This is a genomic window from Aliidiomarina taiwanensis (genome assembly GCF_003987015.1).
Lineage (GTDB): Bacteria > Pseudomonadota > Gammaproteobacteria > Enterobacterales > Alteromonadaceae > Aliidiomarina > Aliidiomarina taiwanensis.
In genome coordinates this window covers 56,992-112,768 of the sequence record NZ_PIPQ01000005.1, presented here as the reverse complement: position 1 = coordinate 112,768, position 55,777 = coordinate 56,992, and the positions used below count along the sequence as shown (strand labels likewise).

Below are 55,777 nucleotides of genomic sequence, written 5' to 3'. Positions count from 1 at the left end.
TCGGCTTCTGGGATGAATTCTTAACCCGGAACTTTATTTTGTCGAAAGTGCATTCAACCAGTTCATTCGGGGCTTTATCGTGCGGGCGTTGACATAGAAGGAGCATGGGGTTATCACAGTGTTAATACAATAAAAGGAGCGAGTATGTTCAAGCGTAAATATTTAGCGGCGGCGGTGTCATTGGCACTGCTTGGTACCGCGTGTTCAGATAACAGCAACGAAGTGGCGGCACCAACACAAACAGCAGCAACGCAAGTTGAAACAGCCACACCTGCAGTACAAAACCAAGCGTCGCAAGAGGCGAACAAGCTGTTTGACGCGATTTTCATGGAAAACGTCATGCGAAGCCCCATGTACCAGTCGTACTTGGGTATTAAAGACGACCAAGACAAATGGGACGACCTTTCCGACGAATACGCTGCTGAAGGTTTAGAGCTGACCAAGTCGCACTTAGCCCAAGTCATGGCCATAGACACCAGCGCCTTGGACGAGCAAACCAAACTCAGCTGGACGCTATTAAAAGAAGGGTTAGAGCAGCAAATTGAAGACTACCAGTGGCGCTACCATAATTACCCTGTGAACCAAATGTTTGGTTTGCATTCAAGTGTCGCTTCGTTGTTGATTAACCAACATAGAATTAGTGACGTAGCCGACGCAGAAGCATACATTGCACGGTTAAATGGCCTACCTGCTTTATTCGAACAGCTGTCAGAAAACCTTGAAAAGCGTGCCGAAATGGGCATTTTAGCGCCTAAGTTTGTGTACCCCTATGTTATTAGCGACAGCCAAAACATCATTTCAGGTGCGCCATTTGACGACGGCGAAGCAAGCACCTTGTGGGCCGACTTTAATAAGAAAATCGACACACTAAACATTAACGAAGATGAATTGTTTGCCCTGCGTGATGCGGCGGAAAAAGCCCTGCTCGAGTCGGTAAAACCTGCTTATGAGCATTTAATTGCGACCGTGGAGCAGTTAGAAGAACAAGCCGATACTCGCGATGGTGCGTGGAAGTTGCCAGACGGAGACACCTTCTACAACAACGCATTAAAACGCACGACAACCACAGATTTAACCGCCTCAGAAATTCATGAGATCGGCTTAAGCGAAGTGGCCCGTATTCACGACGAAATGCGTGAAATTATGGCAAAAGTAGGCTTTGAAGGCACATTACAAGAATTCTTTGTGCATATGCGCAATAACGAAGACTTTATTTATCCAGCCACAGACGAAGGACGAGCACGTTATATAGCTGAAGCCACCGCTTATATCGACAACATGCGGGGCCGCTTAGACGAACTGTTTATTACCAAACCGAAAGCAGACTTAATTGTGAAACGGGTTGAGCCGTTCCGCGAGCAGTCGGCGGGTAAAGCCTTTTATCAGCAGCCTTCACTCGACGGTTCACGCCCAGGCACCTACTACGCTAACTTGTACGACATGGCGTCGATGCCTACCTACCAAATGGAAGCTTTGGCATACCACGAAGGTATTCCGGGCCACCATATGCAAATTGCCATTGCTCAAGAGCTCGAAGGCGTACCTATGTTCCGTAAGTTTGGTCGTTACACGGCTTATACGGAAGGCTGGGGACTGTACACAGAGCTGCTTCCCAAGGAGATTGGCTTATATGAAGACCCATACTCTGACTTTGGCCGACTAGCTATGGAGTTATGGCGCGCGGTACGACTCGTGGTGGACACAGGTATTCATGCGAAGAAATGGACACGTGAAGAAAGCATCGACTTTTACGTGAACAATACACCGAACGCGAAAGCAGACGCGGTGAAAATGGTGGAGCGCCATATTGTTATGCCGGGCCAAGCGACCGCTTACAAAATTGGCATGCTCAAAATTGTCGAACTACGTGAACAGGCAAAAGCAGAGCTAGGCGATGCCTTTGACATTCGTAAGTTCCACGACGTGGTATTGGCAAATGGCCCTGTGCCGTTAAGTGTGCTGGAGCAGTTTGTAGAGCAATATATTGCGCAAACAAAAGCAGCACAGTAATGTGACAGGAAAAACGAGCCCAGTTGCGTGACGCAGCTGGGCTTTTTTATTACCCGCGAGACAGGGTTTTAATGAGGTGCCAACCAAACTGGGTTTTCACCGGGCCGTGTACTTCGAGGGTAGGCTTGCTGAACACAACTTTATCGAAAGGAGCCACCATATCGCCTTGACGGAACTCGCCTAAGTCGCCTCCATTTTTGCCTGAAGGGCAGGTCGAGTGTTGCCGAGCTAAATCGGCAAACCGCTTACCTGCGTCGAGCTCTTTTTTAATGGCTTCAGCTTCTTCTTTGGTTTTTACTAAAATATGTAATGCATGTGCACGTGACATAGGGAACTATCCTTTTGGTTTAGTTTGTGTCTATTATGCTTGAATAAACAGGTTATTTTAATTTAATTCATCCCTTTATAAGGACAACATAATGGAAACTGTCAATATTTGGGCTGTGCTTGTTGCGGCCATTGTAAGCTTTTTAGTGGGCGGTGTGTGGTTTTCCATGGCCTGCTTTGGCAAAACCTGGATGCGGGAAGTAAAACTGACCGAAGACCAAATAGCCAATGCCAATATGAAAAAGGTGTTTGGCTTGGCTTTTGTTTTTACGTTTATTGTTGCCTATTGTTTGGCGGCGTTTATTTCAACCCCTGAAGTAACTGGGTTGACAGGTGCTTTCTATGGCTTTTTAGCGGGCTTTGGCTGGATTTTCTTTGCCTTCGCCGTAAATGGCTTATTTGAACAAAAAAGCTGGCGCTATACGCTTATTTCCGGCGGCTACTGGGTTGTCGTACTCACTCTGATGGGCGCGATTATCGGTTTTTGGCGATAACTTAGTTGTTGTCTGAAGCAGATAAAAGCGGGTGCTGCACAGGCATCACCCGCTTCCCATGGCTTAATAGCCAGGTGTAGTAGTTACTTATTGCCGCTAAAGTCGCGAGGACGAATCGTGTCTGGGCGGAGGAAGTCTTTACCACCCACATTGTCATGGTCGCCAAGAATGCGGCCATTCACCTCAGTACCGTACAAGGTATGCTTGTGGAAAGTGTCGAGAAACTTCTCGCGTGTTTCTACTGCGTCGCCTGTGTAGCGAGGATCTTGTGGACGTTCATGGCTGTTAATGTACTGAGCTATGTCCCAAGCGTCTTGACCAGACAGGCTGTTTGGTTGGCCTAACGGCATATTGTGTTTGGTAAACGACGCTAAGGTAAACACTCGGGAAATACCCGCACCCCAGTTGTAGGAATTGTCGCCCCAAAGTGCTGGGAAAACTACTTCACCGTTTTCAACAACGCCGCCGCCGTCTTCTTGGTGACACGTTGCACAGTTGGCTTGGTAGGCTACCCGGCCACGTTCAGCGCTTGGAGACAATTCAGGGTCCGGCATACGTGGAAAGCCGCGGCCATAAATTTTCTCTTGTGGGTACATTTTCACACCCGTTGCCAACCACTGGTGGTACAAGGACAAGGCCAGCATATCGTCGCTACCATATTCCAAGGGTTTGCCGTTCATAGAATAGGTAAAGCAGCCGGCAATACGCTCTTCGAGATTGTTTACATGGTTATTCTTACCGCGGTATGCCGGTAAGGTAACCGCTGCGGGCCAAACGGGGCCAGCATAGGGTAAACGGCCGTCACCCATGTGACAGCTCGAACAGTTCATATTGTTAAAAACATACTCACCACGTAGCTGCTGGGTGTTGGTAAACAAGTCGTAACCACGGCGAATAGCTTCTTTCATTTTCGGGTGTAAGTCGGAAGCTTCTAAGTCGTCCATGGTCGGTGGTATATGTACCAGCTCATGGTCTTGCGGCGCTGGCGCGTTTGGGATCATGGCGCTGAGGGCTTGCAGTTCTTCAGCCGTCAGTTCACTACCTAGTTTGGTGGTTTGAGCCGCTGTCGGCAAGCTTCCAAGCAGTAAGGTAGAGGCGATAGCCGCAGGCAAGGCAATATTCAATAGGGTTTTCATGTTCACTCTCCAATTACTGAGCTGGCTGCGTAGCAAGCCATGCGGATACAGCTGCAATGTCGTCACTATTCAAGCGCTTCGCAATGGCACCCATCAGGTTTTGTGGGTCGTTGCTGCGCGTACCTTTTTGCCAGGCTTCCAGTTGCTGAGCAATATAGCCAGGGTGCTGCCCTGCTAAGCCAGGAAAAGCACTACCCACACCTTGGTTGCTGGGTCCGTGGCAACTAGAGCAAGGCACAATATACCGCGACCAGTCGCCCTCAAGAGCGAGTTTTTTACCATGTTCCAGTACCGTAGGGTCTACCGCAGGTGGCGTTTTCGGTGGGGTGTTTAAGCTGGCGTAGTAACTAGCAACATCACGTAATTGGTCGTCGTTCAGTATATTGGCAAAAGGCATCATAGAAGCACTTTGCCGTGTGCCTTCTTTAAATGCATGTACCTGACGGATTAAGTAGTCGCTGTTTAAACCCGCTAAGCGAGGCCACGACTCGCCCCCGGGAATGTTCATACCACTGCCGTCTTGCTGGTGGCAACTTGAGCAAATAGCCGCCGCTGCTTGACCCCGTTGGACAGCTGCTGGGTCAAGCTCACTAGCAAGTGATGCGAAACTTGCAAGGGAGAGGCCTGTTACTGCCATCACCCAGCCGATCGTTCTTCGAAAAATTGAAACATAGGCCATGGTCGATACTCTCATGTCATATAAAGTTTTGGTGAATGAACACCCGTTTATTGTTAAGTGTAGACGGTCTTAGTTATTTTACGAATGCGTCTATATTAAAAAATCATAATATAAGTAGGTTGAATAAAAGTAAAAGCTATTTGTCTCAAATGCCCATGCTATCGTGCTGTTTTTAATATATTTTGTTTTAGGTCAAAGGAAAGATGATGCAAAGAATACTGTGCTTTTAGTGCAGTTGTGCTCGACAAACGAACGGGGTATTTTGTCGGCACTTAATAAAAAATTGCATTATTTGCGCATGTACAGCAGTACTACTAAGTAGGTGAACCATGTTTTCAAAAGCACGAATATTATGCCCAGTGTTAAAGCAAAAAGTGATGTCGGCTGAAGCGGCCGCCGCTCTCATTCCCGCTGGCGCGAATGTAGGAATGAGTGGCTTTACAGGGGCCGGATACCCCAAAGCGGTGCCCAATGCGTTAGCTGAACGAATTAAAGAGCATAATACGCAGATTGACCCAAACACAGGCGAAAAGCCTTTTCGTATTAATGTATGGACCGGAGCTTCCACAGCGCCCGAGCTTGACGGTAAATTAGCGGAAGTAGACGGCATTGAAATGCGCCTACCTTTCCAAAGCGACCCTATTTGCCGCGACCGCATTAACACAGGCAAAATGAATTACGTCGACTTACACCTTTCCGAAGTGGCGCCTTATGCCTGGTCGGGCTTTTTCGGCAATATGGATGTGGCGGTGATTGAAGTGGTGGGTATCCGTGAAGACGGTAGCCTGATTCCTTCTTCTTCTCTTGGGAATAACAAGGTGTGGATAGAGCAAGCCGACAAAATTATTCTTGAGGTAAACTATAAGCAGAATGCCCGCCTAGAAGGTATGCACGACGTGTATTACGGTACGGCTTTACCGCCCAACCGTAAGCCTATTATGCTGACAGACCCAGCGCAGCGAATTGGTGAAGCGTACCTGCGTTGCGACACCGACAAAGTCATTGCGGTGGTTGAAACCAACTCGCCCGACCGAAATAGCCCTTTTAAACCAAGTGACGAGGTGTCGAAGCGCATAGCGGAGCATATTCTTGCGTTTTTCGAGGATGAAATTAAGCGTGGTCGCTTGCCAGCCGAGCTACTGCCGCTGCAGTCAGGCGTTGGTAATATTCCGAATGCCGTATTAGAAGCCCTCGACAGTGGCCCCTATAAAAACCTGACGTCGTACACGGAAGTGATTCAAGACGGCATGCTGAAAATGCTGAAGTCGGGCACCTTGGCCATGGCGTCGGCCACAGCGTTTTCCCTTAGCCCGGAAGGCATTGAAGAGTTTGATAAAAACATTGAGTTTTATCGCAATAAAATCCTCTTAAGACCGCAAGACATTAGTAACCACCCGGAAATTGCCCGTCGTTTGGGTGTCATTGCCATGAATGGTCTCATTGAAGCCGACATTTACGGCAACGTGAACTCCACCCATATTATGGGCAGCCGCATGATGAACGGAATTGGTGGCTCGGGTGACTTTGCACGGAATGGCTACTTGTCTATTTTTATGTCGCCGAGTACGGCAAAAGGCGGCAGTATTTCTGCCATTGTGCCTATGGTGTCGCATGTGGATCACACCGAGCATGACGTCAAGATTATTGTGACCGAGCAGGGCTTGGCCGATTTGCGTGGGCTTTCGCCTCGTCAGCGCGCTCTGGAAATTATCGACAAATGTGCACACCCCGACTTTAAAGAGCAGCTGCGTGACTACTTCGAACGGGCCTGCGCCAGTGGCCGTGGCATGCACACGCCCCATTTATTGAATGAGGCGTTAAGTTGGCACCAGCGCTTTGAAGAAACGGGCAGTATGCTGGCCTAATGGCCAGCTTTTACAGCAAACCCGCTTTTCCATATTTGTGTTGGGGTGAGTAAGCCAGCAAGCTGCTCGAGGGGCGAATGGTCAAGTAAAAGCATATCGGCTTTATAACCCACTTGAATACGCCCCCGCTGAGGCAGCTGAAAGGCTCGTGCTGGCGCCGAGGTGGCGCTGGCGAGCACAGCCGCCGCGGGCATACCCGCTTGCTCCATTAGCATAAGCTCGACAATGAGCGACCAACCGTGGGCGGTGTTTGGGTTGGGCGCGTCGCTACCGGCTAGCACCGGAATACCCGCTGCATACATGGCCTGAGTATTGTGCAGCAGGTGTTGCCAAAACGCAGCAGGCATGTTGTTGTCGAAGCGCTGATTCAAGGTTATTTTGGCCGTTGTGCTAATGGGGAGGTCGGTATTCGAAAACAGCAGCGCTTCATTGCTGGTGCCTTGCAACATGCCTTCGTACACGGCCATGGTGGGAATCACAAACACTTGATTTGCACGCATAGCCTGTAACAGCTCCGGACTTATCTCTTGGTCAAAAAAGCTATGCACTAAACCGTCGGCCCCGGCGGCAACGGCTTCTTGTGCAGACGCATGGTCGGCAATATGCACCACAGCCAGTTTCTGCTGGGTATGTGCGGCCGCTATGCTTGCTTCCAGTACGTCAAAGGAAATAGAAGGCGCATGGGGGTAGCTTGCCGAAGCTGTGGTGTACACAATTTTAATAAAGTCTGAGCCTTGCAGTAGCCTTTGTTGTATCTGCTCGGTGGCTTGCTCTGGTTTAGTGAAGGTAGGCACAGGAATACCAAACTGGGTACCATGCCCATGAGGCGCAGTAACCAAGATGCCGGCACCAAAAATATCCGCTTCTTTACTGAACTGCGTTCCTTCCCGCTGGGCTTTTCGTTGGTTCAAAAAGCTCGGTTGACCAAACATGTCAACCACTGTCGTTATACCGCGCGCCAGTTGCTGCTCGAGGGCATCACCCCAAGCATGCACATGGGCGTCAATAAGCCCTGGCATTAGCCATTTCTGCTGGCCATCGATAATAGGCAGGTCTGTGGTGGGCACTGTGTCGTACAGCTGGCGAATAACGCCTTGGGTCACTTCAATATACTGGGCTTGAATCACCTCTTCACCGTTAAAAATATGCACGGGACCTAGCACAAAGCTGTTGGCATTTTCTGCTGGCGCTGGCTCAGGTGTAGGCAGCAGAGCCACTAAGGCAACGACCCCAAGAATAATAAATGCAAGTAAAATACGTGGACGCATGGCAGGCTCCTTATTTATACAGGCGGTTATAACGCCAAGCGATGGCGGCAAACAGAAGGGCGCTAAAGGCCACTAAATAAAGCACATGGCCCCATAAACTCGCGCTTTGCTGAGCACCAATCACCGCATAGCTAAGTTGCGAAAAGTGGTAAGCGGGTAAGGCCGGCGCTAAAAACTGAATACCGCTAGGTAAGTACATCACAGGAACCCACAGGCCAGACAAAAAGGCCATGGGCAAATACACTAGGTTCACCACAGCAGGGGCGGCTTTGTCAGAAAAACATAGGCCCAGTAACAAGCCAATCAGCGCGAAAGGAAAGGTGCCAAGTAAAGCAATAGCAAGCAAGCTAGCCCACTGCCACACTTCTAGTTGCACGTCAGCAAATACGGCCGCTACAACAAAGAGTGTAAGTGCAATAATAAGCGAGAACACCAAACTGCTAAAGTACTTCGCCAGCACATAGGCGGACAAGGGCATAGGCGAAAGTTGCTTCAAGGTTAACCAACCTTGCACGCGGTCGCTGGCTACGGCGCTGGCAAAATTAAATAGCGCCGGTCCCATAACGCCAAAGCAAAGGTACGACACCAACATATAGCTACTGCTGTTGCCGCTGTAGTTTAATAGCACGCCAAAAAAAACATAAAACACCAAAGGGAACAGCAGCGCGGGCAAGTAAAATGCAGGCGTTCGGCTCAGGCTTAATACGTCGTAAAAGGCTTCTTTTTGGTACACGGCAAGGTTACGCATGGGCTGTCTCCTGCTGAATCAGGTGCATGTAGGTTTGTTCAAGGGATGGGTGCTGGGCAGTAAACTCAGCCAGTGTGGCGTCGGCCAAAACAGAGCCTTGGTGTAACATGACAATGCGATCGGCAAGGAGCTCGGCTTCTTCAATGTAGTGGGTGGTCAGTACTATGCTGCAGCCATTGTCGCGCAGGGTGCGAATGTGCTGCCAAAGCTGCTGGCGCACTTCAATGTCCATGCCGGCGCTAGGCTCGTCAAGAAAAAGCAGCTGCGGCTTGCTAATTAAAGCAATGGCGAACAGCACTAGTTGGCGCTGCCCTCCTGACAAGCGGCCAAAGCGCTGGTGCTTTATAGTGCTTAGGTTGCATAGGGCTATCAGTTCATTGGGCGTGTACCCGTGGCTGTAATAGCTGCAGAATAAGTCCAGCTGTTCGGCTACCGTTAAATGGGCATTTAAGTTGCCCATTTGCATCATAACACCCATTTTATTGCGCAGTGCCGCAGGGCGACCTTGCCCAGTCACCAACTCGCCAAGAATGGAAATATGCTCTGCTTGGTAGCTATGCAGCCCCAGCACGCTGTTAATAAAGCTGGTTTTGCCAGCACCGTTTTGGCCAAGAATAGCCACAATGCATTGCGTTGGAATGCTTAGGCTTACATTGTCTAAGGCCGTGTGGTTGCCATAGTGTTTTGAAAGTGCCTGTACTTTCACTGCATGGGTCAACATAAGCTGTCCTTTGTTTGGTAATGAAGATGGAACAAGCTTATAAAGAAAAGCACGGCCTGCTTAGTAGGATTTGTCAGCAAATGTGGGTGACAAATGTCACTGGTGTTCAAAGCGCTTGGCTTCCATAATGAAAAATACAAAAGCAAGGAGCCATACACATGCAAAAAGCCAACGACAAATACGCGTGGGTTTACTTATTTAACTTAGGCTTTTTTATATTGCCTTTGTTTATGTTCCCGTACGTTGCCTGGCAAATTGCGGTACAGGTGCTGGTGCTGTTGGTTTTTGTCGGCTTGTACTTTTACTGCTACCGCGTGCCAAACAAGCACATGAAGTGGCCTTTATTGGGCATGTATGGGCTTGCGTGTGCTGTCACGCCTATGAACAGCGGCTCAATTGCGTTATTTAGCTATGTGGGCTTTTTTATTGCCTTTGCTTACAGCTGGAAGCTGGCGTTACCGCTGATTGTGGGTTTAGTGGCCACCCTGGTATATTTTCAATTTGGGCCGGGAACCCCGTGGGAGTTATTTTTCCACTACGGCATTGTTATTGTGCTCACAGTGAGCTTGTTTGGTCGAATCGAGCGCATTCGTTGCCGCCACCAAATGCAAGAGCAGCGCAGTGAAGAAGAAATAGAACGCTTGGCTCGTTCGGTAGAGCGCGAACGCATTGCCCGCGACCTACATGACATTTTAGGCCACACCCTTTCGAGTATTATTTTAAAAGCCGACCTCGCTGAAAAGCAGTTAGAAAAGCGCGATATACCCGCCGCCCAACAACAGTTAAGTGAATTAAGTAGCATCGCTCGCACCAGCTTAAGCCAAGTCCGAAAGAGTGTTTCTGGTTATCGTGCCGGTGGCTTGCAGCTGGAATTAAATCGGTTAGAGCAGCGGCTACAAGAAGCCGGTTTTGCGACTCAAGTTCATGGGGCACCACCGCAACTCGACGGGCCCTTAGAAACCGGTATTGTCTTGGCGTTAACTGAACTTGTGACCAATATTATTCGCCACAGCGAAGGTGAAACCTGCCATATAACCTTCCATGAAAACCAGCAAACCTATTCTATTCAAGTGGTCGATGACGGCCACTGCGTTGCGTACCATGCTGGCAATGGCTTGCAAGGCGTGCGCGAACGCATTGAAATGCTCGGTGGCGACGTGAATATAGCGACAGATCAAGGCTATGCCGTGGCCCTGCAAGTACCAAAGACCTTACAAGAAACAGGGGAAGCCTAGCCATGAAACTGTTATTAGCAGAAGACCAAACCATGGTGCGTACCGCCTTAGCCAGCTTGCTCAGGCTGGAGTCGGACTATCAGGTAGACGAAGCTGTAGACGGCGCCCAAGCCAAAGCATTATTAGAACAAAACCATTACGACATACTGCTAACGGACATTGAAATGCCCCACATGACCGGGCTGGAGCTGTTGCGGTGGGCAAAGCAGCATCAGCCGCACTTGCTAACGGTTGTGATTACCACCTTCAACCGTTCTGGCTACATAAAGCGGGCCATTGCGGAAGGGGTGAACGGGTTTTTGTTGAAAGACGCCCCCATTGAAGTGCTGGTGGAGTCGCTGCTCAACATTCAAAACGGGCAACAAGTGATTAGCAATGAGCTGCTGCTACAAGCCCTAGACGACCAAGACCCATTAACCGATAAAGAGCGTAAAGCCCTACGCTTAGCTGGCGAAGGACTAAGCACCGCCGCAATTGCCGAAGCCTTGTTTATTGCCGAAGGCACCGCCCGCAATTATTTGTCGGAAGCCATGAGCAAACTGCATGCCCATAACCGCACCGAAGCCGCACGTATAGCCCACCAAAAGGGCTGGTTGTAATAACGGCTGGCTAAACGCCGGAGGTTAGCAGTTCAGCGAGCGTTGGCGTACCAGCGGCCAACGGAAGTGAGTGATGTGTCTGGTTAGGAATTGCTTGCACCTAAAGCGGACCACTGCTGCCAAGAGCCTAGGGCAAACAGGCCGCCAATAAACAAACAGAAACCAGAACTAATGAACCAAAACGTCAGACTGTTTTCTGGGAACATTGGCATTAATTTAACAAAGGAAACGCCACGAATTAAAAATATACTGGCAATGAGGATTAACGCTAATTTTGTTAGAGGTAACCGTTTAATTAAGCCCGCACCCGACAGCCCATAAAACCCCCACACCAAAAGCACTATGACAAGAGCAGAAGTGACAATGGTCGGATACCAAAGCCCTTGCTCTGCCATCTGAGCCATTTGTTCGCCAGCACCAAAGAAACGATACCAATCGCCTCCAAATACAATACAGCCCAAATGAACAAGTGCAGTGGCGAAACAACATATCGACGCAGCAAGAAGGTATTTATTACTAGCAGTATGCATCTTTACTCCGGAGTGCCTGGTTAAATTACTATCGTTCACCTTCAAGGCCATGCCATACCCGGAGAATGATGATGGAACTGGCATGAAGTGAGTATCGAACGACGTATTTTCCAAAAGCCATATCTCGAACGGAGTCTGACACCGGAGCCATTTCAACGGGCGTGCCCATTTCGGGGAAGTCTGGGAGCAGTGCGATTTTGCCAACCAGTTCGGTGGCAATTTTTGCTGCCGCCGATGGATTGTGGACGTCAATGCATTCCCGCAAACGCTTCAATTCTTCGATGGCTTCATCCGCGTAAACCAGTTTCACTTACCTGACCTCGGTGCATCCTGCTCGTTCTCGCCTCCCCAACTATTAAGCCAGCTATGCACCTCGCTGGCATCAACAACCTTGCCTTGGGCGGCAGACTCCATTGCCTCTAACGTTTGTTTCCACCGCTCTTGCTCAAGCAGCTGCTTTTCTATGTATTCCGACAGTGCTTGGTTAATTACCCAACCTTTGCTGCGCTGCAGCCTAGCTGCGATAGCTTCTAGGTGCTGTTCAACATCGGCTTGGAGACGAACTGTGGTGACACCCATAACATACTCCCTGAACTTGAAACTACAATGTATTACGTCATAGTCTGGTAGATGCGACAATAGGTTTAACGCCCCAACTGGTTAATTTTTAAGTAGTGACAACTATCCTGCCAGAGGGGGGAGCGAAGCGGAAAGCCGCTTCAAATTATCCGCCTGCTTCGCTTGGTTAGGCATCCCCTATTCCGTGGGTAAATCTACCCAATTAGCAAGTTGATGCTTCCGAGCGGACGACTTGTAGTAGGCGGCCATAGCAAGGCCGAAGAAGACGCCCGCGACTAACGCGGAGGCTATGGCGCCAGATACGGGTAAACCCATGGAGCGCCACTGGACAAGCCACATCAGGACTCCCCAGGCAGCAGCAAACCATAGCCCCGTTGAGAGCGCGTTCGTCAGAAAGCTATTGTAATGCGGAGGCTTAGCTTTGACGCCTAGCTTCCAGAGAATAATCAGCGCCGGTGGCATACTATTCGACTTCCAGATGCCGGGCTCTTTGAGCTCCTGCATTGCAGCTTCCTTTTTTTTCGAAAGACACGTTAACTCCTTATATTTGCCTAACGCCTTGCTCACCTGAAAATTGGGAGCGCAGCGAGTAATTTTCCGCGTGCAGCAACTTGTTAGAAGCCATTAGCCACCAACCTTGTTATACGCCATTGCTATAAACTCTTTAACTGGTTCAAATTCCGCCTCCGAAGATACGGTGAACTCAACATCACCAGTACCGTAATGGCCTATTGATGTTACATCTCGATAATTTTTAGTTCCCTTTGGAATATCCGAAGGCTTGAGCTTTAAGAACAGCTTGATGTTTTTACCCTTAACTTCCATACAAGCGATGTTCTGGGAGATTTTGTAAGCAACGTAGAATTTTTTCGGGACTTCTTCAATTGATTCATCAAGGCCAATGATAAACTCTCGTATAGTTGCTGTTAACTCTTGGATTTCCTCACTTTTTCCTTCGAGCCTTTCATCAAAGGTATAGGTTGCCGTGGCTCGGGTTAGCGCGGCTTTTTTGCCAGCCTCTACCATAACAGGATTTTTGTATCCATTATCAGATGTGGACGAAGACGTTGTTACTGCCGATGATTTTGCAGTATGAAAAACTTCTTCCAGATAAAGAGAGTTGTTTGAAAATAAGCGATATTTCCATAGTTCAATGTTTGCGCCCATAACCTGAACGGCATGCAAATCATATTTCTTATAGTTTGGTGCAATGCATATAACCCTAACATCAGACCAATCTACCTTTACACCATTTCCCAACCGCTTTTGTACCGCGATCTCAAAATCACCCTTGTGATCTTGAATCCAATACAAGTAAAAAAGGCTTTGATTAATAAGCTCTGATGATTCGACTTTTTTGTACTCGATAATCACCGGATTGTCTTCTTCTGATAGAGCGAGACTATCAATTCGACCTGCGTGCTGTGCACCGGTTGAAAACTCACTGGCAACGAATCTGCAATTGAAGACCGTTTCAAGGTTTTTCTCTATCAGGGACTGCAAATCCTTTTCTAGAGCAAAGTTCTTCTGCTCAACAGCAGATAGCTTGTCTCCTGAAATATCGAAAATCGGCACTTGATGTTTACTCCATTGTTTCTTTGGCTTCTAACGCCGCGCTCTGCGGAAAATTTGTAGCGCAGCGGAAAATTTTTCCGACAGCAGCGCCTTGTTACGTGTTTTACTCACTCTTGGTCAGATGCGCCTTAAGCTGTTCAACTGATAAAGCTGGCCTTGTCCGATGAATGATTGCATGGCAATTAGCACAAACGGGAATGAGATCCTTCACAGGATCAAGCACATACTCTTGTCTTATTTCAGAGAGCGGCACTATATGGTGCACATGGATGTACTTCTCGCCGATCTGCCCATACACCGCCTCAAAGTCAAAACCACATACGGAACAGCTATAGCCATAGTGAGCAACACACTTGGCTCGTGCATCGGCACTTCTTTCATAGGTATTGACTGAAACTGTTCTAGACGCACCCTCAATGTAATTCTCCGGACTGTCTACTTCCTCGGCCAGTTGATTTCCCATTACGCCATCGGAGGCATACCATTTGTCACCGACGCGTTTCAATATTTTATTTGAAAGTTCAGGAATAAAACCATCTATTTTTGCCGGGCCCACTCCATTCTCATCTTTATTTGCATCAGAGTAGATAATTGGAAATGTTTGAAGCTCATATCCCTCTTCCTCAATTAACCGGATATGCTCTCTGGACTGCTCATACGCAGGCTGCTTCCTTCCCCTTGCGCTGTATTCCCATGTATCACTCAGAATGAGCGACGTATCACCATCAGTATTAGTGTCCCATGCGCCAAATATGATGATTTTCTTATCCTCATTGATGAATGACCAGCTCCATGTCCAGTTTTTGCAAGTAGCGCCCTGCGCTTCTATGAATTTTTTCCTACTCACGATTCAGCACCCAATCACCCAATTCTCATGACACGTAACGCCGCCAACACAGGCCGAGCGCAGCGAGGTCCTGCCCCAGCTTCGCTGGGGCGAAGTGCTTGGCATTGTTACATGCTGTCATGTACCAATTCCCAAACGAGCTCCATGATTACAGATGAGGCGCTATCGGGATGCATATCTTGTTCTCCAGACATAGCTGCGCATGATTTCCTAACGGGTGAATCTTCACTCCATAACCCGTAGCTATTCCTGATTCCCATTCCCCACCCAAAATGAAACTGTATGAGATCTTCTTTCTCTGTTTCTTGTAGCGTATTGATGCTTTCTTGATCTAGGTTTTTATAGATATCCAACGCTGTTTCTTTGCAAGTGCGTGATGCCTTTGTGTCAGTTTGGCTTTCCGCACTACTTTCTGGAACGGAACTACAACTGGACAATACCAAACAAATAAATACAGTTAGAAGTAGCTTATACATCTCAATTTCCTTACGCATGTAACGCCCGCAACACCGGGCAATTTGTAGCGCAGCGGAAAATTGATCCGCGTGATTGCGCTTGTTAACTTTTATGCCGACAAATAACAGCACTTTTTATATTTAACACCACTTCCGCATGCGCACGGATCGTTTCTCTTTTGCTTCTGAGGTGCTGTTGGTCTAGGTGGAGCCAATTTTTGAATTGATTGCTCGATAGAGCGCTCGATAATTTGTTCTATCTCTCTTTCCGGCACGGGCTCGTCTTTGAAAGTGCCGTAGGCTGCAATCATTAACCCAATAGCTGTTAATATAATTCCGATGAAACCGTACAATTCAGACCTTGTTTGCGGCAATACAGAAGCGAAATTCTTTAACTCAGGAACTGTTTCTTGTATGTTTGCCTGGACTTGTTCTTTCGAAAGATTTCTCTTTTGCGCCTCAGCCAGTACAGCCGATAATTTCTGTAACTGCTGAACTGTCTTAATACTTCCTTGCAGTAACTTTATTGCATTGCCAGTGATGTCGTAAACGCCATCAGGTACATGGCCCATGCCTCCGCAGCTTGGGCAAGGACCTACTCGATTTCCGCTTAGAGTTACATTCCTACAATTTTCAAATACGAAGCCAGAACCAAAAATAGCTCCACAGTTATCGCAAAATGCTGGCATCTCTGGCATGGAGCCTCCTTGAAAGTTAACATTTGTATACTAGGCATGCGCGGTGTATCTAGCACGCAAAAGAAACTACAGGCCATTATTAACCTGCAGCTTAGGACTATATTACCACTAAGAAGCAAACCACAATCCGTGCGTGCTTAATTAACCTAATGCCTCTGCCTGTTAATTATTTGTAAAGGCACAGCTTATCTAGCTTGTAGGGGTTAAGCAAGTTCATATTGAGCACAGTACGAGTCATATTATGTGCGGTACTTAAAAGCATAATTAAAATTATGTTGCCCCTTTTAAACGATCTAAAGGGCTCATGGTGCCAGCATAATGTTGGCCAATGACGTGTGTGTATATTTGAGTAGTACTTACATCGTTATGGCCGAGTAGCTCTTGCACCGTGCGGATATCACAGCCGTTTTGAAGCAAATGGGTAGCAAACGAATGCCTAAATGTATGGCAGTTCACTTTTTTGTGTACTGCTGCTTTCACTACAGCTGGCTTCAGCGCTTTACGCACAACACTGTCATGTAAATGATGCCGGCACAGCTCGCCTGTAATCGGATGAGCGCATAACTTAGAGGACGGAAAAACAAACATCCATCCTGGAGTTTTAAATGCTCTGGGGTACTTCTTTGCAAGAGCAAACGGCATAGACGGGCCAACACCTCTTTCGTTGTCTCCCCTTTGAATAACAAGTGCCTCACTGATTAAATTTGTTAAGGGTTCGATTAAGTTTTGGCTCAATAATGTTTGCCTGTCCTTATTACCCTTACCGTCACGCACAGTTACTGAGCAAGTTGTTAAACAGATATCCTGTACTCTAAGCCCAAGGCACTCGCTAACCCTAAGTCCACTGCCATAAAGCATTTCGATAATTACACGATTCCTGCCCTCTAGGTGCTTCAATATTTTTAGTATCTCTTCAGCAGTGAGAACAATCGGTAAACGCCGTTGTTTTTGTGCTAACTTAAAATCTAACTCCCCAAGCTCAATTTTTAACACTTTGTGATACATAAAAACGAGAGCATTCAAAGCTACTTTCTGCGTGTTGACAGCTACGAGGCGTTCAACCGCAAGCCAGGTCAAAAATCCCTTACTTCGTTTGCCCCCATATCTATTGGGTGCTTCATTTTATAAAACCGAATAAATTGCCTAATCCAATATAGGTAAGACTTTTCTGTCCGCAATGAGTATCCACGTAGACGCATTTCATTACGCAACATTTCCATGAATGGGCTAGGTGTAGCCAAATCAACCTCCATTGTTAATTATTATACCTATGCATAAACTTAGCTTATCGAAATGCTATTTTCTTGCTCGTTTAGCTAGGCGATCGCGCATATTAACAACTTGTTCATTTTGCAGAAGCTGTTTAGAGTAGGCCTATTAGCAAGTTAAGCGTGTATATTTTACAGGCTTATACCAGATAAACGCGCATGCATGGTTTGTAGCAAGTGAAATACTAGTAGAACGCAGTCACTGACCTTTTGGCATAAGCTTTTCAGCGTGTTTTACGCTCTTAATACACCATGCATGCCTAGTATATAAATGTTAGAAGGTTCAGTTATACACTATTTGTCTGTTAACCATAGTTGACAGGGTAATATTCGTTAACTATAGTTCACACATGATTGAAATCCGAACAACAACAGCGTTCTCCAGATGGTTTAAATCTCTCAAGGATCGCAGAGCGAAAGCGAGGATTCAGGCGCGTATCGATCGCGTGGAGATGGGACACTTTGGGGACGTAGCACCAGTAGGTGATGGTATAAGCGAGCTCCGCATCTTCTACGGGTCAGGATACCGAGTCTACTTTGTTCAAAAGGGGCCTGTTGTTGTGATTTTACTTTCAGGTGGTGATAAAAGCTCTCAACAAGCAGATATCGCTAAAGCCAAAGAAATTGCGAAGCAATTAGAGGTATAGGCTATGAATGTTAAAACTAAACGTTGGGACTCAGCAGAACATCTTAAAACCCAAGAAGATGTCCAGCTTTATCTTGAGGCATGCATTGAAGAGGCCGGTGACGATCCGGCATTTATTGTTCATGCTTTAAGTGTTGTCGCTCGCGCGCAAAATATGAGTCAGCTTGCGAGGGATGCAGGACTGACACGGGAAGGGCTGTATAAGGCATTATCACCAGAAGGTAACCCTACCTTTGCTACTGTAGCTAAAGTTGCTAAAGCGCTTGGTCTGCAGTTAACCATTCAGGCGCCTGCTAGTTCACCTTCTAACAATCAATTGCATGCGTCCGGTATAACCGGCGCATGAATTGGGCGTTATGGCTCAATTTGCCTCTTGCCAGACTCATTTAAATGACCTAAAATATGACCAATATTTAGGTCATTAATGAGGCTTGTATGCGCCAAGTATTAGCAGATTTCTCTGTAAGCATCTCAGAATTAAAGAAAAATCCATCATCATTGCTGTCCCAGGCCAGTGGTTCCCCGATTGCTGTTCTGAACCATAACAAGCCTGCTGCATACCTCATACCTGCAGATACGTATGAAGCAATTATGGAAATGATTGAGGATTACGAACTGGGCAAGCTGGTCGAAGAGCGCCGTGGTGAGCGCGCAGAAGCCATCGCGGTGTCACTGGATGACTTATAAGCTGAAATTTGTACCCTCAGCACTGAAGGAATGGAAGAAACTGAGCGCTCCTGTAAAAAGTCAGTTCAAGAAGAAGCTTGAGGAGCGCCTTATTAATCCAAGAGTGCCTTCGGCGAAGCTTGGAGGCTACAGCTCCGTGTACAAAATCAAACTACGATCAGCGGGCTACCGTTTGGTTTACGAAGTGGTGGATGAGGAGCTAGTCATCTATGTCCTTGTCGTTGGTAAACGAGAGAAAGGGAAGGCTTACCGGAGATTGAAGGACCGAAAATGAGGCTGGCAGCACGCCATAACAAGCAGTTGCAACGGACGCATAAATGCTGCGCCAGTGTTTGAGGCGTTATGTTTCAAGGAATTAAGATGAAAGCTTATGCACTTATTTGTAGCCTTCTGCTATTTACTCCCGCAATTGTCACAGCATTTCAGTCGATAGATAACCAGTCGGTGAAACGAGCTCTAGAAGAAGATCAAGCGTCGCGTTCGGAAGAAAACTTTCAACAAGGTAAGTTTCCTAAATTCGCCGATGAAATGAACAGACGTTTGCTGGTGTTTATAGCGCTATCTAGGGGAGAGCTTGTAACAGCAAACGACTTTTACCATGCAGCGGTAATCTTGCAGCACACAAATCTTGAACACGTTGGCGATACATTGCGAAGTATGGGTACTGAAAATCACTTGTTGGCTCATTTTCTTGCGAGACGCGCCCGCGAACTAGGGCATTCTAATGTTAACTGGCTTTTGGTCGCTACCTACAATCGCTATTTGGAATACTCTTCGGTACATGATTTTGACCGGTACGCTTTAAAATTAGACGGTGAGATAATAAAGGCTAGAGCTGAGGTGGTGACAGACGAAGATCGCATCGCCGTCGGTTTAATTCCAGTTTCAAATATTATGGATGGGCTATAGACGTGTTAGGCGACAACAAGCCTCAATCAATGTTACTGCTAATTCTATTTTTGTTGATGATAGTTGTTCTGTTGCCATCGTGCGCTCTGCGTTTTGCTTAGGCAATCCTTTTCTTGCGAAATTCTATATTGTAACGTACATTTGTAAGTACATTGAGTTGTACATAGGTGATGCCAATGACAAGAGTACGTGTAGACGAAGATATTCGACCTCTATCTGAATTTCGGGCCGGAGTTGCAAAATTTGTGAAGCAAATCCATGAGACGCGGCGCCCAATGGTACTAACACAGCGTGGCCGCGGGGTTGCAGTACTCGTTGATGTTCACGAGTACGAAAAGATGCAAGAGCGCTTGGAAGTGCTCGAAGAGGTTTACCGCGCTGAAGAGCAAATCGCTAATGGTGCCGGAATTTCTCATGAAGATGCGAAATCACGCATTTTAAGTAAGCTAGCTCAATGAAGGTAGTTTGGTCTCCGCTTGCGCTAGAGCGCGTAGAAAGTATCGCTCAATACATTGCCGAAGATAAGGCGAGCGCGGCGTTACACTGGGTTGATGGTTTATTTTCTTGCGTCGATCGCTTAGCTGAATTTCCGGAGAGTGGGCGAGTCGTCCCTGAGGTGCGTTTGCAGCGTATTCGAGAAGTGGTGTTTGGATCTTACCGAGTTATCTATAGCATCACAAATCAGGTGGATATTCTAACTGTTCGTCGCAGCAGTCAGTTATTGAAAGCCTCTGAGCTCGGTGTGGATGAAACATAACAAGTCAATGAATTACGCGCCTGCGGCGCCGGACGAGCTAAAGCACGCCGGTTATTTCGGGCGTTATGTACAAAAAATACTCAAGGTGAATTATGGAACATATTGATTGGGGTGACTTTCAAAAAGTCGATATCCGCGTTGGAACCATTGTTGATGTCGAAGACTTCCCAGAGGCTCGTCGGCCTGCTTTCAAATTAAAGGTGGATTTTGGGCAAGAGATCGGTCTTAAAAAGTCTAGTGCTCAGCTCACTGCTCTATATGCAAAAGAAGAACTTCTCGGCAAGCAGGTGCTAGCAGTAGTAAATTTCCCACCAAAACAAATTGGCCCCATTATGTCTGAGTGTTTAGTGACTGGTCTGCATCGTCCAGATGGTTCTGTAGTTCTGTCAACAGTTGATATGGAGCTACCCAATGGAACACGGCTGGCATAACAAGGCAATGTTGTCGGACTTGGGCTTCCCCCGAATCAGTGGACATGTATCGATAACTCTGGCCAGGGAGAAAAGCGTTGCCGAAGCGCTGGATATTCACCCTTGCATGCTGTCACGCTGGCATTCTTTCTAGCGCCTGTTTACCGGTTTATTTTCAAGCACCGCCATAAAAAGCTTCGTTCTTTCTATGATGGCCGAGGTGTCGTCTTTTCCACTAAGAACTCACCACCTGCAACCCCACCACGGAAATAATAAGGGTGCTTAAGAAAAACATGCGCCAGAAGGTAACGGGCTCGTGGAACCAAAGAATGCCTGAGATAACCGTGCCGATGGCGCCAATGGCGCCCCACACGGCATAGGCGGTGCCAACAGGTATGGCTTTTTCGCCGCCCATGGCTTTAAACAGCAGGTACATGCTAATAGCAACACAAACAGCGAAGGTGCACAGCCAAAAAGCTAAGGCTTTGCCGGTGGCGCCTTGTGCTTTCCCTAAACTAACCGCAAAGCCTGTTTCAAACAGGCCTCCGATAATAAGTAACACCCAGTTTATGCTCATTGTGTTAGTTAAGCTCCTTTGAATAAATAACCGTTGAGTTACGTCCGTTGTTTTTTGCCTGGTAAAGGGCTTTGTCTGCTTCTCGCAAGATCACTTGATAGTCAGGATGGCCGGAATACAGAGTTAAGCCAAGACTTGCTGTCACCTTGGTTGTTTTATTTTCAGGTAGGTGAATTTTTTCTTTTGCGACGAGCTTACGTAGCTTTTCTGCTACTTGGAATGCGGCCTCTTCTTCTATGTCGACGAGGACCACTAAAAACTCTTCTCCACCCATGCGAAAAACAAAGTCGCTGCTTCGGCAAGCACTCATAAGTAGTTGACTGACTTGCTGTAAAACGGAGTCGCCGGCTTCATGGCCAAATTCGTCATTGATGGACTTAAAGTAGTCGAGGTCAATGATAACAGCGGCGAACCTACTATTATGCGCTCGTGCGTGCGCTATTTGACGCATCATAACCGTTGGTAAAAACTTTCGGTTTAATAGGTGTGTAAGTACATCGCGGCCATGGTCCATTTCACTGCTGCGGGTGAAAAGCTCGTCGAGATGAAATTGAATGGCTTGGGTTTGGCTGCGAATAAAGCGAAGCGCTTCTAGCTTTTCCGTAGGGCTTTGTTGTTCACTTAAAACGAAGCCTAATCGACTGTCGATTTCGGTAATGGCTTGCTCAATGAGTTTGGTTTCTTTGTAGTCGGCAAAGGCGTGCGCGCCTTTGTGATGAAACCAGAGGCCGAATTCGCACAAGCGTAAAGCGGAAGGCTGGCCGCTTTCACTACCAAAGGTATGCTGAAACATCAGCTTGTTTTCCCAATTAAGTAGGGCTGCCTTTTGCCGCTCGCGCTCTGCGGCTGAGTTTTGCGCAATGGAGTACATGCGATAAATTTCTTCCGAGCGCACACCCGCCTCGGTCGAGGTGGTATAAGCAAGGCTCATGAGCTCCATGGCAATATCAATGAGGTCACTGTACAGCTGAAAACAAGCGACCTGTGTGGCAGGGTCAAGCGCTTGCTCCTGAAGCAGTTCGGCAAAATGTTTTTTCAGGCAGCGGGCACCGCGAAGCACTAAATGAATTGGTAATTTAATGCGAGCATGTACTTCGCCTACTTTCACTTGCTGCTGCAAAGTTGCGTCTAAGTCGTAGTTTTCGGGCACTTGAAAGAGGTTAATAAGCCAGCGTTGAAGCGACTTGCTGAGCCGTTGCTTTACTTCGTCGTGAGATAAAAAGGTAGATGCATCGTCATCGCTCAGCATATTGGCATAGAAGTAGCGGGCAAGCTCTGCACTGTGCTGTTCGACAAGCGAGGTAATAATGTTTAAATGCGGGGCATGCTGTTCTTGCACAAGTGATTGCCAATCGGATTTTAATCGTTCACTGACTAAACGCTGCATGATGAAACTCTTTTCTGGTTATTGAAAAAGGGGCTATACCAGCCCCTTTTTTTCATGGAAATGAGCAAATTAGCTTTGCTCGCCTGGCTGGTCTTCATTTGAAGACTCTTGTTGATTACGCAAGTAACCCGCGGCTTCTTCGTCTTGCTTATGCGTAAGCGAGGCGCTGCCGTCGGTTTGGCCACGTGAGGCTTGGTTTACCCGCAAAATGTTTTCGGCTTGCTGTAAGTCCTTGGTGTTGGTAAACCCGGCAATGGTTTCCCGGCCGCGCAAGAAGTCACGTATCTCTTGTACCATGATATCAAGCTCGTCTTGGTTTTTGTGCATCGACATGACGTACCGCGGCATTTCCACGTTATTCTGCCCACTGCTAGCAAAGGTGCTGGTGGTAATGCGCGAGCTAACAATCCATGGGGTAATGGACGACTTCACAATAACGTTTTCGCTGCGGGTTGAGTCGTGTATGGACATACCGGTAGAAATTTTCGACTCGGTAAAAGTACCTTCCGTTTTCATGTACATCAGCAATGAATTGAATTGTAATTCGGCCCAAAACACATGGGTGAAGCCTTCTAGTAAGCGGCCCATCATGGAAACGATAAGGAAGGCAAACAAGGTGGTGATAGCGCCAAAGAGAACTGCAGAGCCTTCATTGAGCATGGTTTGGAAGCTTTGTTCGTTTAAGTTGTCGAAGCTGTAGCTGGTAATAAAGGCGTGAACGTCGACCACTTTGCTGGTTAAGGCTAAAAACAGCAGCGCTGCGGCCACCATGAATACCTGAGCCAGCACAGTGGCAGCAAGGCGTGTTGCTGCAAAAGCCGGTTGGTCTTGGTGTTTAGCGTAGGCAGGCTGGGTTTCAATAAGCAGCTCACCGGAAAAGTCGCCTTTGCCTTGGCTTTGCTCGTTTAAACGCGGATTAAAGTCGATATAGGTTCGGTTGGGCACTTCTTTATAACGACGGTTTGCCAGCACAATATTCTCAATATTGATGAATATCTCGTTTGGGTGCACCGACTCTTGTAGGTTTTCTCGGTACTCAGCAACTTCGGTGCTGGTGTTAATGAGGTTGGCTCTGTGCTTCACCAAGGTGAGTACTAGCCCCGTGGTAACGGCGGCGAGGGTAAGCATAAGCAAGAATAAGGGCCATGCGCTAAACGACGTCATGCCGGCGGTATATTCAGCTAGCTGCGCGAGGTCTTGTGGGCTTAAGTTGTTTACAAAAGAATGGTAGCCAAACCCAATCAGTACGGGAAAGACAATGGAGAAGGCAATAATTTTAGCGACGCTGGCTGCATTCGCGCTTTGCATGGTTTTTACCTGATCTAAGCGCACGCTAACGGCGGCTTTACGCCAGGCCGCAACTAAATAAAGCAGCAACAATACGGAAAAGGCTGGAATAATAATATGTCCTGCCGTTCCGGTTAAACCACTGGAGGCCACAAAGTAAGTGAGCGCAAAGGCCAGCATGGCAATAATGGTGGTGGTAACGGCGGAGAACACTTGCTGCACCACGTTGCGAATGGGGTAGGGCATAAACACTAAACGCGGGAACACGGAATGAACCAGGCGGCCCATCCAACCTTGTGGCTCGGTGAAGGTTGCGTTTTTGCGGCCCATCAGCATGGACTCAAGCGTACTGCTGCTATAGGCCAGTGAGCCTTTTTGGGCTTCTAGTTTGGCGTTTTCTCGTTCACTCTTGGTGAGGTTCATGGCTAACGATGAAGGCACCGAGCGGCCAACAAAAAACTTAAACATTTGCATCAGGCCGCTACCACAGCGGCGTAAGCCTGTTACTAACAGCAAAAAGCCGGCTGCGGCATAAATCCAAGCAGTGAGGAGTTGTTCTTCAATAAACGAGGTGACTTGTAGAAGCGCGTACACGCCAAGTAAGGAAATAAGGGTGCCGCTAATAAAGCGAATGAAGCCTTCTTTTTTAAACGGGTTAGCAATGCCTAACCCGGACGAGCCAAAATCGTAAGCCATAGTTGTTCCAGTAGGTTGTCATTATTGTTAGTTCCAGAATGCTACCACAACAACGGAAGGCAAAAAATTAAATTCAACTTATTGCATGAGCTTTAAATTGGCGTTGCCTACACCAACTTTTACTTCAACAAGGCTGCTGCCCATGCCCATAGCTTGGGTGTCTGACGTGACAATGGCGCGGCTAGTGGTTTGGTTTGCGGTGCCAGACACATGGGTGTCGCCTACACCCGTGGCTAAAGTGACATTGCCAACATCTGCGAGTTGAGCGGTGAGCTCTGCATTGCCTACGCCGAGCTTAATACGCGTGTTGTCGCTAGTAAGGGCTGCTTGCAGGTCGCCAACACCGAGCTTTATCGACAAGCTGGCAACCGGCGGTATGGTGAGGACCAAGTCGGCTGCGGCGTTGTCTTGGTCGAACGTAATGCGCAGGGTGTCGCCGTCTGTGGTAATTTCAAAGTCGGCATTGCTGATGTCTTCAGAACGTCTAAACCAGCCATTTGAATTGCCTTTAATGGTGCCGGTTAGTTGGGCTTGCGAAGCATTTTCTGCGTGTACAATGCGCACATTCCCCACAGAATGCTTTAATTCAACATGTTCAATACCCGAGAACGACAGGGCGTGTTCAACCGACTTGCTATTTGCGAAACTAGGCATGGCCACAAAGAGCAAGGCAGAGAGTGTAATGGACAGAATGTATTTCATAATAAACCTCAGTATAGGCAGTGAAAGAATATGGTGTGTTCGTGCCATAGACTGAGCAAGGCTTGTGCCAGTTTGTAAGTTATTGATTTATATAGGCTACCTGTTTTTCCCGCAGGGGGGAGTTGTAAAAGTAGGCGAACAATTAGTGGTTTTCACTAACCCGGCTATGACGGCGCCGTTTGAATTGCCAGCTCCAGGTGACCACAGCGACCAATACAATGGCAGGTAACATGGCCAAGTTTAATGTTGCCCATCCTAAGCTGTGTAATAGGCTGCCAGCTAAAAGCGAGCCGGCCGCGGAAAAACTGAATACAATCAGGTCGTTGGCCCCTTGTACCTTACCGCGTTCAGCTTCTGTGTGGGTAGTGGCCACCAGCGCACTGCCACTGATAAACAGGAAGTTCCAGCCAACGCCAAGAAGCACCAGGCTAAACCAAAAGTGGGTTAAGGTTTCGCCGGCAACCGCAATGGCGATGGAGCCAATAAACACCACGACACCGGCGAGTACAACGCGGTCGACGCCGAATCGGTTAATGAGGCTGCCGGTGAAAAATGAAGGTGCAAACATGCCCAGCACATGCCATTGAATAATAAAGGCCACATCTCCCATGTCGTACCCGCGAGCGCGCAGGGCAAGGGGGGTGGCGGTCATCACCAAAGCCATGACCGTGTAGCCAACGGTGCCGGAAAGCAAAGCCACTAAAAAAGTAGGCTGACGCACGATGGTTTTTATGGGGCGTTCGGTGTCGCTGGGTTGTGGCTCGCCAGGTGCGGGCACACGTAATTGGCTAAGTAGCAGTAAAGCAAGTGCTGTGAATACCATGATCATCACGAATGGCCCCGCATTTGGTAGGGAGGGGATTAGTTGCACCATGCTGCTTGCGTTCCAGGGACCAAGAAACGCAGCTACGAGTCCTGCGGCCATGACAAAGGACATAGCTCGGGTACGGAAAGTAGGGCTTGCAACATCGGCCGCAGCAAAGCGGTAGTACATAGCAAACCCTTGGTAAAAGCCAATGAGCATATTGCCAAGACAAAACAGCAGAAACGAAGCGCTGGCAATGGCATACACACTTAAGGCGGCCCCGCCAACTCCCCCAACAGCAGCACCTGTAATAAAGCCCCGCCGCCTACCAACGCGCTTCATATAAAGGGAAGCGGGCAAGGTAGTAAGTAAAGAGCCGATCATCATTAAGGAGATAGGCAAGGTGGCAAGGTTTGGGTTGGGACTGAGCTCTTGACCGATGACGCCACTAAGGGTGGTGACGGTGATAGTGGCCACCATAAACAGCAGTTGGCTTATGACTAAAATGGCAACGTTCTTTTTTTCATCGGCGTAGATCGACATGGCGGTGGCGCTCTTATAACAGGGATTGAGTAGGGTGAAACTTATTATATAAGAGAGATCTAATATTATCACGACAAAAGTAATTTACGATAAACATAAAATAATTATTGATATACGCTAAATAAGCGACTAGTGTTTGTTTTATGAACATTCGAATTAATCTTGATATTGAAATGGCGAAAAAGAAACTGTCCCTGACGGAGCTGTCAGAGCAAGTCGGGGTGTCGATGACGAATCTTTCGCTATTAAAAAACGGCAAGGTAAAAGCCATTCGCTTTAGTACCTTAGCTGCCATTTGCCAGGTGTTGGAGTGTCAGCCAGGCGACATACTCGAATATGTAGGAGAATAAAATGACAACGAATACCTACGGATTACCCGCCATTGCCGCTGTTGTGCTGGCTATTCTGTACCCTTGGTACTGGGGAACTGCCTTTATGGGCACGGCAGACTTTGTACAGCAATTTCGCCACGACCTAACCACGCTGGGATTAAGTGACGCTTTGTTTGTTTTTATTGGAGTTTTGGAAATATACCTGTACCTCAGTTTGCGCCGCTTGCTGGCAGACAAGTTGAACCTTGAAACGGCAAGGCTGGCCTTGTTGCTCATGGCGGTGGCTGTGGGGGTATTTCAAGCAACGGTGCTGGTGGATGTGTTTCTAGCGTTATTTGGGGCGGGCATAGCCGAAGGCATGATAGACCTAGTGCTCATGAACACGGCCTTTGTCGCCCTAGCGGTGCTGTTTGTGTATGCAGTGTTTGCACTGATGCTGAGTGTCTCGTTGCTACGAAGTGGCCGCAGTGTCACCGCCGTGTTAAAAGTGTTTGCGGGGCTTTTAATTATTATTTCCCTGTTTCAAATAACGGTCGTGTTGAGTGTGTTTAATGTGGTTTTGTTCCCTGTGGCTATGTTGTTGCTCGCATTCTACTTTTTACGCAGTCAGGAAATGGTGGAAGTGGTGTAATAAAAAAGCCGCCCGAAAGGGCGGCTTGGGTGTCAAGCTTAAGGGATAGAACACACTATTGGCTATTTAAAGCAACTTCCACTACATTGGCTAGCTCGGCTGGAATAAGCACTGAGTCAATAATGTGTATCACACCGTTGCTGGCCTGAATGTCGGCCGCCACAATGTTGGCTTCGTTTACCTGAACACCATGCTCACTTGGGGTAATGGTGAGCTCGGTTCCCTCAACCGTTGGCTGTTGCTTTTGGGTTTCGGTAAGCTCGGTGCTGGTTAGGCTTTCATCGACGATGTGGTAGGCTAGCACCGCTTTTAAGTCTTCAGCGTTGGCTGGGTCTAATAAGTACTCTAAGGTGCCTTCTGGTAAAGCGTCAAACGCATTGTTCGACGGGGCGAAAACAGTGTACGGACCGCCATCGGCAAGAAGCGAGTCGAGCTGAACGGCTTCAAGCGCCTTGACCAAGGTGGCAAAGGTACTTTCTTGCGAAGTAATGTCTGCAATGGTACCTAAAGTGGCTTGTTCGTTCGCGCTTTGCTCTGGCATGGCTTGAGCTTCCACTACGGCTTCTTGGGGAAGTGCATCCGTTGCGGCATGAACACCGGTAGCAAATAGACTAACTGCAATAGCAACTGACGTTAATGTTACGTGTTTCATAAGGGCTCTCCTTTTATGGCCTCAGTGATTACAGGTCAAAGTGTGGAGCACCTTCGCTTGAATTTCATGGGGTTTACAGCTGTTTTACAAGGGTAAAAATGAACTTAACAAAAGGTATTTACCAGCATTACAAGGGCAACAAATACGAAGTGCTAGACGTGGTGCGCCACTCGGAAACTGAGGAGTGGCTTGTGCTATACCGGCCTTTAGAGGGCGACAGTGGTTTATGGGTACGCCCCTACGACATGTTCACCGAGTCGGTAGAGGTGGCTGGGAAAAGCATGCCCCGCTTTGCGTTTCTTAACGCAAACCATACGTAACACGGCTGTATTTGTTAGTTTTAAGTAAGCAGGAGAATTATGACCAAGTTATCAGTGCTCGACCTTGCGCCAATTAATGAAGGTGGTACGGCCCGGGAGTCGTTGTTGAACTCTGGGGATCTCGCTCAACACTGTGAAGCCTTGGGTTATCACAGGTTTTGGATGGCAGAGCACCACAATATGACCGGTATCGCCAGTGCCGCGACCGCCGTGGCCTTAGGCTATGTGGCAAGTCAAACGTCGCATATTCGAGTGGGAGCTGGCGGTATTATGCTGCCAAACCATGCGCCGCTGATTACGGCAGAGCAGTTTGGTACCTTGGAGGCGCTGTACCCAGGCAGAGTCGACTTGGGACTAGGGCGGGCGCCGGGTAGTGATCAGGCAACCTTGCGGGCGTTACGCAGAGCGCCAGAAAGCGCAGAAAGCTTTCCGCAAGACGTGCAAGAACTCTTAATGTACTTAGATGAGCCCACAGCAGGGCAAAAAATAAAAGCCATACCCGGTGCAGGCAGTCAGGTACCCGTGTGGATTTTAGGGTCCAGTTTGTTTGGGGCGCAGCTGGCAGCTCACTTAGGCTTGCCTTATGCATTTGCCTCGCACTTTGCGCCAGACTATTTGCAGGTGGCGTTGCAGGCTTACCACCAAAACTTCCAGCCTTCAAAATACTTAAAGCAGCCTTATACCATGGCCGCGGTGAATGTGTTTGCCGCCGACACGGAAGCAGAAGCAAACTATATGAAAAGCTCTATGCAGCTTCAATTTATCGCGCTGCGGCAGGGCAACCCAGGCCCGTTACAGGCGCCTGTGGAAAACATAGAGCAACAAGTAGACCCTGCTGCTTTAGCCGCCGCAAACCATGCACTGAAATACACAGCAAGCGGTACTGCGGAACAAACCCATGCGTACTTAGACAAGTTCGTGCAGGCCACAGCCGTAGACGAAATTATGCTGACATGCCACGCCTACGACCATCAAGCGCGCCGCCGCAGTTTTGAATTAGCAGCAGCTTGGCCTAACTCAGCGGAATAATACTGTCGACGGGGCACACGGGAATACATTGTGGCTCGTCGTAAAACCCTTCGCACTCGGTGCATAAGTCGGGATTTATTTCGTATATTTCGTCGCCCATAGCGATGGCGTCGTTTGGGCACTCGGGCACACATAAGTCGCAATTAATGCAGTCTTCGGTAATTTGTAAGGACATTAGCTTACCTCGTAAAAAGGAATGGGTTGCTCCTGACTGTCAGGCGTTTGCTGCTCTTCGCGCATCAGCATAGCGTAGGACAGCTGTTCGGTAGGTAGCTGCACAGGCGCTGGTATCCACACCTGATGGCCAGAGCCAGGCGCGAGCGATATGCTGGCGTGCTCTTTGTCTTGCATGTTTTCTAATTGAAAGCGGGTATTGCCCTGCGGTGTCATAAGCACCAGCGTGTCGCCTACGGAGAAACGGTTTTTCACCTCAACCTGAAGCCACTGGAGTGCTTCTTTCTTTTCTGCCGCCATGAGTTCACCCACTAATTGCTGCTGGCCAGTGCTGTGGCTGGTGGCGTAATTTTGCATTTCTTCTGGGCGTATATGACGGCGTAAAAAACCCTCGGTAAAACCGCGGTTGGCCATACCGTCCAGCTCGGTTAAGAGTGCCGGGTTAAAAGGTTTGCCTGCCACGGCGTCGTCAATGGCGGTGCGGTACACTTGAGCAGTGCGCGCCACATAGTAAGGCGACTTGGTACGGCCTTCTATTTTCAACGAATGTACGCCCATTTCAGTAAGTGCTTGTACATGTTGAATGGCCCGCAAGTCCTTTGAATTCATAATATAAGTGCCATGCAAGTCTTCAAACATGGGCATGTACTCGCCAGGGCGCTGGGGCTCTTCTAGCATAACGGCATCGTGTAGCGGTAATGGATTAAGCTGGCCCACGGCGTCTTCTGTGGCAGGGGTTACTTTATACTCCCAGCGGCAGGCATTGGTGCAAGCACCTTGGTTTGGGTCGCGTTTATTGAAGTAACCGGACAGCAAGCACCGGCCTGAATAGGCCATGCATAAAGCACCATGCACAAAGATTTCAATTTCCATTTCGGGTACTTTTTCACGAATTTCACGAATCTCTTCCAGCCCAAGCTCACGAGAAAGAATAACCCGTTCAACCCCCAGTTGGTGCCAAAACTTCACGGCCGCCCAGTTCACTGTGTTGGCTTGCACAGACAAGTGCAGCGGCACGTGGGGGAAGTGTTCACGCAGCAAATAAATAATGCCTGGGTCGGACACAATAAGTGCGTCTGGGTTGAGCGCAATAACCGGAGCTATTTTGTCGACAAAGTGTGTGAGCTTGCTGTTATGAGGGGCAATGTTGCACACCAGATAGAACTTTTTGCCCAGGGCGTGGGCTTCGTTAATGCCTTGCTCAAGGGTTTCTAAAGTGAAGCTATTGTTGCGCACGCGCAAGCTAAAGCGTGGCTGGCCTGCATAAACAGCATCGGCACCGTAAGCAAAGGCTAAGCGCATGGCTTTTAAACTTCCGGCAGGGGAAAGCAGCTCAGGGGATGTCATATAAATCTCGTACTACAAAGTGAATGAATACCGTGGCTGCATTTTAACGAATGAGTGGGCGCTAGGGTGTTGATCTAACGCAAGCTATTGGGGATTGGCAGAATGTGTCGACAATCCTGTGTTTGGTTTGGTTGAAAAGCATTAAATAAGGCTTTAATATGGAGCTTCACTCTCAAGGTGTCGACAATTATGCCTGCATACGCACTTACACAAAGCCCGACCTTGAAAGCTGCTGTCACGGCTTCCGACCGCGTTTTGCTGGAAATACAGCGCGCCATTGTTGAAGGCGACTTGCCCCCTGGCAGCAAAATAAGTGAGCCTGATCTTGCTCGGCGCTTTCATGTGAGCCGGGCCCCGCTGCGTGAAGCCTTAGCCCGCCTAGAGCGGTGCCACTTAATTGAACGCTTACCGAATGTGGGTGCGCGAGTGGTGAAGCTTTCGGTTGATGGGCTGGTTTCTTTATATCAACTGCGTGAAGAGTTGGAAGGCCTAGCCTGCCGTTTAGCGGCGGAGCAAATGTCCGACGAAGAAATTGAGCAAATGCAGGCCCTGCTAGACAAACATTTAAGCACGCAACGGGTGCGTGATGGGGAAAGTTATTACCAAGAAGCGGGCGACTTGGACTTCCATTACCGCATTATTTTGGGCAGCAAAAACCCTTACCTTATTAATATTTTATGCGACGAGCTGTATTTTTTGGTTCGTATGTACCGAGTGCAGTTAGGTATGAACGGGCCCCGTGTTTCACGGGCCTTTGACGAGCATAAAGCCATTTTACACGCCATTGCCAACCGCGACGGCGAGCTAGCCGACTTATTAATGCGACGCCACATTAGTGCGTCGCGCCACAATATTGAATTAACACTTAAAAATAACGAGGAACAAATATGACACAGGTAACCAGTGCCGGCGCGAAATTACGCCAAGCCATAGCAAGCGAACAACCGCTGCAAATTGTAGGCACCATTAATGCGTACACCGCCATGATGGCCGAGCGGGTTGGGCACAAAGCGCTATACTTGTCTGGAGCGGGTGTGGCGAATGCTTCTTTTGGTTTACCCGACTTAGGTATGACCTCGCTGAATGATGTGTGTGAAGACATTCGCCGTATTACCGGTGCGACGGACTTACCCCTACTGGTTGACGCAGACACAGGCTGGGGCGGTGCATTTAACATTGCTCGTACCGTAAAAGACATGACCCGTGCTGGCGCGGCTGGCTTTCATATTGAAGACCAAGTGGCGCAGAAGCGTTGTGGCCACCGCCCGAACAAAGAAATTGTGACGCAAGCAGAAATGGTCGACCGGGTGAAAGCGGCTGTAGACGCCCGGACAGATGACCAGTTTCTCATTATGGCGCGTACCGACGCATTGCAGCAGGAAGGGTTGGAAGCAGCTATTGAGCGGTCGCAAGCCTGTGTGGAAGCGGGAGCCGATGCTATTTTTGCGGAAGCCGTACATACCCTTGAACAATATGAAGCCTTCACCAAAGCCTTGAATGTACCGGTATTGGCTAATATTACCGAGTTTGGTGCGACTCCCCTGTTTAATAAAACAGAGCTGGCCGATGTTGGCGTTGGCATGGTGCTGTACCCACTGAGTGCTTTCCGTGCCATGAACAAGGCAGCACTAGGTGTATATGAAAACATTTTAGAAAAAGGTGATCAGAAAGACTCGATTGAACATATGCAAACGCGTATGGAGCTGTACGACTTTTTGAACTACCACGCATTTGAAGAAAAGCTCGACCAATTATTTACTAAAAAATAAATATAAAAATAAAAGGAAAGAGGAATTTAAAATGACAGGTAAAAAATTAACAGGCGCAGGACTGCGCGGACAGGTAGCGGGCGAAACCGCATTATGTACTGTAGGTAAAAGCGGTTCAGGCTTAACTTACTACGGTTATGATATTTCTGAGCTAGCTGAAAAAGTAAGCTTTGAAGAAGTGGCTTACTTACTTGCCAATGGCGAGCTACCGAACAAACAACAACTAGCTGATTATAAAGCACGTTTGAAGTCGCAGCGTGGCTTACCTCAGGAATTAAAAGATGTGCTTGAGCGCATTCCAGCGGACGCACACCCAATGGATGTGTTGCGCACGGGCTGTTCGTTTTTAGGCAACATTGAGCCTGAAACTGACTTTAGCCAAGCGGACAGCAAAATTGAGCGTATGTTAGCGGCGTTCCCAAGCATTCTGTTGTACTGGTACCGCTTTAGCCACGACGGAGTACGCATTGAAACGGAAACCGATGACGACTCCATTGGTGCCCACTTCTTGCATATGTTGCACGACAAGGCTCCGTCGCAGCTGCATATTGATGTGATGAACACCTCGCTTATTCTGTATGCAGAGCATGAGTTTAATGCGTCTACCTTTACCGCACGTGTATGTGCTTCAACACTTTCGGATATTCATTCCTGTGTGACGGCTGCGATTGGTTCGCTACGAGGCCCTCTGCATGGGGGTGCGAACGAAGCCGCTATGGAACTGATTGAAGGCATGAAGTCGGCTGATCACGCAGAAGAAACCATGATGGGCATGCTAGAGCGCAAAGAGCTGATTATGGGCTTTGGTCATGCGGTATACAGCGAGTTTGACCCGCGTAACGCGGTGATTAAAGCCTGGTCTGAGAAGCTTGCCAACGAATTTGGCGATAGCTTGCTGTACGACGTGTCGGTACGTTGTGAAGAAGTGATGTGGCGCGAGAAGAAACTATTCCCGAACGCAGACTTTTTCCATGCCTCGGCCTACCACTACATGGGCATTCCAACCAAATTATTCACACCGATATTCGTGATGTCACGGGTGACCGGTTGGACCGCACACGTTAAAGAGCAGCGTGCTAATAACCGCATTATTCGCCCAAGCGCGGACTACATTGGGCCAGAGCCGCGTCCAGTTCCTAACATTGATGAGCGATAATATGACCACCAACTATCGAAAAAAATTACCAGGCACAACGCTTGAATACTTCGATACGCGCCAAGCGATTGAAGATATTCAGCCCGGAGCCTACGACAAACTGCCCTATACGTCGAAAATATTGGCAGAACAGTTACTACGCCGGGGCGACTCGGCGCAACTGACCGACCAGTTAAAGCAGTTTATTGAGCGCAAACGCGACCTAGACTTCCCATGGTACCCAGCACGAGTTGTGTGCCATGACATTCTAGGCCAAACCGCCTTTGTGGACTTAGCAGGACTGCGTGACGCTATTGCTGAAAAAGGCGGCGACCCGGCGAAGGTAAACCCTGTGGTGCCAACCCAGCTTATTGTGGACCATTCGCTGGCCGTTGAGCATGCGGGCTTTGAAAAGGACGCCTTTGAGAAGAACCGTGCGATTGAAGATCGTCGTAACGACGACCGCTTCCACTTTATTAACTGGATTAAAACCGCCTTTAAAAACGTAGATGTAATTCCACCGGGCAACGGCATTATGCACCAGATAAACCTGGAAAAAATGTCGCCTGTGGTGCAAGTACGCGACAACGTAGCCTTCCCAGACACCTGTGTCGGAACCGATAGCCATACGCCTATGGTAGACGCCTTAGGTGTTATTTCTGTGGGCGTAGGTGGCTTAGAAGCGGAAAGCGTTATGCTTGGCCGTGCTTCGTATATGCGCTTGCCAGACATTGTCGGTGTTGAACTAAAAGGCAAATTGAAGCCAGGTATTACAGGCACAGACTTAGTACTGTCGCTGACCGAGTTTCTTCGCCGTGAGCGCGTTGTGGGTGCTTACTTGGAGTTTTATGGTGAAGGTGCAGACGCACTGACGGTGGGAGACCGCGCCACCATTTCCAATATGACACCTGAATACGGCGCCACTGCGGCCATGTTCTACATTGACGAGCAAACCATTGACTACTTGAAGCTAACGGGCCGCGACGACGACCAAGTTGCTTTAGTGGAAGCCTTTGCGAAGCATACCGGCTTGTGGGCCAGCGAGATGAAGCAAGCTGAATACGAGCGGGTGCTTACCTTTGACATGAGCAAGGTAACGCGAAGCTTGGCGGGGCCGTCGAACCCGCATGCGCTCTTGCCTTCGTCGGAGCTAGCTGCACGGGGTATTTCAGGTGAAGTCGAGAATGAAGAAGGCCTGATGCCTGACGGCGCTTGTATTCTTGCTGCTATTACCAGCTGTACCAACACCAGTAACCCACGCAACATGGTGGCTGCGGGCTTAATTGCGCGCAATGCAAATAAGCTAGGCTTAACGCGCAAGCCTTGGGTGAAAACTTCCTTGGCCCCGGGTTCAAAAACCGTGACCATGTATTTAGAAGACGCCAACCTTATGCCAGAGCTTGAAAAGCTAGGCTTTGGTTTGGTGGGCTACGCCTGTACTACTTGTAATGGTATGAGTGGTGCCTTAGACCCGAAAATTCAGCAAGAAATTATAGACCGTGACTTATATGCCACGGCGGTTCTTTCGGGTAACCGAAATTTCGACGGGCGTATTCACCCGCACGCGAAAAATGCGTTCTTGGCGTCGCCACCCTTGGTGGTTGCTTATGCTATTGCGGGTACGATTCGCTTTGATATTGAAAAAGACCCACTGGGCTTTGACGAGCAAGGCAACCCGATTACGCTAAAAGACATTTGGCCGAAGGACGAAGAAATTGACGCCATTGTGAAAGCCAGCGTGAAGCCAGAGCAGTTCCGGAAAGTGTACGAGCCTATGTTCGACTTAACCGTGGACTACGGTGAGCATGTGAACCCCTTGTACGACTGGCGTCCGAACAGCACCTATATTCGCCGCCCACCATATTGGGAAGGCGCACTAGCGGACAAAGGCGAAATGAAGGGCATGCGCCCATTGGCCGTTTTAGGTGACAACATTACAACGGACCACTTGTCGCCTTCGAATGCCATTATGCTGGATAGTGCAGCAGGTGAGTACCTGGCTTCTATGGGTGTGCCGGAAGAAGACTTTAACTCCTACGCGACGCACCGCGGCGACCACTTGACGGCACAGCGTGCCACCTTTGCAAACCCGAAACTGTTTAATGAAATGGTGTTGGACGAGGCTGGGAATGTAAAACAAGGTTCGCTGGCACGCATTGAACCCGAAGGCAAGGTGGTGCGTATGTGGGAAGCCATTGAGCACTACATGGCAGCCAAGCAGCCCCTTATTATTGTCGCGGGTGCTGACTATGGTCAGGGTTCGTCTCGTGACTGGGCCGCTAAAGGTGTTCGCCTAGCCGGGGTAGAAGTAATTGCTGCGGAAGGCTTTGAGCGTATTCACCGGACTAACTTAATTGGTATGGGCGTGTTACCCGTTGAGTTTGAACCGGGCACAACCCGCAAAACCCTGGAAATTGACGGTACCGAGGTATTTGATATTGAAGGGACACCAAACGCAGGTGCAACCCTTACCTTGGTGATCAACCGAGCGAACGGTGACGTGGTGAAAGTGCCTGTGAAATGCCGCTTAGATACGGAAGAAGAAGTCAGTATTTTCAATGCGGGCGGTGTGTTGCAGCGTTTTGCGCAAGACTTTCTTGAAGCAAATGCTTAAGGCGTAAACACATATGACACATAAACCTCAGATAAAAATAGCCGCCACTTATATGCGTGGCGGTACCAGTAAAGGGGTCTTCTTCCGTTTGGACGACTTGCCCGCGGCCGCCCAGAAGCCTGGCGCAGCACGTGACGCTCTGTTGTTACGGGTTATAGGTAGCCCAGATCCGTACGGTAAGCACACTGACGGCATGGGCGGCGCTACATCAAGTACCAGTAAAACGGTGATTTTGTCGCAAAGCAGCCAACCAGAGCACGATGTAGACTACTTATTTGGCCAAGTGGCCATTGATAAGCCCTTCATCGACTGGAGTGGCAATTGCGGTAACTTAACGTCGGCGGTGGGCTCCTTTGCGGTGTCCGCTGGCCTAGTGGACCCCAGCCGAGTGCCTGAAAATGGCACAGCTGTGGTGCGCATTTGGCAGGCCAATATTAAAAAAACCATTATTGCTCATGTGCCAATAGCGAATGGCCAGGTGCAAGAAACCGGAGACTTCGAACTCGACGGTGTGACCTTTCCTGCTGCGGAAGTCCCCATTGAGTTTGTGGACCCGGCCGATGGTGAAGGGGCTATGTTCCCTACGGGTCACTTAGTCGATGACTTAGATGTGCCCGGTGTTGGTACTTTTAAGGCCACCCTAATCAATGCAGGTATTCCCACCATATTCGTGAATGCAGCGGATATTGGCTATACAGGCACCGAGCTGCAAGAAGCTATTAATGAAGACGCGAAAGCGTTGGCGATGTTTGAAACCATTCGTGCCTATGGTGCCGTAAAAATGGGGTTGATCAGCGACATTAAAGAAGCGGAAGCTCGTCAACATACGCCGAAAATAGCCTTTGTGGCCCCGCCAGCAAGCTATACCTCGTCGAGTGGCAAACAGATAGCCGCCAACGAGATTGACTTGCTGGTGCGAGCTTTGTCGATGGGCAAATTGCACCACGCCATGATGGGGACTGCTGCTGTTGCCATTGGCACGGCTGCCGCTATTCCGGGCACCTTGGTGAATGTGGCAGCAGGGGGTGGCGAACGCAGTTTTGTAAACTTTGGCCACCCGTCTGGTACCTTGCGTGTCGGCGCCGAAGCCACGCAAAAGGACGGCACCTGGGTCGTCGAAAAAGCCATTATGAGCCGCAGTGCGCGGGTGCTGATGGAAGGCTGGGTACGCATTCCCGAGCCTAGCAAGTAAGCGATAACGCCCGACTAAACCAATGAGCTTAGCCGGGCGTATTTTTTTATTACTCTGTTCCCTTTTCAAGCAAGTACTGAGCAACGGCAGAAAAAGCCGGCTGACACTTTTGCCGGTTACGCGTGAAATAATCCATCCAAGGGCGTCAGAGTTTATGGTTCGATAACCAAAGGCTTCGCCGTGTTGCCCTTTTTTCTGGACTGTTTGTAAATATTCAAAGTAGCCATTTGGCCCAGTGTAGTCCGCAGGCTTAGGAAGCGGGCTTGCTGCCTTGGAGTAAACCCAAATGTCTGCGTTGGGGTCGGCATAGTTTTCGCTGTAATCTAAAGCCGTTGTCATATTCATGACTTGGCGAACAGTTGCTGAGCTAAATGCACTCTGTTTAAGTTCAGTTATTAGTGTTTCGATGCGTGCGTTGTCATCTAACTGACCTTCGGCCACAAATGTTTCTGCTAATAAACCGGTTAACGACTTCGTCATGGACATGGCCGCATGCTTCGCCGTTTGTCTAAACTGATATTTCATTGCATAAAATGAAGCCTGCCCTGATTCGGTAAAACCGACAACCTGACTTGGGCTTTTTGTGGAAACGCTTGAACAAGCGCTGCGTTCCTTGTGTAAAAATAATGCAATCTGTGAACGCTCGCTATCTTTCTTGAACTTACGTATGTTTGAGTTAATACCAACTTCTTTCGCTGTTTAGTCACTGTGACACCCAAGTAACCTTTGTGGAGGTGCAAATGAATATTGTCTTTTCATATATCAGACTGCTGGTTTTTCTTGGTTGTGCTTTGGCGGGCGTGCAGGTTCCCGGATTTGTAGACCAGTATGGAAAGAGCCTAGAAGCCCATGTATTGGAGTCGCAGTTTGCCCTGCAAGAGTTTCAAGCCGATGCTGACAAGTTCTTTGAAGGAAATTTAGAGCGCTTAATTGCCCACTATAAAGCGAGTGATGACGCGGTTTTTCACGACGGTGGCAGTAGTATTGAAACCATTTATGCACGCAATGTGATGTTAAAAGCCAACTTGGCAGCGTTTCGAAGTAGTTTCTTCTCGGCATACCAACAAGCTCTGTTTGCACCTGTGCCAGATGTCGGCGAAGAAGTACGAAGTAATTACACTTACACAGTGCAGCTAAACCCGGTGGCGGTTGGTTTTGGTTTAGGGGTGGGCTTCTTCATTGCTCTTGGTATCGAGCTGCTGCTGCGTTTGTTGTGCTTTTTAGGGCGCAGGTTTGTAGCCGCTTCAAAAAAGCGAAAGTTAATGTCATAGTATGTTTAACAATTAAATAACAATGTGGCTTGGTGAATTTGGTTGCAGTGCGTGTGCTATAAAAAGAATGAATAGATGGAGGTGGCTTTGTTTGGAATTTTAAGGAATATTTTAGCTTTTGTTGGGCTGATGACGTTATTAGGATTGGGTGTCTTATTTCTCTTGTTTTCTCCATGGTTGTTAGACAAGGGGATGATACAAGTAGCAGATGTCATTCATTCACCTAACAATGAATTTATAGCAGTGTCATACAAAGACATGGGGGGTGGTGCTGCAGGTTATTGCTACCAGAAAGTAGCCATACTTAAGTCAGAATCAGAGCTAGAAGCGGTTAACGACAAGCGAAAATATGTTTTTAATACGGAGTGCCGCACTATAGTAGCGCTTGCCTGGCAAGACAATGAAACAGTCGAAGTTAGCTATACCTCGGGCTCGCCTAACTATATCAGTGTGGAAATGTATTCGTCGGCGCAGGATGGCGCTGTGAATATAAATTATGTGCATAAACTATAAAAGCCGCCGCGGGTAGGCATGAAAGCAACTAAGTGCTGTGTGTTCATTTGCAATAGTGCACTCGCAGGAAAATAAGTCGCTACAAAGTTAGGCGTTAAACCAGAGTTTGTGAATTTAACAAAATTTAGTGTAATAGTATGGGTAACAACATAATTACAAAGTGAGGGAGTCACCCATGCTCGGACAAATGATGCCATTTCAACTGACCATTCAATCGGTTATTCGCCATGCTTCTCGGTTGTATAATGACACAGAAATCGTTTCAGTGACTGCGGACCACCCGCAGCACAGGTATACGTTAGGTGACGCGCTGGCCCGTGCAGGTCAGCTGGCGAATGGCTTTGAAGCGCTGGGGCTGAAAAAAGGAGACCGTGTCGCCACCATGGCGTGGAATGACTTTCGCCACTTTGAGCTGTACTTCGGTATTAGTGGCTTTGGTGGGGTAACCCACACCATCAACCCGCGGCTGCACCCAGAGCAGCTTATTTATATTATGAACGACGCCAGCGACAAGGTGTTGTTTATTGACCCCATGTTTGTGCCTCTTATTGATGCGATTCGCTCTCAATTAAAAACCGTTGAGCATGTGGTTGTGATGACATCGGACGCAGGCTCAGTGGGTGACTACTTGTTGTATGAAGACTTTTTAGCAGCGCATAGCTCTGAATATGCTTGGCCTGAAGACACAGACGAACACCAAGCAGCAGCTTTATGCTATACCTCGGGCACCACTGGAAACCCCAAGGGTGTGTTGTACTCTCACCGTACTATGTTGCTTCATGCAATGGGGCTGAGCCAGCCCGACGCTCTGTGTTTAAGCCGTCAGTCGGTTATTTTGCCGGTGGTGCCTATGTTCCACATTAACGCTTGGAGCATTCCCTTTGCGTGCGCCATGATAGGCACAAAAATAGTGTTCCCAGGCCCGAAGGTGATGGACTTTGAAGCACTAACCAATATGTTCATTGATGAGAAAGTGACCTTAACGGCAGGTGTGCCCACTATATGGGGTGGCATGGCCCAGTACCTCCAAAAGACGGGCAAAAAAGTCCCTCACCTAGAGCGTATGGTGGTAGGTGGCAGTGCCTGCCCGCCTTATTTAATGGAGTACTTTTCCAAGGAGCAAGGGGTGAATGTAATTCACGCTTGGGGCATGACAGAAACCAGCCCGCTGGGTACCTGTAATAGCTCGTTGCCTGCAGCGGCCTCAAGCTGGGACGCAGACAAGCAGCACCAGCAACGCTTAAAGCAAGGCTACCCCGTGTTTGGGGTGGAGCTGAAAATAGTAGATGAAGCTGGAGAGGAGCTGCCTTGGGACGGCACCACGCAAGGCTACCTGCATATTCGCGGTCTATGGATTTGCGATGGGTACTTTAATCAACCAGATACCCGTGGCAACGACTGGTTCGATACAGGCGATATTGCTGTGATAGACGAGTTCGGTTGCATGCGCATTATGGACCGAGCGAAAGACTTGATTAAGTCCGGCGGTGAGTGGATTAGCTCCAGCGATATTGAAAATATAGTGCAGGGCCACCCCGATATATTACAGGCGGCGGTGATTGCCACGGCGCACCCGAAATGGGACGAGCGGCCGTTATTGATTGTGGTGCCCAAAGAAGGTGTACAGGTTAAAGGCGATGAGCTGCTGAAGTACTTAGAAGGGAAAGTAGCCACCTGGTGGATACCCGACGATGTACTTTTTGCAGAATCGCTGCCTATTAATGCCACCGGGAAGGTACAGAAAAACGAGCTGAGAGAAACTTACCAAGACTATAAGCACGCGGATTTTTCTGCCTAGGTTTACGTAATTCTTACTGGTATTCTCGTGAGTAAAGAGTAAAATGAGAATCATTCTTATTAACTAGGTGAGGTGGTTATGAAACTAGCATCAGCAGTTGCCATGGTGGCATTGGTCAGTAGTTTATTTCTTGGTGGGGGGGCGCTTCAGGAAGTGCAGGCAAGCGACGACGATCGCATGTCTCATTATAAAGGCGAGCCCTCCCCTAGCCTTGAGGTGGCGGTGAAAAACTTAACTGAGTTTAACCAACAGCTTGAAGCTATTTTGGCAAGCGATGACCTTGATATTCACAAGCTGAGCGAAATTCACCAGCTGACCTATACGCTGGAAAATGCCCTAGAGCGGATTGAGGACGAGCTTGATCGTGCCGAAGATTTGCTTGAAGAAGTGCATGTTGGCTCAGAACGTGCCCAATACGAGCAAGTGCGTGAAGCAGGGAAGGCGTATTTAGAGCAAATACGTAAATTACTCCCACAAACACAGCAATAACCGTTAAGCATTGTAGGTAAGGCACTGCCTTACGTTGCACGGCCTTACGTTGCAATGCCTTACGTTGTTTATGGTAGCGGGTGTGCAATCACCTCACTGACCATACGTTCAAGCCAGTTTAAGTCGTGCAGCTGGTTCCCTTCCAGTTGCACGGTAACGGCTGCAGCCGCTACGCCATAGTGGGTGGCTTGTTGCAGGCTGGCGCCTTTATTCAGCTGGTGGGTTAACGCTGACACAAAACTATCGCCTGCGCCCACATGACTCACAATGTGAACGCTTGGGGCTTCAAAGTAATACGACTCTCCATTTTTGCTGACCAAGACGGCTCCGCCGCGGTTTAAGGTCACGATTAAATGGTCCACAGCACCATCGTGAACTAAGCCAGTCATTTGTTTTGCTAGCTCTTGTATGGAGACATGTTCGTCGAAACCTAACGACGCAAATTCTCGCCTGTTTAGTTTGGCAAGGTAAGTACCGGCATAGAGACTTTCCTTCAAGGCCTCACCGGAAGTGTCGAGTATGACTTTAATGCCTTTTTGATTGGCTTGCTCGGTAATATTTTTATAAAAGTTGTTCGGGATATTGTCTGGCAAACTGCCAGTAAGAACTAAGTATTCTGGCTGGGGTGCAAAGCTGAATAGCGCGTTGTGGCAAGCTTGGTACTCTTGCTCCGATAATTGCGGACCAGGAAATACAAAGTGATGCATTTTTTGGCCTTTGCGCTCGGTAATAGCAAAGTTTTGCCGTGTTTCTTCAGCAATATCGGTCGCCACAAAGGGCGTGCCGTCTTCGTTCATTAGCTGCTTCAAGAGGTTACCGGTAAGCCCACCCGCTGGAAATACAGCTGTTACAGAGCTTCCCATACGGTAAATATTGCGCGCCACATTAATACCACCCCCGCCAGGTAACGACGAAGCTTTTTCACAGCGACTTTTGCTGTCAGAAAATATCTCATCGGTCACACCAAACACATCAATCGCTGGATTAATGGTGAGGGTGACTATGTCTGGTGCGTTCATACAAACTCCTGATGGTGACACGTGTATTTCACGGTAGGTAAGGCACTGCCTTACGTTGAGGTTTTATTGGACCAGCGGTATGCGCCCGGTGCGAACCGCTTGGCGGCGTATAGCTGGCTCGGGTGCAAGTACATACAGGTCGCCATTTAAGCCAGCCATTTGTACCGGTACACCACATTCTTTAGCAATAGCTGCGCTGCTGGCAATGTGCTCTGCTTCTCCATGAACTGGAATGGCGATTTGTGGTTTTACCCATGAATACATTTGCTTTAGCTCTTCTTGGCACGGATGACCGCTGGCATGAATAGGCAGCTCGGTTTCATGGGCTTGGAACACGTCAAATCCTTTGGCTTTTAAGGCTTTCACCAAGTTTTCTATAGGCTCTTCGTTGCCGGGAATAATCATGGAGCTGAAAATAACCCGGTCGCCCTTATCCAAGTTCAAGTCGCGATAACTGTCATTGGCTAAGCGTTGCATGGCGGCACGTGGCTCGCCTTGACTGCCGGTGGCTACAGCCAGAATTTCTTCCCGTGGCAAATAACCAATATGGCGTTGTTCAGCAAGGGGAATACTTTCGTCCCAGTAGCCGGTGCTGCGGGCAATACTCACCATGTTTTGTAGTGAACGGCCGAGCAAGGCCATATACCGGCCAGTTTCTTTAGCAATGCGGCCTAAGGTGAGCAAGCGGGCGACATTGCTACTAAAACAACTCACCACCACACGGCCCGAAGCTTCGTTTATAAGCTGCTTTAACCCCGCATAACACTCACTTTCCGATACAGAATGGCCGGGACGCAAAGCGTTAGTTGAGTCGCACACCATAGCGGTCATGTTCTTTTCCCCCATACGCTTAAAGGGGCGGCTTTGAAAGCCTTTACCCAGCACTGGGTTGTTGTCTATCTTCCAGTCGGCGGTATGAAATATAGTGCCTGCAGGGGTTTTTATAACCATACCATGGGGCTCTGGTATAGAGTGAGTAATGGCTAACCACTGTACTTCGAACACCCCGATTTTTTGTGTGTCGCCGGTATTTACCACCACAATAGGAACTTTGTCGGCTAACTTAGTTTGGGCCAGCTTGCGGCGTAATACTTCAGCGGTAAAAGCCGTGGTGTAAATAGGTACCTGAAAACGCTGCCATAAATAAGGAATGGCGCCTACGTGGTCTTCGTGGGCGTGGGTAATGACAATACCGGCTAAATGTTCCTTATGCTCGACAATAAAGGCCGGGTCTGCACTGACCACGTCGAAGGTTTCACTGGAAGCTAGGCCACTTTGCTGAGGCTGCAAAGGCTCTTTAAAGGTTACGCCACAGTCCACCATAAGCCATTGTCCGGCATGACCAAATAAGTTTAAATTCATGCCGATTTCGCCTGTACCACCTAAAGGAAGGAACCATAAGTCACGAGGGCCAGGAATAAGATGTGAAATACTAGAACTCCTTTTAATGATGCATAACGTACTGGCTATCATATCTGAAATATAGCGTGAGGTTTAGTACGACCCGCCAGCATGACCTGGCTAGGGGCATTTAAGTTGTGGCGACTTCTGATGTACTATGGTGGCTTATCTTATTTTGGCCATGCCTTTAACCCGAGAGCTTTTTATGAGTTTATTGATGCGCGCCTTGCGTTCTTACTTTTTGCATGCAGTAACACTGGTGTTGGTGTTGCCTCTATTGAGCGCTTGTTCGCACCCCGAGCCGACTTCATCGCGCGCACCGTTTGAACTCCATATTGCCCATATTAACGACACGCATTCTGCGTTTGACCCCATAGCGAGTGGCTTTCAAGCACCTTTAACGAACAGCAAATTGAATGCGTATACCGAATTCGGTGGGCACCCACGGTTATTAACACGCATAGATACAATTCGCCGCGATGCAGAGCAAGCAGGCAAAAACCTGCTGTTTTTACACGGTGGTGACGCGTGGCAAGGGTCAGGTTATTTCTTACTGAATGAAGGGCGGATGAATGCGGATATTCTGAACCGCTTAGGGCTTGACGCCATGGCTTTAGGTAACCATGAGTTTGACTTAGATAATGCCCGCTTAAATGCCTTTATTGAGCAAGTAAACTTTCCTGTTTTGGCGGCCAATTTAGACGCCAGTGGCGACGCTGATTTGAAAGAGCAAGAAAACCTGCGGCCGTTTGTGGTGTTTGCGTTTGATGAAAAGGGGCAAAAAACGCCCGTGTCGCAGTTAAACCAGCTGCCAGAAGGGCAACAGTATGTGGGGGTGCTAGGAGTGGTGCTAGACGATATGCCCAATATTGCCCCGAACACAGGTGACGTACGCTTTTTCGAAATGGTAAGTAGCGCGCAAGCCACAGTGGACACACTAAAGGCGGCGGGTGTTCAGCATATTGTGGCTGTGACCCATATTGGTTTAGGGCTTGACCAAAAGCTCGCGAGCGAGGTGAATGGGATTGATGTGATAGTGGGTGGTCACTCACATACCTTGCTGGGTGACTTTACCGACTTAAATTGGGGCAATCAAGGGGAATATGCTCAGCAGGTAGTAAACCCGAATGGACAAACACGCACCTGTATTGTGCAAGCGGGCCAATATGCGCAAGCTATGGGGCTGGTGAAAATACGCTTCGATGCGGCGGGCAATGTGGAAGCCTGCGACGGCAATAACACCTTGTTAATGGGAGAGCGCTTTTATACGCAGCAGACTCTGTTGCCAAGCGAGCTGTTTGAGCCTACCACCCACGCTGATATTGCCCAGTTTATTCAAGACCATAAACAAGCGAAGAGTGTGGCGGAAGCGCCGAGTTTGCGTAAGCATATTGATGAAACCTATAAGCCTGCTTTAGAAGCTTCCTACGGGCAATTACTTGGTTTTGTACCAAAAACCATCATGCATGTGCGCCGCCCGGGGGATAACGGCTCGGATGCCCATGGCTCTGAATTAGCGCCACTGGTGGCTTATGCCCAATACCGTTGGTTTTTACGGCCGGAAGTGCAGCAAGTAACCGGGCGCGTGCCAGACTTTGCCCTGGTGGGCGCAGGAGGTATTCGTACTGAGTTGCAACAAGGTGAATTACGCGAAGGCAATATTCGTTTGGAAATGCTGCCCTTTGCTTCGCACCTATCTATTGTCAGTTTAACGGGGGCCCAGGTTGAAGAACTACTAACAGAGGTGATTACCCAAACCTTGCCCTTAAGTGCCCACGCAGGAAAATTTCCGTATGGCGGCAATTTGCGCTATACCTTTGAAGCAGAAGGAAACACGGGGCGTATTACCCAGCTTGAAGTGAACCGCGGCAGTTTACACCAGCCCGACTGGCAACCCTTGCAAGCAGACGCACGCTATCAGGTGGTAACCAGCGGTTACAGTGCCGCAGGAAACGATGGTTGGCACGCGATGTACCGGGCCCAGCAGCATCACTCGGATAGGTTAGACGTGGTGCTGGAAGCGGGCGCACCAAGCGTGTATCCGGTGGCTCGAGTCGCGCAAACAGAAGACGGAAAACGGGTTACCGAGTACCAAAGTGCAAGCCCTGACTGTCAGCAAGAGACCACGAACTGTGCGGTGGACGCTCTGGCCGTTATTGCATTTTTACGAGACGAGCACACCTGTTTGCAAGCCCTGCCATACCCGGTGGTGACCTTGAACCGATGACCAGCACAATAAAACAATAAGAAGGAATGCTTTGTATGGAACAAATGAATTCGCAGTATAGCCAAACGAGTCGGCCTTCGCCGTTAACTCGCTGGGCCGTATTACTGTTTGTCAGTATGGCCATGTTTGGCAACTACTATATTTTCGACGCGCTTTCACCTGTGGTGGACTTACTGCAGTCGGACTTAGGTTTTACTTATAAGCAAATTGGTTGGTTGTGGAGCGCCTACAACGTGGCCGCAGTGTGTATTTTATTGGTGGGTGGTTACATTATTGACCGCTTTGGGACCAAAAAAGCCATTACTTTCTTTGCTGCTGTGTGTCTTGCCGCAGCGGCGTTACGGGCTGCAACCCCTCATTTTGAAGTGATGCTTGCCGGGCAAATACTGCTTGGGCTAGGTGCCGAGCCGTTAATTGTGGCTGCAACGGCTACGTTAGCAAAGTGGTTCCGTGGTAAAGAGCTCAGCTTTGCCTTTGGTTTGAACCTGTCTATTTCCCGTTTAGGCTCGGCTTCTGCCGACTGGTCCACGTCGTTTGCTAGCCCCTTGTACACCAATTGGCAAGATCCCTTATGGCTTGCCACAGCGGTAGCGGGCATTTCAGTAACGGCTGCCATTTTATATTGGATAACGGAAAACCGGGTTGAACGGGGCAATTACCAACTTGGCGAAGCGGACGCGCCAGATAAGCTGGACGTTAAAAGTATGTTCAGCTTTAGTGCGTCTTACTGGTATATCGTTGCTTTGTGTGTGGTGTTTTATGCCACTGTGTTTCCATTCCGCAGTTTTGCCATTGACTACTTTCAGCAGGCCCATGGCTTAACCCGTGAGGCCGCAGGCTTATTGAGCAGTATGCTGCCGGTGGCCGCTATTGTCGCTACGCCGCTGTTTGGCTTATGGGTTGATAGGGTGGGGAAACGCTCCTTATTTATGGCGGCAGGCTCTTTGGTGATGCTGCCTCTGTTTTTAATGGTGACTTACCTACCTCCAGGCCCTATGGTGACCATTGGCTTGCCCTTTATTGGCTTTGATCAAGCGCCCCTTACACTCTTTATTGTTATGCTCATGTTAGGTGGGGTGTTTTCATTAATTCCGGCAGTGATGTGGCCTTCAGTAGCCTACATAGTGTCGGAGAAACGCTTAGGTTCAGCTTATGCCCTCATGACTTTTTGTCAGCAAATTGGTTGGGCTGCGGTGCCGCTCGTGGTGGGCTTCCTAAATGACAAGTACTTAGCTGGGCCAAGCAATATCGACGGCTATATTCCTAGCATGTGGTTCTATACATGCTTAGCCGCATTAGGTTTGGTGTTTTCGTTTAAGTTGTGGCAAACAGAGCGTGGCCCTGGTAGCCATGGTTTAGAAACCATCACCACCAAGAGCCAGCTTTAACGAGTAGCTAGTGTGTGTTGGCTACCTTCGGGTAGTCAAACACCCAGTTAATGTACAGCTCAGTACCTGTTTTTAAAGCGTCTTCGTCCGCATAGAAAAACGGCGAGTGGTTGCTTGGTGCTTCAGCGGCATTTTGTCCCGGCGGCGTAATACCTAAGAACACAAACAGCCCGGGTGTTTCAAGCGCATAGAAAGAGAAGTCTTCCGAGCCTGAAACCAATTCACTTTCCTTTACTTTGTCGCTGCCAGCAACTCGTTCAAGGGTTGGCAGCATATTCATGGTCAGCGTGGGGTTGTTGTATGTGACCGGGTAGCCTTCATGAATATGGACGTCGGCAATAGCTCCTGCACTTTTTGCTGTATGCTCAGCTGTGGTACGTAAACGATTAAATATTTCCGCACGGTTGTCCATGTCGAAGTTACGGATGGTACCTTCTAAGTAAACCTCGTCAGGAATAATGTTGTTCCGAACACCGCCCTCGACAATACCAAAGCTCACCACGGCAGGGGCCTTGGTAATATTAATTTGACGGCTCACCAGAGTTTGCACGTTATTAATAATTTGCGCCGCTGTCACTATGGGGTCGACACCACCCCACGGTCGAGAGCCATGAGTTTGCTGGCCTTTGACATTAATATGAAAACGGTCGGAAGAAGCCATGAATGGGCCTGAGCGATAGCCGATCTCGCCGGTGTTAAACGGGCTCATCACGTGAATGCCAAACACTGCTTCGGGCTTTATGTCGGCGAACAAACCTTCTTTAAGCATCAGCTCGGCGCCGCCTTCTTCATCACCTGGGGCGCCTTCCTCCGCAGGTTGGAAAATAAACATCACATTGCCTTTTACGTCAGCTTTGTTTTTGGCTAAATACTCGGCGGCCCCGAGCAGCATGGCCATATGCAGGTCGTGCCCGCAGGCGTGCATAACCCCCACCTCATCACCACGGTATTCACCTACTGCCGTTGATTTAAAGGGGACGTCGGTTTGTTCTACAACGGGGAGAGCGTCCATGTCGGCCCGCAGGGCGATGGTAGGCCCAGGCTGACCACCGCGCAGCATGGCCACGACGCCCGTATGGGCAATGCCCGTTTGTACTTCTAAACCAAAGGCTTCAAGCTGCTCTGCTACAACGCGAGCGGTACGAAACTCGCGGTTACTGAGTTCTGGGTGTTGGTGGAAGTCGCGGCGCCAGGCAATCACTTGCTGTTCGAGCTGTGGAGAAATACGCACCGTGTGTTCGTTTGCAGCAGCTGTCGGCTGGCTTATAAAGGCAGCCAAAAGAGCGGCCTTACTCAGGGCAAATAAAGGGGCGAGAGTACGCATATAAACCTCATTGTTTGTTGTTTCTTGCAGTTTGGCAGTAAGGGAAATGGATCGCAAAAAAAAAGACCAGAGCATACGCCCTGGCCTTTGGTAACCTTCTCATCAAGTATTTATGGTTCGCGGGTGAAAATACCTATACCCCGCAGCAACTCGTCGTTTTCAGCAAGAATTGCTTCGATAATTGCACCAATACCCTCCGCTTCAGGCCCAAAGAATTGGCCCGTTAGTTGGCCGGAGCTTAAGGCTCCTGTTCCTGCTAAATCAATTGCTTGTGCGTTAAATAAGTCGAGCACATCGTTTTGCAGGGCTTGTAAGGTTGAGCCATCTTCAAAGCCTAAGTTAAGGCCGAAGGTTTGCTCGTTGAAGTCCACGTTTATAACACCGCTGGTCATGGCTAACACAGTGCTGTTGTCGCCGCTATTAAGACTAAAGTTGGCGTCGATTAAACCGTACTCCTGATTACCCAAAGCGCTTAAGGTGTTAAGCGTGGCAATGTCGGTGGGCTCTTCGATAACGAGGTAATGGTAGTTGCTGTTATTATTGTATACGTAGGAGCCTGTTTGTCCCTCCACACCAGCGTCGTAAGACTCCGGCTCCCAGTAGCCCCAAATGACGCCTGTGTCACTATCACCTTCGTTCGTTGGAATACGCACACTTCCAAAGTTTTCGGTGTTGAAGGTTGGCTCGTAATAGTTACTGTAAGAATAAAACCAGAAGCCGTCATCGTTTAGCTGGTAGGTTACGAGAGGTAAGGCATATTCATACAAGTAAACATAAATATTATTTGCTGAGCTCGTAATGATACCGTCGGTGGACGAAATATCGTCATTGGTACTAAAGCCTATGGCATTGGTACTTCCTACCCAATACTGGCTTAACAATAATTCGTCCGTTTGGTCATAGCAGTACACAGAGTCTGTGCAAGTTGTGAACAAGTACTGACCGTACCCGTGTATATGTTCTTGATCGGCTTCGTCCCATAGGTTGAGGAAAATGCCGGCCATAAGTGCGTTTAAGGCAGACGCGTTGTCATTCGTGACGAAAGAGCCATGAATTTTACCTGAGCTAAATAATGTGTTGTCTGCTGCTGAATGCAGCAGCACGCCTTCAGCAGAATAGAGCTGTGCAAAGCTTGTGCGCGTAAACACTTCGAAATATTCAGCGGTATTGTCCGAGTCATACAAGAAGCTTAAGTACACGGTAATAGGTAAGTCTTGGCTTGGATCGATAAATAGCAGACTGTCCGATAAAAGCGTTAAGTCTTTGTCATTGGACATGAACATCTCTGTACCACCATAGAAGCCAAATATAAGCGGTGTGGTGTTGTCATTTTGAATGCTAAAAATATCGGCCGCTGTACTGGCTTCACTTACTGTGTGGCTAGAGAACATATATGGCATAGGCATGGTGTTTGCCATGGTTTCACCAAATGAGTTTGTGAGTGTATAGTCACCCGCTGCCCACACACCCCAAGCGACCTCCATTTCCGAGGAGGTGAGCTCATCGTAGAGGTAAGCAGTTTCAGCATTCATGGGAATGGCATCGGGGTCTGCAGTAAATGAGTAGTTTTGCGTATGAAGCTCGGTAGGCGCAACATATCCATCGCGTAAATCAATGCTCATATTGCCTTGCTCGAAAAGAGCCGCAAAGTGGCGGTCGAGCATACCGGCGTTGGTTAAGTTCACACCAGGAATTCGCTGTAGGCTCGAGAAATCACAGGTTTCGTTCAGATGGCAATACAAGAAAGCCAGGGTTCCAAAGCCAATATCCTCAAGTTCATCGTCGCCGTGCAAGCCTAGGAAGACACCAGCAATCAGGCCTTCGATAGTCTGGGCGTCATATTGCGCACCAAACTCAGGGATTACCGTGCCGTTGAAACCAGTGAGCGTGCCCACTAAGCGCGCAAACTGAATCACAGCTTCATCACCCGTTTCAGTGAGTTCAATAAAGCTAGTATAGAAGTCTTCAATGCTACCGCTACCGACGAGGGAGCGCACGATTGCGGCTTGATCTTCCGAGTATTCAAAGGCAAAGGAGGCAGTTAACTCACCTGTAGCAAGGTCAATGGATATGCTCGACTGGGGCTGCCACTGTATGCTTTGCCCCTGTTGAAAGGCAACGGGGGTCGCGCCTAAGAAGCGGAAGTTCAATGTATTCTCGAGAGAATACTCAGTGGCTAAAAGGTCGCTAACACTGTCAAGTGATAACGAGTTTCTTGTCATTACGTAAGGAAACAGATAGTGAGCGCCAACGGCGTCTGTGCCTTCACCATTCCCTAGACTCTCAATAGAGTAACTGTCGGCGTCTATGGTACCCCAACTCATTTTACCCCAAGGCAAGTGAGGGTTTAAATATGCTGAGTATAATGCTTCCGATTGTACGCCTGCTAAAGAGTTGAGTGTAAACTGCAACGTATTCGAGCGAACATCTGCGGGTACATCTGCTGCTAAGAACGGGCTGAAGTACGAAAAGCTCTGTATAGCAGAGTCGGCGGAGCTTTGAAGGCTTAAGCCATTATAGATTAAGCCTCGCTCTGTGAGCCCTGTGCTCATGGCAAGTTCAGGCTCATGTGTTACCTCACAGCTTTCGCCCATCCAGCAGTATAAGAAGTAGTGCAAGCCAAACCCAGTTGCCTGCTCACCGTCGCCCTGTACTGCTAAGTATAACCCGGCAAGTAGTGCGTCAAGGCCCTGTTCACTGTTGCCAGTAAAAGTACCGTACATGCGGGCAAGTTCTATTAACTTCTGGCCGGCTGTGGTTTCCTCCAAGGCAATAAAGCTGTTGTAGAAGTCTTCAACGGAGCCGGAACCAAATAAGCTGCGCAATACGGCCGTTTGGTCAGCCGAGTAGGTAAAGTCGAGCTCAAAAGCGATGCTGCCTTCCGCAGTATCCACGTATACGCGGCTGCTGTCGCTCAAATCAACACGCTCGGCGTTGGACAAATGCACGCCCGTGCCACCACCTAGCTTAAAGGTGAGGGTGTCCTGCTGTTCATGCCGGGTTACTAAAATGTTTTCCAACGCACTGAATGTTTCTACGCGTTGGTCTGCCACTATATATGGGAAGTAGTGGGAGTTATCGATCAACTCTTCTAAGCTGTTTGCTATGGTGTAATCACCTGGCGCCCAAACGCCCCAATGAATTTCTGTTGCGGAGCCTTCCATCCATTCAGAAACAAGGGCAGTACCCATTTCAGCAGGACTTGAGTCGACGTCGGCAATAAACGACATAAAGTTGTTACCGCCTTCAACAAAGGCTGTGTGCGAACCAAATGCATGCAGTCTAAAGTTGCCCATCATGCTGCGCATACGATCAAAATAACCCCCTGAGGTTAAGTTAATGCCATACTCAGCAACAGGCTCAGGCTCAGGTTCAGGTTCAGGTTCAGGTTCAGGTTCTGGATCAGGGTCTGGATCCGTATCAGTGTTTTCCTCGATGGTCTCGTCTGCAATTTCTTCGCCCACGTCTTCAGCCGCTTGCTGTGTAGCGTCGTCTGCTGCCGGCGGAGTATCTGTTACTTCAACTTGAGATTGTGACTCATCTTGGCTTTGTGTGCCGTCTGTTTCTGAGTCATCTGCTGCTTCGTCGTTTTGTGGTGCCTGTTGCTGTTGCAAGAAGGTAATGACTTCTGGCGGAGCTGGTTGTGGCGGCGTATTGGCATCGGGTACCCAGAAGGCTTCGCCTACACCAACCATTTGGGCCCCTGCAGGGTTGGTGATGAGAACCGCTCCTTGCTCAACCATCACAAAGGTTCCTACAGGTAGCTGATACAAGTCAGCCTGGCCAGATGGGACATGAACGACGGACAAAATGGTTCCGCGAATACCCATAGTGGCAACGGGTGTTTTAAACTCCACATTATCAGGTTTAGCGCGACCAATGGCGCCGGTCATAGCGCGCAAACTACCACGCAATAATTCGGTTTTTTGCTCTCCTGCGGCAGGGTTTGACTCGTCAAACACGTAGCTGGAAATAGCAAAGGTTGAATGTGGTCGAATGGCTATGAGCGCGTCGTCCAAAAAGCGAATTTGGGCACTTGAGGCCGCTTCTGTTTGCAGGGTGTCACTATTAAATAAGTGTTCGCCACGTTGGGCGGCTTTGGTTACTTCATCACGGGTAAGGCTGACATCGCCGTGGGTGAAGAGTAGCTTGGCCACATGGTCGTCTTCTGCTGCGAAGCTCGTAACAGGGAGTGTCAGGCCCACCATGAGGGCGACGGTAGATAGACTAAAGCGCGCGCGCTTATGCTGTTTTATGTTAGAAAACATAGGTTACACTCCCTTGAACTAACGTCTGATCTAATTCGAAAAAGTCGATGGACGACGCTTGATTACGATATTGTCCAAAAAGTGAAAAGCGCCAGTGTTTACTGGGCATATAAATCCACTCGAGGCGTGCGCGAATGCTATCGTCGTCACGTATTTCTGCTTGTCCGTGGTTGAAAACAGCGAAGCCTTCTTGGCTGTAAGTGTGATTTTCATATCCTAAGGTGCTCAGCAGTTGGCTGTTACCACTAAGGTTGTAGTCTAGGTGAGTTGAAATAAAAACTTTTCTGGCATTTCCGCCTTGGCGGGTAACGTCTTGCGTAACGCTTTCTTGTACGAGCCCCGCTTTATTGCGCCACCGCCATTGTTCTGAAAGGGCTTTGCGCCATTCGACATCGCCCGACCACGCCACATAGTCATTGCGGCGCTGGTCAAAGCGAAATTCACGGAAAGCGCCATTGACCACGAGTTCTGAAGAGGCATTGATAGCCCCTTTCCAAGTCGCATGTAAGCCTGTGTGGGTTCGGTAAGGCTGATTGTCGAGCCATAAATGGGACGCTTCGAAGCCGAATTTTAGCTCATTCCTTTTATTTAGTTCGGTACCGAAAGAAAATTTCCCATGCACAATGCGGGTGTCGAAAATACTGGCTTCACTGTTGTGGTTGATACGCATTTGGCCCAGCAAGCTGGCTTCGACAAACATACCTTGCTTGCCATTCCAGCGCTTCCAAGCAAGACCGCGCACATTGTTATAGCTGGTGCCGTCCGCCTCAAGAATTGCTAAGCCTTCTAAAATTGTGTCGGCAAATAAGTCAAAGCTGTCAGGGTAATTCAGGTAGTTGCTGTCGTAACCTGCGTCGAGTGAAAGCGAATACACGCTGGGGTTGTTCGTTTTACCAGCGCGGCGGTCAGCTATTACTTGGCGGAAGTTGTCCATGGCTTGCTGGGCTCGCGGTGGCGGGTTTAAGGAGTCAAGATGGTTCAGCTGTATCTCGGCTGACTCGTATTGATCTAGCTGTATATAGGCGGCAACCAACTCTAAGCGGGCACCGGCATGCAGAGGTTGCTTGGCAATGGCGCGCTCTAAAGCAAGTGACGCCGGAAACGGCTGACCATGACGAATAGCCGCTACGCCATACCAATAGTCATATTGGGGTTGCCCTGCATAGGCGGGCTCATAGGTTTGAAATAGCGCATAGGCTTGCGCTGGTTTTTGCTGGGTCAAATATTCCCGCCCCTGTTGAACTACCTGGTTTACCGTTAGCGTTTCCGCAGAGGAAGTAGATTGAGCAAGCACTGCTTGTGGGCTGATAAGACCAATTAAGCAGGCCAATAGAATAATACTAAGTCGCATGAGAGGGCTCTCTTATTATTTTAGGAGCAATTACTAAAAGCTTTCGTGTACGTGTGCTGGAATAGCGACATACAGAAGCCAAATGTTTTTAATTTGTTAACTATGCGAACAGTATAGCTCAAAGATTGGTCAGGGCAAATTTAAACCACTTTCGTATACAGACAGTTAAAGGTGCTCTGAAGACTGTTAGGTTCCACAAAAAGTTGTGGTTACTTGCTCTTCGGCGTTGGCAGGTTGAGCCAGCTCAGAACCAAGGTGCTGTTCGTTAAACGGGGTTTGTAGTGCGGTCAGTAACTTATGAAAGCGTTCGAGCTGGCCCTTGTTTTGAGCTTCTTGAATAGCGGCTTCAACGTGGTGATTTCTTGGAATAAGAACGGGGTTCACTTCGGCCATGAGGGCTTGAGCGTGCTTACCGACGCACTGCTGCCATTGTTTACGCCAAGCAAGGAAGGGAGCTGGATCAGCAAATAGCTGCCGAGTTGCATAGGCCTCAGGTTGTTCCTTGAGCTCGCCTATTAAGTAGCGAAAGCCTAGGGTGAAGTCGATGGCGTGTTCAGCAAACAAGCTAAGCAAGTCTTTTATTAATTGCGTATCAGCTGTGGTTGGCTGGGCAAGACCTATTTTAGCTCCAAAGCGCTGTAGCCATTGAGCTTCATACATGGCTGGAAAGGTTTCTACCAGTTCAGATAAACGACGGATCAGTGCGTCGTTGGTTTCGTCAGGCAAGCGTACCAACTCAGCCAATGACTCTGCAAAACGTGCCATATTCCATTGGGCTATATGGGGCTGATTGTCGTACCGATAGCGACCGCGCTTATCGATGAAGCTAAATACTTGCTGAGCATTGTACTGCTCCATAAAGGCGCAAGGGCCATAGTCGATGGTTTCGCCGGCTACACTGCAGTTGTCTGTATTCATGACCCCGTGAATAAAGCCCAAGCTCATCCAGTGGCTGACCAAACGAGCCTGACGCTGCATGACCGTTTTAATAAGTTCGAAATAAGGCTGTTTGGCATGCTGCAAGTGAGGGTAGTGACGTTGTATAACATAGTCGGCAAGCTCTTGTACCCGTTCTTTACCACCTTGAGAGGCG

Annotated in this window: 56 protein-coding genes and 2 pseudogenes (1 of these 58 cut by a window edge); 28 read left to right on the top strand and 30 right to left on the bottom strand. The window is 48.8% G+C overall.

Going from position 1 to position 55,777, the window contains the following annotated elements:
* Positions 1 to 144 precede the first annotated feature (144 nt).
* Entirely contained in the window at positions 145 to 2,010 is a 1,866-nt protein-coding gene (locus tag CWE15_RS08950) for a DUF885 domain-containing protein (RefSeq protein ID WP_126757747.1), read from the top strand.
* 49 nt (positions 2,011 to 2,059) lie between these two features.
* On the opposite strand, the gene CWE15_RS08945 is transcribed toward CWE15_RS08950, so the two are convergent.
* Positions 2,060 to 2,338, bottom strand: coding sequence for a peptidylprolyl isomerase (locus CWE15_RS08945; protein ID WP_126757746.1), 279 nt, complete (start codon positions 2,336 to 2,338; stop codon positions 2,060 to 2,062).
* Positions 2,339 to 2,429: 91 nt separating this feature from the next.
* Between CWE15_RS08945 and CWE15_RS08940 the strand changes: the two genes are divergently transcribed.
* Positions 2,430 to 2,831 carry a DUF1761 domain-containing protein gene (locus CWE15_RS08940; RefSeq protein ID WP_126757745.1) on the top strand — a complete coding sequence of 134 codons (402 nt, stop codon included), beginning with the start codon at positions 2,430 to 2,432 and terminating at the stop codon, positions 2,829 to 2,831.
* Positions 2,832 to 2,914: 83 nt separating this feature from the next.
* Here the strand turns inward: CWE15_RS08940 and CWE15_RS08935 are convergent, their stop codons facing one another.
* Positions 2,915 to 3,967 carry a c-type cytochrome gene (locus CWE15_RS08935; RefSeq protein WP_126757744.1) on the bottom strand — a complete coding sequence of 351 codons (1,053 nt, stop codon included), beginning with the start codon at positions 3,965 to 3,967 and terminating at the stop codon, positions 2,915 to 2,917.
* A 13-nt stretch (positions 3,968 to 3,980) separates the two neighbouring features.
* A complete protein-coding gene (locus CWE15_RS08930) occupies positions 3,981 to 4,646 on the bottom strand; it encodes a c-type cytochrome (protein WP_126757743.1) in 666 nt (221 codons plus the stop codon).
* Between the two features lie 329 nt (positions 4,647 to 4,975).
* On the opposite strand from CWE15_RS08930, the gene CWE15_RS08925 reads away from it, so the two are divergent.
* Positions 4,976 to 6,511 carry an acetyl-CoA hydrolase/transferase family protein gene (locus tag CWE15_RS08925; RefSeq protein WP_126757742.1) on the top strand — a complete coding sequence of 512 codons (1,536 nt, stop codon included), beginning with the start codon at positions 4,976 to 4,978 and terminating at the stop codon, positions 6,509 to 6,511.
* Here CWE15_RS08925 and CWE15_RS08920 read toward each other — a convergent pair.
* The 3 genes from CWE15_RS08920 to CWE15_RS08910 are packed head-to-tail and all read right to left on the bottom strand — an operon-like array spanning position 6,508 to position 9,248.
* Entirely contained in the window at positions 6,508 to 7,779 is a 1,272-nt protein-coding gene (locus CWE15_RS08920; RefSeq protein WP_126757741.1) for an amidohydrolase family protein, read from the bottom strand. The two genes, CWE15_RS08925 and CWE15_RS08920, sit on opposite strands and share 4 nt — an antisense overlap.
* A gap of 10 nt (positions 7,780 to 7,789) precedes the next feature.
* Complete coding sequence (locus CWE15_RS08915; RefSeq protein WP_126757740.1) at positions 7,790 to 8,527, bottom strand: ABC transporter permease; 738 nt, start codon at positions 8,525 to 8,527, stop codon at positions 7,790 to 7,792.
* On the bottom strand, positions 8,520 to 9,248 hold the full coding sequence (locus CWE15_RS08910) for an ABC transporter ATP-binding protein (RefSeq protein ID WP_126757739.1): 729 nt from the start codon (positions 9,246 to 9,248) through the stop codon (positions 8,520 to 8,522). The genes CWE15_RS08915 and CWE15_RS08910 overlap by 8 nt, the downstream gene beginning before the upstream one ends.
* A 158-nt stretch (positions 9,249 to 9,406) precedes the next feature.
* On the opposite strand from CWE15_RS08910, the gene CWE15_RS08905 reads away from it, so the two are divergent.
* Entirely contained in the window at positions 9,407 to 10,483 is a 1,077-nt protein-coding gene (locus CWE15_RS08905) for a sensor histidine kinase (protein ID WP_126757738.1), read from the top strand.
* Between the two features lie 2 nt (positions 10,484 to 10,485).
* A complete protein-coding gene (locus CWE15_RS08900; RefSeq protein ID WP_126757737.1) occupies positions 10,486 to 11,082 on the top strand; it encodes a response regulator transcription factor in 597 nt (198 codons plus the stop codon).
* 83 nt (positions 11,083 to 11,165) lie between these two features.
* Here the strand turns inward: CWE15_RS08900 and CWE15_RS08895 are convergent, their stop codons facing one another.
* The 9 genes and pseudogenes from CWE15_RS08895 to CWE15_RS08860 form a co-directional block, all read right to left on the bottom strand.
* Positions 11,166 to 11,612, bottom strand: a complete 447-nt coding sequence (locus CWE15_RS08895) for a hypothetical protein (protein WP_126757736.1) — start codon at positions 11,610 to 11,612, stop codon at positions 11,166 to 11,168.
* Positions 11,613 to 11,640: 28 nt separating this feature from the next.
* Positions 11,641 to 11,922 carry a type II toxin-antitoxin system RelE/ParE family toxin gene (locus CWE15_RS08890; RefSeq protein ID WP_126757735.1) on the bottom strand — a complete coding sequence of 94 codons (282 nt, stop codon included), beginning with the start codon at positions 11,920 to 11,922 and terminating at the stop codon, positions 11,641 to 11,643.
* Positions 11,919 to 12,191: a CopG family ribbon-helix-helix protein gene (locus CWE15_RS08885; protein WP_126757734.1), complete on the bottom strand. Its 273-nt coding sequence runs from the start codon at positions 12,189 to 12,191 to the stop codon at positions 11,919 to 11,921. The genes CWE15_RS08890 and CWE15_RS08885 overlap by 4 nt, the downstream gene beginning before the upstream one ends.
* A gap of 177 nt (positions 12,192 to 12,368) precedes the next feature.
* On the bottom strand, positions 12,369 to 12,758 hold the full coding sequence (locus CWE15_RS12050; RefSeq protein ID WP_275065511.1) for a DUF6404 family protein: 390 nt from the start codon (positions 12,756 to 12,758) through the stop codon (positions 12,369 to 12,371).
* Positions 12,759 to 12,815: 57 nt separating this feature from the next.
* Complete coding sequence (locus CWE15_RS08880) at positions 12,816 to 13,766, bottom strand: DUF5655 domain-containing protein (protein ID WP_126757733.1); 951 nt, start codon at positions 13,764 to 13,766, stop codon at positions 12,816 to 12,818.
* Between the two features lie 103 nt (positions 13,767 to 13,869).
* Positions 13,870 to 14,613, bottom strand: coding sequence for an HNH endonuclease (locus CWE15_RS08875; RefSeq protein ID WP_126757732.1), 744 nt, complete (start codon positions 14,611 to 14,613; stop codon positions 13,870 to 13,872).
* Positions 14,614 to 14,720: 107 nt separating this feature from the next.
* Positions 14,721 to 15,089 (bottom strand): DUF6794 domain-containing protein, encoded by a 369-nt coding sequence (locus CWE15_RS08870; RefSeq protein WP_126757731.1) that lies wholly within the window; start codon positions 15,087 to 15,089, stop codon positions 14,721 to 14,723.
* Positions 15,090 to 15,178: 89 nt separating this feature from the next.
* Positions 15,179 to 15,766: an SEC-C metal-binding domain-containing protein gene (locus tag CWE15_RS11975; protein ID WP_198675002.1), complete on the bottom strand. Its 588-nt coding sequence runs from the start codon at positions 15,764 to 15,766 to the stop codon at positions 15,179 to 15,181.
* 270 nt (positions 15,767 to 16,036) lie between these two features.
* Positions 16,037 to 17,007: pseudogene (locus tag CWE15_RS08860) on the bottom strand (integron integrase).
* A 377-nt stretch (positions 17,008 to 17,384) separates the two neighbouring features.
* On the opposite strand from CWE15_RS08860, the gene CWE15_RS08855 reads away from it, so the two are divergent.
* The 8 genes from CWE15_RS08855 (at position 17,385) to CWE15_RS08820 (ending at position 20,464) form a co-directional block, all read left to right on the top strand.
* A complete protein-coding gene (locus CWE15_RS08855) occupies positions 17,385 to 17,681 on the top strand; it encodes a type II toxin-antitoxin system RelE/ParE family toxin (protein ID WP_126757730.1) in 297 nt (98 codons plus the stop codon).
* A 3-nt stretch (positions 17,682 to 17,684) separates the two neighbouring features.
* Positions 17,685 to 18,026: an addiction module antidote protein gene (locus tag CWE15_RS08850; RefSeq protein ID WP_126757729.1), complete on the top strand. Its 342-nt coding sequence runs from the start codon at positions 17,685 to 17,687 to the stop codon at positions 18,024 to 18,026.
* An 89-nt stretch (positions 18,027 to 18,115) separates the two neighbouring features.
* Entirely contained in the window at positions 18,116 to 18,367 is a 252-nt protein-coding gene (locus CWE15_RS08845) for a type II toxin-antitoxin system Phd/YefM family antitoxin (protein WP_044629029.1), read from the top strand.
* The gene (locus tag CWE15_RS08840) at positions 18,357 to 18,641 is read left to right on the top strand and encodes a type II toxin-antitoxin system RelE family toxin (protein ID WP_126757728.1); all 285 of its coding nucleotides are present in this window, start codon (positions 18,357 to 18,359) and stop codon (positions 18,639 to 18,641) included. The genes CWE15_RS08845 and CWE15_RS08840 overlap by 11 nt, the downstream gene beginning before the upstream one ends.
* A gap of 86 nt (positions 18,642 to 18,727) precedes the next feature.
* Positions 18,728 to 19,276, top strand: a complete 549-nt coding sequence (locus tag CWE15_RS08835; RefSeq protein ID WP_126757727.1) for a hypothetical protein — start codon at positions 18,728 to 18,730, stop codon at positions 19,274 to 19,276.
* A gap of 176 nt (positions 19,277 to 19,452) precedes the next feature.
* Entirely contained in the window at positions 19,453 to 19,734 is a 282-nt protein-coding gene (locus CWE15_RS08830) for a type II toxin-antitoxin system Phd/YefM family antitoxin (protein ID WP_126757726.1), read from the top strand.
* Positions 19,731 to 20,033, top strand: coding sequence for a type II toxin-antitoxin system RelE/ParE family toxin (locus tag CWE15_RS08825; RefSeq protein ID WP_092592437.1), 303 nt, complete (start codon positions 19,731 to 19,733; stop codon positions 20,031 to 20,033). Before CWE15_RS08830 ends, CWE15_RS08825 begins: the two co-directional genes overlap by 4 nt.
* Before the next feature lie 92 nt (positions 20,034 to 20,125).
* Positions 20,126 to 20,464: a tRNA-binding protein gene (locus CWE15_RS08820; protein ID WP_126757725.1), complete on the top strand. Its 339-nt coding sequence runs from the start codon at positions 20,126 to 20,128 to the stop codon at positions 20,462 to 20,464.
* A gap of 214 nt (positions 20,465 to 20,678) precedes the next feature.
* Here CWE15_RS08820 and CWE15_RS08815 read toward each other — a convergent pair whose 3' ends face one another.
* From CWE15_RS08815 to CWE15_RS08795, 5 genes are all read right to left on the bottom strand, one after another.
* Entirely contained in the window at positions 20,679 to 21,020 is a 342-nt protein-coding gene (locus CWE15_RS08815; RefSeq protein WP_198675001.1) for a DMT family transporter, read from the bottom strand.
* A gap of 4 nt (positions 21,021 to 21,024) precedes the next feature.
* Positions 21,025 to 22,407, bottom strand: coding sequence for a diguanylate cyclase (locus CWE15_RS08810; protein ID WP_126757724.1), 1,383 nt, complete (start codon positions 22,405 to 22,407; stop codon positions 21,025 to 21,027).
* Positions 22,408 to 22,476: 69 nt separating this feature from the next.
* Positions 22,477 to 24,390, bottom strand: coding sequence for a hypothetical protein (locus CWE15_RS08805; RefSeq protein ID WP_126757723.1), 1,914 nt, complete (start codon positions 24,388 to 24,390; stop codon positions 22,477 to 22,479).
* A gap of 78 nt (positions 24,391 to 24,468) precedes the next feature.
* The gene (locus tag CWE15_RS08800) at positions 24,469 to 25,092 is read right to left on the bottom strand and encodes a hypothetical protein (protein ID WP_126757722.1); all 624 of its coding nucleotides are present in this window, start codon (positions 25,090 to 25,092) and stop codon (positions 24,469 to 24,471) included.
* Positions 25,093 to 25,234: 142 nt separating this feature from the next.
* A complete protein-coding gene (locus tag CWE15_RS08795) occupies positions 25,235 to 26,440 on the bottom strand; it encodes an MFS transporter (protein WP_126757721.1) in 1,206 nt (401 codons plus the stop codon).
* A 143-nt stretch (positions 26,441 to 26,583) separates the two neighbouring features.
* Between CWE15_RS08795 and CWE15_RS08790 the strand changes: the two genes are divergently transcribed.
* Together CWE15_RS08790 and CWE15_RS08785 are read left to right on the top strand one after the other, a co-directional pair.
* On the top strand, positions 26,584 to 26,790 hold the full coding sequence (locus CWE15_RS08790; protein WP_126757720.1) for a helix-turn-helix domain-containing protein: 207 nt from the start codon (positions 26,584 to 26,586) through the stop codon (positions 26,788 to 26,790).
* Position 26,791: 1 nt separating this feature from the next.
* Positions 26,792 to 27,403, top strand: coding sequence for a hypothetical protein (locus tag CWE15_RS08785; RefSeq protein WP_126757719.1), 612 nt, complete (start codon positions 26,792 to 26,794; stop codon positions 27,401 to 27,403).
* A 55-nt stretch (positions 27,404 to 27,458) separates the two neighbouring features.
* Here the strand turns inward: CWE15_RS08785 and CWE15_RS08780 are convergent, their stop codons facing one another.
* Entirely contained in the window at positions 27,459 to 28,055 is a 597-nt protein-coding gene (locus tag CWE15_RS08780) for a fasciclin domain-containing protein (protein ID WP_126757718.1), read from the bottom strand.
* A 98-nt stretch (positions 28,056 to 28,153) separates the two neighbouring features.
* Here CWE15_RS08780 and CWE15_RS08775 point away from each other — a divergent pair, with 98 nt between their 5' ends.
* Together CWE15_RS08775 and CWE15_RS08770 are read left to right on the top strand one after the other, a co-directional pair.
* Entirely contained in the window at positions 28,154 to 28,375 is a 222-nt protein-coding gene (locus CWE15_RS08775) for a DUF1653 domain-containing protein (protein WP_126757717.1), read from the top strand.
* 39 nt (positions 28,376 to 28,414) lie between these two features.
* Positions 28,415 to 29,404, top strand: a complete 990-nt coding sequence (locus CWE15_RS08770; protein ID WP_126757716.1) for an LLM class flavin-dependent oxidoreductase — start codon at positions 28,415 to 28,417, stop codon at positions 29,402 to 29,404.
* On the opposite strand, the gene CWE15_RS08765 is transcribed toward CWE15_RS08770, so the two are convergent.
* Both CWE15_RS08765 and trhP read right to left on the bottom strand, forming a co-directional pair.
* Complete coding sequence (locus tag CWE15_RS08765; protein WP_126757715.1) at positions 29,388 to 29,579, bottom strand: YfhL family 4Fe-4S dicluster ferredoxin; 192 nt, start codon at positions 29,577 to 29,579, stop codon at positions 29,388 to 29,390. The two genes, CWE15_RS08770 and CWE15_RS08765, sit on opposite strands and share 17 nt — an antisense overlap.
* Positions 29,579 to 30,925 carry a prephenate-dependent tRNA uridine(34) hydroxylase TrhP gene (trhP, locus tag CWE15_RS08760; protein ID WP_126757714.1) on the bottom strand — a complete coding sequence of 449 codons (1,347 nt, stop codon included), beginning with the start codon at positions 30,923 to 30,925 and terminating at the stop codon, positions 29,579 to 29,581. The genes CWE15_RS08765 and trhP overlap by 1 nt, the downstream gene beginning before the upstream one ends.
* Positions 30,926 to 31,114: 189 nt before the next feature.
* Here trhP and CWE15_RS08755 point away from each other — a divergent pair, with 189 nt between their 5' ends.
* Genes CWE15_RS08755 through prpF form a run of 5 tightly spaced genes read left to right on the top strand, consistent with a single transcriptional unit; the run spans position 31,115 to position 37,635 of the window.
* Entirely contained in the window at positions 31,115 to 31,816 is a 702-nt protein-coding gene (locus CWE15_RS08755) for a GntR family transcriptional regulator (RefSeq protein WP_126757713.1), read from the top strand.
* Positions 31,813 to 32,694 (top strand): methylisocitrate lyase, encoded by an 882-nt coding sequence (gene prpB / locus CWE15_RS08750; protein ID WP_126757712.1) that lies wholly within the window; start codon positions 31,813 to 31,815, stop codon positions 32,692 to 32,694. The genes CWE15_RS08755 and prpB overlap by 4 nt, the downstream gene beginning before the upstream one ends.
* A gap of 31 nt (positions 32,695 to 32,725) precedes the next feature.
* Positions 32,726 to 33,850, top strand: coding sequence for a bifunctional 2-methylcitrate synthase/citrate synthase (gene prpC, locus CWE15_RS08745; protein WP_126757711.1), 1,125 nt, complete (start codon positions 32,726 to 32,728; stop codon positions 33,848 to 33,850).
* A 1-nt stretch (position 33,851) separates the two neighbouring features.
* The gene (acnD, locus tag CWE15_RS08740; protein WP_126757710.1) at positions 33,852 to 36,443 is read left to right on the top strand and encodes a Fe/S-dependent 2-methylisocitrate dehydratase AcnD; all 2,592 of its coding nucleotides are present in this window, start codon (positions 33,852 to 33,854) and stop codon (positions 36,441 to 36,443) included.
* Positions 36,444 to 36,456: 13 nt separating this feature from the next.
* Entirely contained in the window at positions 36,457 to 37,635 is a 1,179-nt protein-coding gene (gene prpF, locus CWE15_RS08735) for a 2-methylaconitate cis-trans isomerase PrpF (protein ID WP_126757709.1), read from the top strand.
* A gap of 102 nt (positions 37,636 to 37,737) precedes the next feature.
* Here prpF and CWE15_RS12045 read toward each other — a convergent pair.
* A pseudogene (locus CWE15_RS12045) lies at positions 37,738 to 38,268 on the bottom strand (serine hydrolase); the annotation flags it as partial.
* A 107-nt stretch (positions 38,269 to 38,375) separates the two neighbouring features.
* On the opposite strand from CWE15_RS12045, the gene CWE15_RS08725 reads away from it, so the two are divergent.
* The 4 genes from CWE15_RS08725 to CWE15_RS08710 all read left to right on the top strand — a co-directional run bounded on the left by CWE15_RS08725 (position 38,376) and on the right by CWE15_RS08710 (position 41,706).
* Complete coding sequence (locus CWE15_RS08725) at positions 38,376 to 38,906, top strand: DUF2937 family protein (RefSeq protein WP_126757708.1); 531 nt, start codon at positions 38,376 to 38,378, stop codon at positions 38,904 to 38,906.
* Positions 38,907 to 38,993: 87 nt separating this feature from the next.
* Complete coding sequence (locus tag CWE15_RS08720) at positions 38,994 to 39,419, top strand: hypothetical protein (protein ID WP_126757707.1); 426 nt, start codon at positions 38,994 to 38,996, stop codon at positions 39,417 to 39,419.
* A gap of 175 nt (positions 39,420 to 39,594) precedes the next feature.
* Entirely contained in the window at positions 39,595 to 41,217 is a 1,623-nt protein-coding gene (locus CWE15_RS08715; protein WP_126757706.1) for a long-chain fatty acid--CoA ligase, read from the top strand.
* 78 nt (positions 41,218 to 41,295) lie between these two features.
* Entirely contained in the window at positions 41,296 to 41,706 is a 411-nt protein-coding gene (locus CWE15_RS08710; RefSeq protein ID WP_126757705.1) for a DUF6746 family protein, read from the top strand.
* Positions 41,707 to 41,774: 68 nt separating this feature from the next.
* On the opposite strand, the gene CWE15_RS08705 is transcribed toward CWE15_RS08710, so the two are convergent.
* Both CWE15_RS08705 and CWE15_RS08700 read right to left on the bottom strand, forming a co-directional pair.
* Positions 41,775 to 42,725: a 1-phosphofructokinase family hexose kinase gene (locus tag CWE15_RS08705; protein ID WP_126757704.1), complete on the bottom strand. Its 951-nt coding sequence runs from the start codon at positions 42,723 to 42,725 to the stop codon at positions 41,775 to 41,777.
* 63 nt (positions 42,726 to 42,788) lie between these two features.
* Positions 42,789 to 44,087 (bottom strand): ribonuclease J, encoded by a 1,299-nt coding sequence (locus tag CWE15_RS08700; protein WP_126757703.1) that lies wholly within the window; start codon positions 44,085 to 44,087, stop codon positions 42,789 to 42,791.
* A gap of 244 nt (positions 44,088 to 44,331) precedes the next feature.
* On the opposite strand from CWE15_RS08700, the gene CWE15_RS08695 reads away from it, so the two are divergent.
* Positions 44,332 to 46,353 carry a bifunctional metallophosphatase/5'-nucleotidase gene (locus CWE15_RS08695; protein ID WP_198675000.1) on the top strand — a complete coding sequence of 674 codons (2,022 nt, stop codon included), beginning with the start codon at positions 44,332 to 44,334 and terminating at the stop codon, positions 46,351 to 46,353.
* 35 nt (positions 46,354 to 46,388) lie between these two features.
* Entirely contained in the window at positions 46,389 to 47,741 is a 1,353-nt protein-coding gene (locus tag CWE15_RS08690; protein ID WP_241971879.1) for an MFS transporter, read from the top strand.
* Between the two features lie 7 nt (positions 47,742 to 47,748).
* Here CWE15_RS08690 and CWE15_RS08685 read toward each other — a convergent pair whose 3' ends face one another.
* The 4 genes from CWE15_RS08685 to CWE15_RS08670 form a co-directional block, all read right to left on the bottom strand.
* Positions 47,749 to 49,065, bottom strand: coding sequence for an amidohydrolase (locus CWE15_RS08685; protein WP_126757702.1), 1,317 nt, complete (start codon positions 49,063 to 49,065; stop codon positions 47,749 to 47,751).
* Positions 49,066 to 49,175: 110 nt separating this feature from the next.
* Positions 49,176 to 53,333 (bottom strand): FecR family protein, encoded by a 4,158-nt coding sequence (locus CWE15_RS08680; protein ID WP_126757701.1) that lies wholly within the window; start codon positions 53,331 to 53,333, stop codon positions 49,176 to 49,178.
* Positions 53,323 to 54,684: a tetratricopeptide repeat protein gene (locus CWE15_RS08675; protein WP_126757700.1), complete on the bottom strand. Its 1,362-nt coding sequence runs from the start codon at positions 54,682 to 54,684 to the stop codon at positions 53,323 to 53,325. The genes CWE15_RS08680 and CWE15_RS08675 overlap by 11 nt, the downstream gene beginning before the upstream one ends.
* Positions 54,685 to 54,870: 186 nt before the next feature.
* Positions 54,871 to 55,777 carry the 3' portion of a protein adenylyltransferase SelO gene (locus tag CWE15_RS08670; protein ID WP_126757699.1) on the bottom strand. It continues 551 nt past the right edge of the window, so 907 of the gene's 1,458 nt are visible here — the last part of the coding sequence; its start codon lies off the right edge, out of view; it ends in the stop codon at positions 54,871 to 54,873.

What these genes read in the sequence shown, in the direction of transcription:
- CWE15_RS08950 (WP_126757747.1), top strand. Translation starts at nt 145, where the DNA reads ATGTTCAAGCGTAAATATTTAGCGGCGGCGGTGTCATTGGCACTGCTT.
- CWE15_RS08945 (WP_126757746.1), bottom strand. Translation starts at nt 2,338, where the DNA reads ATGTCACGTGCACATGCATTACATATTTTAGTAAAAACCAAAGAAGAA.
- CWE15_RS08940 (WP_126757745.1), top strand. Translation starts at nt 2,430, where the DNA reads ATGGAAACTGTCAATATTTGGGCTGTGCTTGTTGCGGCCATTGTAAGC.
- CWE15_RS08935 (WP_126757744.1), bottom strand. Translation starts at nt 3,967, where the DNA reads ATGAAAACCCTATTGAATATTGCCTTGCCTGCGGCTATCGCCTCTACC.
- CWE15_RS08930 (WP_126757743.1), bottom strand. Translation starts at nt 4,646, where the DNA reads ATGGCCTATGTTTCAATTTTTCGAAGAACGATCGGCTGGGTGATGGCA.
- CWE15_RS08925 (WP_126757742.1), top strand. Translation starts at nt 4,976, where the DNA reads ATGTTTTCAAAAGCACGAATATTATGCCCAGTGTTAAAGCAAAAAGTG.
- CWE15_RS08920 (WP_126757741.1), bottom strand. Translation starts at nt 7,779, where the DNA reads ATGCGTCCACGTATTTTACTTGCATTTATTATTCTTGGGGTCGTTGCC.
- CWE15_RS08915 (WP_126757740.1), bottom strand. Translation starts at nt 8,527, where the DNA reads ATGCGTAACCTTGCCGTGTACCAAAAAGAAGCCTTTTACGACGTATTA.
- CWE15_RS08910 (WP_126757739.1), bottom strand. Translation starts at nt 9,248, where the DNA reads ATGTTGACCCATGCAGTGAAAGTACAGGCACTTTCAAAACACTATGGC.
- CWE15_RS08905 (WP_126757738.1), top strand. Translation starts at nt 9,407, where the DNA reads ATGCAAAAAGCCAACGACAAATACGCGTGGGTTTACTTATTTAACTTA.
- CWE15_RS08900 (WP_126757737.1), top strand. Translation starts at nt 10,486, where the DNA reads ATGAAACTGTTATTAGCAGAAGACCAAACCATGGTGCGTACCGCCTTA.
- CWE15_RS08895 (WP_126757736.1), bottom strand. Translation starts at nt 11,612, where the DNA reads ATGCATACTGCTAGTAATAAATACCTTCTTGCTGCGTCGATATGTTGT.
- CWE15_RS08885 (WP_126757734.1), bottom strand. Translation starts at nt 12,191, where the DNA reads ATGGGTGTCACCACAGTTCGTCTCCAAGCCGATGTTGAACAGCACCTA.
- CWE15_RS08870 (WP_126757731.1), bottom strand. Translation starts at nt 15,089, where the DNA reads ATGTATAAGCTACTTCTAACTGTATTTATTTGTTTGGTATTGTCCAGT.
- CWE15_RS11975 (WP_198675002.1), bottom strand. Translation starts at nt 15,766, where the DNA reads ATGCCAGAGATGCCAGCATTTTGCGATAACTGTGGAGCTATTTTTGGT.
- CWE15_RS08855 (WP_126757730.1), top strand. Translation starts at nt 17,385, where the DNA reads ATGATTGAAATCCGAACAACAACAGCGTTCTCCAGATGGTTTAAATCT.
- CWE15_RS08850 (WP_126757729.1), top strand. Translation starts at nt 17,685, where the DNA reads ATGAATGTTAAAACTAAACGTTGGGACTCAGCAGAACATCTTAAAACC.
- CWE15_RS08845 (WP_044629029.1), top strand. Translation starts at nt 18,116, where the DNA reads ATGCGCCAAGTATTAGCAGATTTCTCTGTAAGCATCTCAGAATTAAAG.
- CWE15_RS08840 (WP_126757728.1), top strand. Translation starts at nt 18,357, where the DNA reads ATGACTTATAAGCTGAAATTTGTACCCTCAGCACTGAAGGAATGGAAG.
- CWE15_RS08835 (WP_126757727.1), top strand. Translation starts at nt 18,728, where the DNA reads ATGAAAGCTTATGCACTTATTTGTAGCCTTCTGCTATTTACTCCCGCA.
- CWE15_RS08830 (WP_126757726.1), top strand. Translation starts at nt 19,453, where the DNA reads ATGACAAGAGTACGTGTAGACGAAGATATTCGACCTCTATCTGAATTT.
- CWE15_RS08825 (WP_092592437.1), top strand. Translation starts at nt 19,731, where the DNA reads ATGAAGGTAGTTTGGTCTCCGCTTGCGCTAGAGCGCGTAGAAAGTATC.
- CWE15_RS08820 (WP_126757725.1), top strand. Translation starts at nt 20,126, where the DNA reads ATGGAACATATTGATTGGGGTGACTTTCAAAAAGTCGATATCCGCGTT.
- CWE15_RS08815 (WP_198675001.1), bottom strand. Translation starts at nt 21,020, where the DNA reads ATGAGCATAAACTGGGTGTTACTTATTATCGGAGGCCTGTTTGAAACA.
- CWE15_RS08810 (WP_126757724.1), bottom strand. Translation starts at nt 22,407, where the DNA reads ATGCAGCGTTTAGTCAGTGAACGATTAAAATCCGATTGGCAATCACTT.
- CWE15_RS08805 (WP_126757723.1), bottom strand. Translation starts at nt 24,390, where the DNA reads ATGGCTTACGATTTTGGCTCGTCCGGGTTAGGCATTGCTAACCCGTTT.
- CWE15_RS08800 (WP_126757722.1), bottom strand. Translation starts at nt 25,092, where the DNA reads ATGAAATACATTCTGTCCATTACACTCTCTGCCTTGCTCTTTGTGGCC.
- CWE15_RS08795 (WP_126757721.1), bottom strand. Translation starts at nt 26,440, where the DNA reads ATGTCGATCTACGCCGATGAAAAAAAGAACGTTGCCATTTTAGTCATA.
- CWE15_RS08790 (WP_126757720.1), top strand. Translation starts at nt 26,584, where the DNA reads ATGAACATTCGAATTAATCTTGATATTGAAATGGCGAAAAAGAAACTG.
- CWE15_RS08785 (WP_126757719.1), top strand. Translation starts at nt 26,792, where the DNA reads ATGACAACGAATACCTACGGATTACCCGCCATTGCCGCTGTTGTGCTG.
- CWE15_RS08780 (WP_126757718.1), bottom strand. Translation starts at nt 28,055, where the DNA reads ATGAAACACGTAACATTAACGTCAGTTGCTATTGCAGTTAGTCTATTT.
- CWE15_RS08775 (WP_126757717.1), top strand. Translation starts at nt 28,154, where the DNA reads ATGAACTTAACAAAAGGTATTTACCAGCATTACAAGGGCAACAAATAC.
- CWE15_RS08770 (WP_126757716.1), top strand. Translation starts at nt 28,415, where the DNA reads ATGACCAAGTTATCAGTGCTCGACCTTGCGCCAATTAATGAAGGTGGT.
- CWE15_RS08765 (WP_126757715.1), bottom strand. Translation starts at nt 29,579, where the DNA reads ATGTCCTTACAAATTACCGAAGACTGCATTAATTGCGACTTATGTGTG.
- trhP (WP_126757714.1), bottom strand. Translation starts at nt 30,925, where the DNA reads ATGACATCCCCTGAGCTGCTTTCCCCTGCCGGAAGTTTAAAAGCCATG.
- CWE15_RS08755 (WP_126757713.1), top strand. Translation starts at nt 31,115, where the DNA reads ATGCCTGCATACGCACTTACACAAAGCCCGACCTTGAAAGCTGCTGTC.
- prpB (WP_126757712.1), top strand. Translation starts at nt 31,813, where the DNA reads ATGACACAGGTAACCAGTGCCGGCGCGAAATTACGCCAAGCCATAGCA.
- prpC (WP_126757711.1), top strand. Translation starts at nt 32,726, where the DNA reads ATGACAGGTAAAAAATTAACAGGCGCAGGACTGCGCGGACAGGTAGCG.
- acnD (WP_126757710.1), top strand. Translation starts at nt 33,852, where the DNA reads ATGACCACCAACTATCGAAAAAAATTACCAGGCACAACGCTTGAATAC.
- prpF (WP_126757709.1), top strand. Translation starts at nt 36,457, where the DNA reads ATGACACATAAACCTCAGATAAAAATAGCCGCCACTTATATGCGTGGC.
- CWE15_RS08725 (WP_126757708.1), top strand. Translation starts at nt 38,376, where the DNA reads ATGAATATTGTCTTTTCATATATCAGACTGCTGGTTTTTCTTGGTTGT.
- CWE15_RS08715 (WP_126757706.1), top strand. Translation starts at nt 39,595, where the DNA reads ATGCTCGGACAAATGATGCCATTTCAACTGACCATTCAATCGGTTATT.
- CWE15_RS08710 (WP_126757705.1), top strand. Translation starts at nt 41,296, where the DNA reads ATGAAACTAGCATCAGCAGTTGCCATGGTGGCATTGGTCAGTAGTTTA.
- CWE15_RS08705 (WP_126757704.1), bottom strand. Translation starts at nt 42,725, where the DNA reads ATGAACGCACCAGACATAGTCACCCTCACCATTAATCCAGCGATTGAT.
- CWE15_RS08700 (WP_126757703.1), bottom strand. Translation starts at nt 44,087, where the DNA reads ATGAATTTAAACTTATTTGGTCATGCCGGACAATGGCTTATGGTGGAC.
- CWE15_RS08695 (WP_198675000.1), top strand. Translation starts at nt 44,332, where the DNA reads ATGAGTTTATTGATGCGCGCCTTGCGTTCTTACTTTTTGCATGCAGTA.
- CWE15_RS08690 (WP_241971879.1), top strand. Translation starts at nt 46,389, where the DNA reads ATGGAACAAATGAATTCGCAGTATAGCCAAACGAGTCGGCCTTCGCCG.
- CWE15_RS08685 (WP_126757702.1), bottom strand. Translation starts at nt 49,065, where the DNA reads ATGCGTACTCTCGCCCCTTTATTTGCCCTGAGTAAGGCCGCTCTTTTG.
- CWE15_RS08680 (WP_126757701.1), bottom strand. Translation starts at nt 53,333, where the DNA reads ATGTTTTCTAACATAAAACAGCATAAGCGCGCGCGCTTTAGTCTATCT.
- CWE15_RS08675 (WP_126757700.1), bottom strand. Translation starts at nt 54,684, where the DNA reads ATGCGACTTAGTATTATTCTATTGGCCTGCTTAATTGGTCTTATCAGC.